Raw genomic sequence first — 55,785 nt, forward strand, 5'->3', positions numbered from 1 at the left:
GGGCGAGGCCGTACGCGTAACCGTGCTGCGCGAAGGCAAGAGCGAGACCCTGCTGGTCACGCTTGGCCGACGCGAACTGGCCGAGGGCGAGGCCGTGCCCGCCGCCGCCGCCAAGCCGCAAAGCTCGGAAAGCGAGATGCTGGGCATGGTCGTCACCCCCCTCAACCCCGAACTGACCGCCGAGATGGGCCTGTCCAGCGGCGCGACCGGGCTTGTGGTGAAATCGCTCGACGAAGACACCGTGGCCTTTGCCAAGGGCATGCGCGCGGGCGACCTGATCGTCGAGGCGGGCCAGCGTCCGGTTGCGACGCTGGACGATCTTCAGGCGCGCATCGACGAGGCCAAGGATGCCGGGCGCAAGTCGGTTCTCTTGCTGATCCGCCGGGGCGGAGAGCCGCGCTTCGTGGCGCTGCCGGTCGAGTAAAGCCCCCCTTTCCCTGCAAGATCACGGACGGGCGCCTGCGGGCGCCCGTTGCCGTTTCGCCTCGCCGCCTGCCGGCTCTGGCAAATGCCGCGGCGATCCCTTACACCCTTCGCCAAAAGCGACCGGGCCGGACCCTGCCCATGGAATCTGGAAGGCATGACAATGGTGAACATCATCTATGTTGAACATGACGGAACCCGCCACGAGGTCGAGGTGAAGCCCGGCATGACCGTCATGGAGGGCGCCCGCGACAATGGCGTTCCGGGGATCGACGCGGATTGCGGCGGTGCCTGTGCCTGTTCCACCTGTCACGTCTATGTCGATCCGGCCTGGACCGACAAGCTTCCCGCCAAGGATCCGATGGAAGAAGACATGCTCGATTTCGCATGGCAGCCCGATCCGGAACGCTCGCGGCTGACCTGCCAGATCAAGGTCACGCCCGAGCTTGACGGGCTTGTGGTGAACATTCCCGAAAAGCAGATCTGAGGCCGCGCGGGCCGCGCCTATTTCAGCTGGCTGTCCTTCGAGCCGCGGCGGTTCATGCCGCGGCGAAGCTGCGGGCGGGCATCGCGGTCCTGCTGACATGCGATGCACAACTTCACGCCCGGAAGCGCCGCGCGCCGCGCCTGCGGGATTTCCTCACCGCATTCGGCGCAATGGCTGAGGCTTTCGCCGACCGGGCGGCGGCGCGCCTTCAGGCGGGCCAGCTCATCGGCAAGGCTCGCCTCGATCTGTTCGTTCACCGCACCGTCCTGTGCCCAGCCGCCTGCCATCGCCCTTGTCCCCCGTTCCGACCCGGACAGCATAGCCCGGCCCCCGCGCCCGCGTCAAAGCCCGCGCCCCGTCGCGGCCCGCCGCCCCGCGCCCACTATCGGAAACCCGCGTCGCGCATCTCAGCGGCATATCGCCGCATTTCGGTGCCGCGCCGTCGCTTCCCGGCTGGCAGGCGGGCGCGCGGGAACGGATAAGTGCAGCCAGATACACCTCCCGGCCCGAGCGGGGATTGAAAGGACGCCAGATGACTTCATTCGTGCTGACCGTGAAATGCCCCTCGCGCCGCGGGATCGTGGCCGCCATCGCCAATTTCCTGACCGAGAACGGTTGCAACATCACCGATTCGCATCAGTATGACGATCCGCTGACCGGGCAGTTCTTCACGCGCATCACCTTCCATCCCGAAACCGGCGCGACGGTAGAGGCGCTGCGCGACGGCTTTGCCGGCGTGGCCGATCCGTTCGAGATGGACTGGGCGATCCATGACGGCACCGCGAAGATGAAGGTGCTTCTGATGGTGTCGAATTTCGGCCACTGCCTGAACGACCTTCTGTATCGCTGGCGGATCGGTGCGCTGCCGATCGAGATCGTGGGCGTCATCTCGAACCACATGACCTATCAGAAGGTGGTGGTGAACCACGACATCCCCTTCCACTGCATCCGCGTCACCAAGGACAACAAGCCCCAGGCCGAGGCGCAGATGATGGCCGTGGTCGAAGAAACCGGGGCCGAGCTGGTGGTTCTGGCGCGCTACATGCAGATCCTGTCGGATGCGCTGTGCCAGAAGATGTCGGGGCGGATCATCAACATCCACCATTCCTTCCTGCCCTCCTTCAAGGGCGCGAACCCCTACAAGCAGGCCTATGAGCGCGGCGTGAAGCTGATCGGGGCGACGGCGCATTATGTGACGGCCGACCTGGACGAGGGCCCGATCATCGAGCAGGACACCGTGCGCATCACCCATGCGCAATCGCCCGACGATTACGTCAGCCTTGGCCGCGATGTCGAGGCGCAGGTGCTGGCCCGTGCGATCCACGCCCATATCCATCACCGCGCCTTCCTGAACGGCAACAAGACGGTGGTCTTCCCGGCCTCGCCCGGCTCCTACGCCTCGGAGCGGATGGGCTGAGGCGATCTGTAAAAAGGGGGCTCTGCCCCCTTGCCCCCGGGATATTTGCGCGAAGATGAAGGGGCGTGCATTTTCACCCTCGACCGGTGCGAGGGCGCGGGATATGGGCGGATCATGAACGAGACGGACCGCATCCTGCCCGGTGTCGCGCTGATGATCGCGTTTTGCGTCATCGCGCCGCTGATCGACGTTGCCTCCAAGCTGGCCGCCCAGGAGGTTTCCGTGGGCGTCGTCACCATGGGGCGCTTTGTGGTGCAGGCCGCGCTGATGGCGCCGATCGCGCTTTGGATGGGGTTGCGGCTGGGGATGACGCGGCGCGCGCTGGGGCTGACGGCGCTGCGGGCGTTTTGCGGCATCGGATCGACCTATTGCTTCGTGGCCGCGGTGCGGGTCATGCCGATCGCGGATGCGCTTGCCATCGTCTTTGTCGAGCCGTTCATCATCCTCCTGATCGGCCGGCTGGTTCTGGGCGAGGCGGTCGGCTCGCGGCGGCTTTGGGCCTGCGTCGTGGGGTTCGTGGGGGCGCTTTTCGTGATCCAACCCTCCTTCGCGGCCTTCGGCGTCATCGCGCTTTTTCCGCTTGGGACTGCATTGTTCTTTGCCATCTACATGCTGGTCACGCGGTCTCTGTCGCGCCTGGTGCATCCGGTTGCGATGCAGTTGCAGACTGCGGTCGTGGCGGCGGCGATGTGCCTGCCGCTTCTGGTTCTGGGCGCGATGACGGGGGTGCCGTCGCTTCTGCCCGAACCGCCGCAGGGGATCTTCTGGCTTTGGGTGTTCTGTGTCGGGCTTGCCGCCACGGTCAGCCACATGGCGATCACCTACGCGCTGAAATTCGCGCCTTCCTCGACGCTGGCGCCGCTGCATTACCTCGAGATCGTGACGGCATGCATCTTCGGCTATGTGTTCTTTCAGGATTTCCCCGATGCGCTGACATGGCTGGGCATTGCGATCATCGTGGCCTCGGGGCTGTTCGTGATCTACCGCGAGCGGGTCATTGCGGCACAAGAGCGCAAAGCGCGGTCCGCAGGTGTATTTTCGGCAACATCAGCATTACCGGACCCGTAAGGGAAAGCGTCACGCGGCCGGTCACCTCGTTCGAGGTGCCAATGATCCCTGCCGGGCTGAAGCAAAGCCCTTCGATCGGCCATTTCAATCCGTCGGAGCGACCGCTTGCGGAACCGAAGGGAAAAAGCGAGATCCGTTCCCCTACGGGCAGGTCGAGCGCGATCTCGGGCGGGGCGAGAAAGGCAATGTCCTGATCGCTCAGCACGATGACGCGGCGATGATCGTGGCGCGCGACACAGGACAGCGTGGCCAGCGTATGATCCAGCCGCATGCCCGTGAACCCGAGCGCAAGGTAGAACGGCGCGCGCACATGCATCAGGCATTTGCCGAAATCGGTGCTGTCCTGTTCCGCGATCGGGTGCAGGCGGTCGGGGGCGATGGTGCGGCGGGCATGCTCTGACAGGCTGTCGAAATCGCCGATCACCGCATCGGGCATCCGCCCGAGCGCAAGCGCGCGATCGGCCCCGCTGTCGGCCGCCACGAGGACCGGCGCGATTGTCAACGATTCCGCAACATCCTCGGCCAGAGACTCACCCCCGCCCAGAAGGGTCACACCGCGCGTCGATTGGACAATTTCCATACTCATGTCATGATTGATGACGATTTAGGCCGGATAATTCAACGATATGGGGCACAATGCCTTGTTCTCGCCCTATTTCGTTCACGGGAAAGAACCAGTTGTCCCGAATGGTTGTTGCAACGTGATCTGTATGAAAGCGAGCGTTCCATGGTTGGTGCGAGCAAAATTCTTACCGTGTCGTACGGGACTTTCTCCTGCACGCTGGAGGGATTCGACGAGCCTTTCAACACGATGAAGGCAATTGCAGAGTATTTCCGGGACCTCGCTGCGGAGGACCGGTATTTCGGTGCAGAACCCCCGACCCCCGATGCGGATATGCTGCACCGAATCGCCGAGCGCGAGATCCAGCGCCGCGTTGATGCCAAGATCGACGCGAACGGCGTCATCCTGCGTCCGCGCCAGATCGAGGAAGAGGCCCCGCAGGCAGCGGCCGATTCGGTCTCCGAAGCGGCACCCGCTCCGGCTGCGCCCGTGGTCGAGCCGGTGGTTGAGCCGGTGGTCGATGCGGCCCCCGCCGCGATCGACCCGGTTTCCGAAAGCGTCGCGGCGAAGCTGCAGCGCATCCGCGCCGCAGTGGCCCAGGCCCGCGCCGCCGCGTCGGCCGCGCCGAGCTATGAAGATGACGAGTTTCCCGACGCCCTGCCGGTAGAGGCAGAGGGCGCCGATGACGAGTTCGGCTATGAGCTTGACCTTTCGGGTCCGCTGCAGGGCGAAGACGAGCAGGCCCCGGAGACCGACGCCATTTCCCCGATGGAAGACGAAGTGGTCGCCGAAAGCACTGTGGCCGAAGCCGATATCGACATGCCGGATACGGAGATTTCCGGGATCATGGCGGCCGCCTTCGCCGAGGCTGACGACGAGATCATCCCGGAAGAAGAAGCCGTGACGGAAGAAGAAGTCGTTGCGGTCGAAGAAGAGGTCAGCGAAGACGAAACCGATGAAGCGCTGGAATGGAACGACGATGCCGGCGAACCCGCCGCACCGCATCGTCGTCCTGAAAGCGTGGTCGCTCGGCGCCGCGCCAGCCGTCAGGCCGCGCGTGCCGCTGCCCTGGCTGCCGCCGCCGCCGAACTGGCCCAGGCTCAGGCCCCCGAAGAGACCGTCACAGCGCTTGCCGGCGATATGTCCGCCCCGGTGATGGAAGAGGCGCCCGAGGCCGATATGATCGTCGCCCTTGCGGATGACACCGAAGAGACCTGCGACGAGGTTTCCGAATATGCGGCTGAAATGGCCGACGCGGAAGAGACGCCAGTGGTGGAGGGCAGCATCGAAGAGGATGAGGTCGACCTGGCGGAAACGCTGGCCGCGTCCCTTTCGGACGATATGCTGGTTGAAGAGGAAGCAACGGCCGAAGAAGAGGCACCTGCGGCACTCGAACCTCTGATCCTTGCCCATGTGGTCAAGCTGCCGCGCGAAGACGAAGACATGGTCGAAGCCGGGGAAGCGCCCTTGCTGCTGACCCCGGCACAGGACGATGCGCACGACATCGTCGCCGCGCTGTCCTCCGACGACGACACAGACCTTATGCGCGAGCTGGCCTCGCTTGAGGCGAAGGCTGAAACGGAAGGGCCCGCCGCACCGGAAGAAGACACATGGACCGCAAATCTCGAGGAAGACGATGAGCTGAGCCGTCTGCTTTCGGGTATGGCCGAGGACGAAGCCCCTGCCATCGCAGAAGAGGCGTTGGTCGCGGAAGAGCAGGCCGAGGAAGAACTGATCCAGTCCACCGAAGCCGAAGACAACACCGCCGAGACCGAAGAATTCGTGGCGGACGAAGCCGAAGAGGCCATCGCAGACGACATCGAAACCGCCGAGAACGAAGCCAAGCAGGTTGTCGCCCCGGCACCGGTTCTGGAAAGCGATGCCCGTGAGGCCGATGTTTCGCGCCTGATCGAGGAAACCAATACCAAGCTCGAGGGTGCGGAAAATCGCCGCCGTTTCTCGGCGATTGCGCACCTGAAGGCCGCCGTCGCGGCCACGGTCGCCGACCGCCTGGTGCGCGGCGAACGCAACGGGCAGGCCAGCAAGGAAGACGAAGCAGCCGAGGCTTATCGGGACGACCTGAACCATGCCGTGCAGCCGCGCCGCCCCGTCGTTAGCGGCGAGGCGCACACCCGCCGCCCCGCGCTGCCGCAGGCGCGCCCCGCGCCGCTCATGCTGGTGTCGGAGCAGCGGATCGACCGTGCCGACGATGAGGACGCCGTGGTGCGCCCGCGCCGGATCTCGGCCACGCGCCACAGCGCGCGCCCGGATGCCGAAGATGCGGCCCCCACGGGTCCGATCTCGGCCGAGGATGCGCGCAGCTTTGCCGAATTCGCGGAATCGCTCGGCTCCAGCGGGCTTTCGGAGCTTCTGGAGGCTGCTGCCGCCTATACCTCGACCATCGAGGGCCGGCCGCATTTCTCGCCGCCGCAGATCCTGCGCAAGGTCGCCTCGGTCGCCGACGAGGGCGATTTCAGCCGCGAGGAAAGCCTGCGTTCGTTCGGCCAGCTGCTGCGCCAGGGCAAGATCGCCAAGATCCGCCGCGGCCAGTATGCGATCACCGAACAGTCGCGGTTCTTCGAGGAAACCCGCCGCGCCGCCAATTAAGGCCGGACGCGCAGGGCATCATTGGACGGAGGGGCCCTGCCCCTCCGTTTTTCATTCGGACCTGTCGTCCGGATCGGCCTGCCCCACGCCACGGAACACCTTGCGAAACGGCAGCGCCCACAGGAAACCCAGCCCGAGATAGACCGCCAGTTCCGCCAGAAGCGGCAGCCGCCCGAACCGCGCATCGGCCCAGTTCACGACCGTCACCGCAACGACGATGTAAAGCGGCAGCCCGATCACGAGGATCAGCAGCGACCAGCGGCGGCGAGCCTTGTAGCTGAGCGTCATCGGATCAGTCCGCGAAGGGGTCGGTGACAAGGATCGTGTCGTCCCGCTCGGGGCTGGTGGACAGCATCGCAACCGGGCACTGGATCAGCTCCTCGATCCGGCGGACATATTTGACCGCCGCGCCGGGCAGATCGTTCCAGGACCGCGCCCCCGCGGTCGATTCCTGCCAGCCTTCCATTTCCTCATAGACGGGCCGGGCGCGCGCCTGCAACGCGGCCTGCGTCGGCAGATAGTCATAGGCGACGCCGTCGACCTCGTATCCCACGCAGATCTTCAGCGTCTCGAACCCGTCAAGCACGTCAAGCTTGGTCAGCGCGATGCCGTTGATGCCGGAAATCGCGCAGGTCTGGCGCACGAGGACCGCATCGAACCAGCCGCAGCGCCGCTTGCGCCCGGTCACGGTGCCGAATTCATGGCCGCGCGTGCCCAGGCGTTCGCCATCCGCGTCGTCCAGCTCGGTCGGGAACGGGCCTTCGCCCACGCGGGTCGTGTAGGCCTTGACGATGCCCAGCACGAAATCGATCGAGTTCGGCCCCATGCCGACCCCGGTCGCCGCCTGCCCCGCGATCACGTTCGAGGAAGTGACATAAGGATAGGTGCCGAAGTCGATATCCAGAAGCGAGCCCTGCGCGCCCTCGAACAGGATGCGCTTGCCAGCCTTGCGCAGCTCGGTCAGCACCTTCCAGACGGGGGCGGCGTATTTCAGGATTTCCGGCGCGATCTCGCGCAGCATGTCCACCGTGGCGTCGCGGTCGATCGGCTCCAGCCCAAGGCCCGCGCGCAGCGCGTTGTGATGCACCAGTGCGCGGTCGACGCGCGATTGCAGCGTCTCGTCATCGGCCAGGTCCGCCACGCGGATCACGCGCCGGCCCACCTTGTCCTCATAGGCCGGGCCGATGCCGCGCCCGGTGGTGCCGATCTTCGCATTCGACCCCGCGGCCTGCGCCTCGCGGGCACGATCAAGTTCGCCGTGGAAAGGCATGATGAGGGGCGTGTTTTCCGCAACCATCAGCGTCTCGGGGCTGATGTCCACGCCCTGCTCGCGGATCTTGCCGATCTCGGAAAGCAGGTGCCAGGGGTCAAGCACCACGCCGTTGCCGATGACCGACAGCTTGCCGCCGCGCACCACGCCCGAGGGCAGCGCGTTCAGCTTGTAGACCTTGCCGTCGATGACGAGCGTGTGGCCCGCGTTATGACCGCCCTGGAAACGCGCGATCACATCGGCGCGTTCGCTCAGCCAGTCTACGATCTTGCCCTTGCCCTCGTCGCCCCATTGGGCGCCGACCACCACGACATTGGCCATGTCTCTCTCCTCGCGGGTTGCAAAACCGTGCGACATATAGCGGGGGGCGCCTGCGGGGGGAACCGGAAAATGATGCGCCGGCCTTGCGGCCCTTCGTGGCGGGCAAAGGCGCCGGGTTCCGGTTCCGCCGCACCACGCGCCCCTTGTTTTCCGGCAGGGGTTTCCCCGGCACGCCTGCCAACGCGCCTTTCGACCTTGCACCGGAGGCCCATTGCGCCTATCTGAGGGCGTCGAAAGAAAGAAGGCCCGTCCCCGTATGGAAAACGTCGTCCTCTCCGTCCACCTGATCCTGGCGCTGCTGCTGATCGGCGTGGTGCTGCTGCAACGCTCCGAGGGGGGCGGCCTTGGCATGGGCGGCGGTGGCGGTGGCGGCGGTGTGATGACCGGCCGGCAGGCGGCGAACGCGCTGTCCAAACTCACCTGGATCCTTGCCGTGGGCTTCATCTGCACCTCGGTCGGGCTGACCATCCTTGCCGCGCGCAAGGCGACCGAAGGCTCGGTCGTGGACCGCGTGCAGGATGCGCCCGTCACCCAAAGCGCGCCCGCACTGCCCGATCTGTCGCTGCCCCCGGCCGCGACCGATGCGCCCCTGACGCCCCCGCCCGCGAACTGATTGCGGTCGGGCACAAGACGTAGGGACTTGCGCCAGACAACACCCAACTGATTGCGGTCCGGTTGCGGGCGGACTGCGAATCGTATTAAGATCAAATCCCGTGGTGCTGATCCGTCCGGACAGCAGAAACTCTTGCATTTATCTCAAGGTCACGGGGGCTTTCATGGCGCGTTACGTTTTCATTACAGGCGGCGTGGTGTCTTCGCTTGGCAAGGGGCTTGCCTCGGCCGCGCTTGGTGCGCTGTTGCAGGCACGCGGCTTTTCGGTGCGGCTGCGCAAGCTCGACCCCTATCTCAACGTCGATCCCGGCACGATGAGCCCGTTCGAACATGGCGAGGTTTTCGTGACCGATGACGGGGCCGAGACGGACCTCGATCTTGGCCATTACGAACGCTTCACCGGGGTCAGCGCGCGCAAGACCGACAGCGTGTCTTCGGGGCGGATCTATTCCAACGTGCTGGAGAAAGAGCGCAAGGGCGCCTATCTGGGCAAGACGATCCAGGTAATTCCCCACGTCACCAACGAAATCAAGGACTTCCTTGACGTTGGCGATGACGAGGTCGATTTCATGCTGTGCGAGATCGGCGGCACCGTGGGCGATATCGAGGGGCTGCCCTTCTTCGAGGCGATCCGCCAGTTCAGCCAGGACCGGCCGCGCGGGCAATGCATCTTCATGCACCTGACGCTTTTGCCCTATCTTGCGGCCTCGGGCGAACTGAAGACGAAACCCACCCAGCACTCGGTGAAAGAGCTGCGCTCGATCGGGCTTCAGCCCGACGTGCTGGTCTGCCGCTCGGAGCATCCGATTCCGGAAAAGGAACGCGCCAAGATCGCGCTGTTCTGCAACGTGCGCCCCGAGGCGGTGATCCCCGCCTACGACCTCAAGTCGATCTACGAGGCGCCGCTGGCCTATCACCGCGTGGGCCTTGACCAGGCGGTGCTGGATGCGTTCGGCATCTCGCCCGCGCCGCGCCCGGACCTGAGCCGCTGGGAAGACGTGATGGACCGGCTGGACAATGCCGAGGGCGAAGTGCGCGTGGCCATCGTGGGCAAATATGTCCAGCTTGAGGATGCCTACAAGTCGATCGCCGAGGCGCTGACCCATGGCGGCATGGCCAACCGCGTGCGCGTGAAGGCCGAATGGATCGACGCCGAGATCTTCGAACGCGAAGACCCCGCCCCGCATCTGGAGCGGTTCAACGCCATTCTCGTGCCCGGCGGTTTCGGCGAACGCGGCACCGAGGGCAAGATCCGCGCCGCGCAATTCGCGCGCGAAAAGGGCGTGCCCTATCTGGGCATCTGCTTGGGCATGCAGATGGCCGTGATCGAGGCCGCACGCAACCTTGCCGGCCTGAGCGATGCGGGCTCGGAAGAGTTCGACCACGAGGCGGGGCGGAAGCGCTTTACCCCCGTGGTCTATCACCTGAAGGAATGGATCCAGGGCAACCACCGGGTCGAACGCAAGCTTGATGACGACAAGGGCGGCACGATGCGTCTTGGCGCCTATTCGGCCGCGCTCAAGCCCGGCTCGCGCGTGGCCGGGGTCTATGGCAATACCGACATCGAAGAGCGCCACCGCCACCGCTATGAGGTGGACGTGAAATACCGCGACAAGCTGGAGGCCTGCGGGCTGGTGTTTTCGGGCATGTCCCCCGATGGCCGCCTGCCCGAGATCGTGGAGCACAGGGACCATCCGTGGTTCATCGGCGTCCAGTTCCACCCCGAGCTGAAATCCAAGCCCTTCGCGCCGCATCCGCTTTTCGCAGGCTTCGTGCGCGCCGCGCTGGATCAGAGCCGGCTGGTCTGACCTGGGCCGGACAGGATACCGGGCACGGGAATTTGCGTTGCCGTGCCTGCGCTTCGCTTTATAGTCGCGCCATGCTCAGAACGCTTCTTGCCCGCCTTGTGGCCCCGACCCCGGAACCGCTGACCGCGCCCGATGCCGAACTGGCCCTTGCGGCCCTTCTGGTGCGGCTGGCGCGCGCGGACGACCACTATGACGAGGCCGAGAAGATCCGCATCGACCGCGTCCTGGCCCATCGGCGCGGGCTGGACATGGCGCAGGCAACCGCCCTGCGCCATGAGGCAGAGGAGGTCGAGGCCGAAGCCCCCGACACCGTGCGCTTCACCCGCGCGCTCAAGGACATGATCGCCTATGAGGATCGCACCGGCATCATCGAGGCGCTGTGGGAGGTGGCCCTTGCAGACGGCACCCGCTCTGCCGCCGAGGATGCGCTGATCCGGCTGGCGGCCAATCTTCTGGGCGTGAACGACCGTGATTCGGCACTTGCACGTCAACGCGTAACCGCCCGGCAAGGCTGACAAAGCGGGCATTTTGCGCTGTTTCGCCGGCGATTTTGGCAGGCTCCCTTGCGTCATCCGTTACAGATGCGTTGCAATCGGCCCCGAAATCGCGCCAACTTGTGCGAACGGATCCAGAGAAACCCAACGTGAACGAAACCGCGCCAGTCATCGAAATCCGCAATCTGCACAAGAGCTATGGCCAGCTTGAGGTGCTCAGGGGCGTTTCGATCGCCGCCCGCCGGGGGCAGGTGGTCAGTCTGATCGGCTCTTCCGGCTCGGGCAAATCGACGCTTCTGCGCTGCTGCAACCTGCTTGAGGACAGCCAGTCCGGCGACGTTCTGTTCCAGGGCGAGGCGGTGAAGTGGGCCGGCGAGGGGCTGGCCCGGCACCCCGCGAACCGCGCGCAGGTGGTGCGCTTTCGCACCAACCTGTCGATGGTGTTCCAGCAGTTCAACCTGTGGTCCCACATGACGATCCTGCAAAACGTGATGGAGGCACCCGTGACCGTGCTGCGCCATCCCGCCGCCGAGGTCGAAACCCGCGCCCGGGCGCTGTTGCAGAAGGTCGGCATCGGGGACAAGGCCGATGCCTGGCCCGCGCAGCTTTCGGGCGGCCAGCAGCAGCGTGCCGCGATCGCCCGCGCGCTTTGCATGGAGCCGATGGCGCTCTTGTTCGACGAGCCGACATCGGCGCTTGACCCCGAGTTGCAGCAAGAGGTGGTCAAGGTCATCAAGGACCTGGCCGCCGAGCATCGCACCATGATGCTTGTGACGCATGACATGCGGCTTGCCGCCGACGTATCCGACCATGTCGTGTTCCTGCATCAGGGCCTGATCGAGGAAGAAGGCCCGCCCGACGCGCTTTTCGGCGCGCCGCGTTCCGAACGGCTGCGCCAGTTCCTGTCGGCGACGGCACCTGCCTGAAGACAAGCAAAATCACCACAACAGCGGAGATGAATGATGAACAAACTGATCCTTGCCACCGCCGCCCTGGCGCTGAGCACCGGCTTTTCCATGGCGCAGACCGTGCGCATGGGCACCGAGGGCGCCTACCCTCCCTACAACTTCATCAACGACAAGGGCGAGGTCGACGGCTTCGAGCGTGAGCTGGGTGATGCGCTTTGCGAAAAGGCCGGCCTGACCTGCGAATGGGTGACAAACGAGTGGGACTCGATCATCCCCAACCTGCTGTCGGGCAATTATGACACGATCATCGCCGGCATGAGCATCACCGAAGAGCGCCAGCAGACCATCGACTTCACGCAGAACTACTATCCGCCCGCCGCATCGGCCTATCTGGCCGCAAGCGAGGGCGTGGACCTGAAAGGCGTGATCGCCGCGCAGATCGGCACCATCCAGGCCGACTATGTGGCCGAATCCGGCGCCACGCTACTGGAATTCGCAACGCTCGACGACACCATCGCAGCCGTGAAGAACGGCGAGGCCGACGCGGTCTTTGCCGATAAGGACGCTCTGGTTCCGTTCTCGCCCGACGAGGGCGGCGATCTGCTTTGGGTGGGTGAGGATATCCCGCTTGGCGGGGGCATCGGCGTCGGGCTGCGCAAATCCGATACCGAGCTGCGCGGCAAGCTTGATGCCGCCATCGGCGAGATGAAGGCCGACGGCAGCCTGAACACCATGATCGTGAAATGGTTCGGCGACAAAGCCGCGACCTTCTGATCTATTGGGGCGGCCCCGCCACCGGGGCCGCCGCCCATCATGTTCGCAAGCTGCGCCGACCCATCCTCGCTTGAAGGCCTGAACTGGCTTCTGTGCTACCTGACCACGGGCAAGCACCTGCTGTTCTATAGCTCGTTCCTTGTGGTCCTTCTGCTGATGGCGATCACCGCGCCGGTCGCGCTTGCCTTTGGCTTCGGCGGCGCACTGGCCGCGCGCGCGGGCTTCTGGCCGCTGCGCATGCTAGGCAAGGGCTATACCGCGATGGTGCGCGGCGTGCCCGACATCGTGTTCTTCCTGTTCGTTCCGGTCGCCATGGACCAGGGCCTCGAATGGATGCGCCACAAGGTCAAATGCCCCGACTGGGATGCCCCGATCCGGCAGGGCAACGATTTCCTGGTCTGCGAGGCCGCCAAGCTTCCGTTGTCCAGCTCGCCCCAGATCTGGCACGAGGTCTACGGCTTCGCGCTTGCGGTTCTGGCCTTCTCGATCGTGTTCGGCGCCTTCGCGGCCAACGTGCTTTACGGCGCGATGCAGGCCGTGCCGCGCGCGCAGCTTGAAACCGCCGCCGCCTATGGCATGACCCAGCGGCAGGTCAACCGGCGCATCCTGATCCCGCAGATGTGGACCTATGCCCTGCCGGGCCTGTCGAACCTGTGGATGATCCTCATCAAGGCGACGCCGCTTCTGTTTCTTCTGGGGGTCGAGGATATCGTCTACTGGGCACGAGAGCTGGGCGCGACCAAATCGGCGATCTACGACTATCCGCACCCCGACTGGCGCGTGTGGTATTTCCTTGTGCTTCTGGCCTTCTATCTGGGCATGACCCGAATATCCGAGATCGTGCTGGGCCGGCTGACGGCGCGGCTGGCCCGCGGCCAGGCCACGATGGCCGGCGAAGCGATGCGAAAGGCGGGCGCATGAGCTGCTGGGATATCGTCGCCGATTTCGGCCTGCGCTCGCTCGGGATAGGCGAGCGGGTCCTGCCCCGCACCGACATCACGCTGTGCCATCAGTTCACGCTGATCGGCTCGGGCATGATCTGGAACCTCTATTTCGGCATTCTCGCGCTTGGCTTCGGCTTCCTGCTGGCCACCGGCCTTGCGGTGGCAAAGGCCAGCCGCGCGGTCTGGCTGCGCAAACCCGCCGAGTGGTTCATCTTCGTGTTTCGCGGTTCTCCCCTCTTCATCCAGTTCTTCCTGGCCTACGAGGCGCTTGTGCTTCTGCCCCGCGCGGGCATCGAGATATTCGGCATCACCGTGCAGACGGCCTGGACGACGCGGGCCTGGGCGGGGGCGCTGTTCGTGCTGTTCCTCAACACCTCGGCCTATTCTGCAGAAATCTTCTATGGCGCGCTGTGCTCGGTTCCGAAGGGCGATCTCGAGGCCGCCGACGCCTACGGGCTGACCGGCTGGAAGCGCTTTCGCCGGATCCTGTGGCCGACCACGCTGCGCCTGGCCTGGCCCGCCTATACCAATGAGGCGATCTTTCTGTTCCATGCCACGACGCTGGTCTTCTTTTCGGGATTCCCCGCCTTCCAGCAACGCGGCGACGCGCTTTATTACGCGAAATATTTCGCGGAAAAGACCTTCAATCCCTTCATCCCCTATCCGATCGCCGCGTTCTACTTCGTCATGCTCACGCTGGCGCTGATCGGGGTTTTCGGGATGATCAACCGCCGCCTGAACCGTCACCTGCCCGGGGCCAGCCGCCCCCGCCTGAAGGTCCGGCCGCAAATCATCAGGTGAGACATGGACTGGCTGAAAGAACACCCCGAGGTGCGCACGATCCGCGTGGCCGCGGCCGATCTCAACGGGGTGGCGCGCGGTAAGCGTGTTCCGGCACGTTTCGCCGCCAAGATCTTCACCGAAGGCACGCGCTTTCCCTTCTCGGTCATGAATCTCGACATCTGGGGCGAGGATATCGAGGAAAGCCCGCTGGTCTTCGAGACGGGCGACGTGGACGGGCTTTTGATGCCCACCGAACGGGGCTTCCTGCCGATGCCCTGGCTTGAGGCGCCGACGGCCCTTCTGCCGATCTGGATGTTCCACATGGACGGCCGCCCCTATGACGGGGACCCGCGTCAGGCCCTGGCAAGGGTGATCGAACGCTATACCGCGCGCGGGCTGACGCCGGTGGTGGCGACCGAGTTGGAATTCTTCCTCATCGACGATTCCGGCAAGACGCTCCGCGTTCCCCCAAGTCCGCGCTCGGGAAAGCGGCGCACTGGCGGCGAGACACTCTCGCTGCGCGCGCTCGACGCATTCGACAAGTTCTTCAGCGCGCTCTATGACGCCTGCGAAGAGATGGACATCCCCGCCGACACCGCGATCTCCGAGGCCGGCCCCGGCCAGTTCGAGATCAACCTGATGCATCAGGGCGATGCGCTCAAGGCCGCGGACGATGCCTGGCTGTTCAAGATGCTGGTCAAAGGGCTGGCGCGCAGCCATGGCTTTGCAGCCTCGTTCATGGCCAAACCCTACGATCTGTGGTCGGGCAACGGCATGCACTCGCATTTCTCGGTACTCGATGCCGATGGGCGCAACATCTTCGATGACGGTTCCGAAAAAGGCTCGGATCGGCTGCGCCATGCGGTGGCCGGCTGCCTTGCGGCCCTGCCCGGCTCGACCCTGGTCTTCGCCCCGCATGAAAACAGCTATGACCGCCTCGTGCCCAATGCCCACGCCCCTACCGGGATCGGCTGGGCCTATGAAAACCGCACGGCGGCGCTGCGCATCCCGGCCTCGGGCCCGGCCGCGCGGCGCATCGAACACCGCGTCGCGGGGGGTGATGTGAACCCCTACCTGATGATCGCCGCGATCCTCGGGGCGGCGCTGATCGGCCTTGAAGACCGCATGGAGCCCCCCGCCCCGATCGTCGGCAACGCCTATGTCCAAGGCCTGCCGCAACTGCCCGAAACCTGGGCCGCCGCAATCGACCGCTTCGCCGATTGCCCCCTGATCCGTCGCATCTTCTGCGACGAGATCGCAGAGAACTACCTCATGACCAAACGGCAGGAGCTGCACTACATGGCCGAATTGTCGGATGACGAACAGACGGAGCTTTACCTGGATACCGTCTAGCCCGGCCCCGGCCGGGGAAGCCTCCGGCGGGGATATTTTTCTCTGGAGAATGCGGCTTCTTCAGAGACCAAATATCCTGGGGGTGAATTGGCCACAGGCCAAGAGGGGGCAAAGCCCCCTACCCCCGCTTCACGCCACGCAGCCCCTTGCGCCCGCCCGCACGCCGCGGATAGGCTCGCACCATTCAGGAAACGAGACCCCCATGCTGATCGGAATCCTTCAGACCGGACAAGCCCCCGATGTGCTGCGTGACGCATCCGGCGATTACCCGGACATGTTCGAGACCCTCCTTGCCGGACGGGGGCTGACCTTTCGCACCTGGCATGTCGAGGGTATGGAATTCCCCTCGGACGTGCATGACTGCGAAGGCTGGCTGATAACCGGCTCGCGGCATGGCGCCTATGAGGATCATCCGTTCATTCCAAAACTCGAGGCCTTTATCCGCGATGCGGTCAAGGCGAAGGTGCCGCTGGTCGGCATCTGTTTCGGCCACCAGATCATCGCGCAGGCACTGGGCGGCAAGGTCGAGCGGTTCGAAAAGGGGTGGGCCGTGGGTCCGCAGGACTACGATTTTAACGGCGAGACGCTGACGCTCAACGCCTGGCATCGCGATCAGGTGACAAGCCGCCCTGAAGGTGCCGAGGTCGTGGCCACGAACGCCTTTTGCGAGAATGCCGCCCTGCTTTACGGCGAAAGCGCCTTCACCGTGCAGGCGCATCCCGAATTCGGCGACAGCTTTGTCGAGGGCCTGATGCGGACCCGCGGCAAGGGGGTGGTGCCGGACGCACTCATGCAGGCGGCCGAGGCCCGCTTGGGGGCGCCGAACTCGTCTTCCGTGATCGCCGAACGCATCACGGACTTTTTTCTCCGCTCGCGCGGCTGAGGCCGGAGCGGACACACGCTGGAAAGGCAGATCCATGGAAGGCCCCGTGAAAGACTGGACCGAGCTGATGCCGCAGGCCGCGCGCGACTATATCGCAGGGCGGCGGCTGGACGAGGTGGAGTGCATCGTCGCCGATATTGCGGGGGTGGCCCGGGGCAAGGCGATGCCGGCCTCGAAATTCGCGTTCCAGGATCGCTTCTTCCTGCCCAACTCGATCTTCCTGCAAACGATCACGGGCGAATGGACCGACAACCCGATGGGCGCCTTTACCGAGCCCGACATGATCCTGACGCCGGATTTCTCGACCGCGACCGCCGCGCCCTGGACCAATGACTGGACGCTTCAGGTGATCCACGATGTCGAGGACCAGCAGGGCAATCCCGTGCCGATTGCACCGCGCAACGTGCTCAAGCGCGTGGTCAGCCTTTACGAGGCCGAGGGCTGGACCCCGATCGTCGCGCCCGAGATGGAGTTCTTCCTTGTCGCGCGCAATATCGACCCCAACCAGCCGATCATCCCGCCGATGGGGCGTTCGGGCCGGCGGGCCGCCGCGAAGCAGGCCTATTCGATGAGCGCCGTGGACGAATACGGCAAGGTGATCGACGATATCTACGATTTCGCCGAGCTTCAGGGCTTCGAGATCGACGGCATCCTGCAGGAAGGCGGCGCGGGCCAGGTCGAGATCAACCTGGCGCATGGCGATCCGGTGGCGCTTGCCGACCAGATCTTCTTCTTCAAGCGCCTGATCCGCGAAGCCGCGCTGCGCCATGACTGCTTTGCCACCTTCATGGCCAAGCCCATCGAGGGCGAGCCGGGCAGCGCGATGCATATCCACCAGTCGGTCGTCGACATCAAGACGGGCGAGAACATCTTCTCGGAAGCGAATGGCGGGGAAAGCGAGGCCTTCCTGCATGCGATCGCCGGGCTTCAGACCCACCTTCCCGCGGTGATCGCGCTGCTCGCGCCCTATGTGAACAGCTATCGCCGCTATGTCCCCGACTTTGCCGCGCCGATCAACCTTGAATGGGGGCGCGACAACCGCACCACGGGCCTCCGGGTGCCGATCTCGGGGCCGGCCGCGCGGCGGGTCGAGAACCGCCTCGCGGGGATGGACTGCAACCCGTATCTGGGTCTCGCCGCCTCTCTCGCCTGTGCCTATCTGGGACTGAAGGAGAAGAAGATGCCGCGGCCCGAATGCCTGGGCGACGCCTATATGAGCGCGGACGAACTGCCCTACAACCTGGGCGATGCGCTGGACCTCCTGTCCGACAACGCGCCCGTGCGCGAGGTTCTGGGACCCGAGTTCTGCACCGTCTACGAGGCCGTGAAGCGCAACGAATACAAAGAGTTCCTTCAAGTCATCAGCCCGTGGGAGCGCGAACACCTGCTGTTGAACGTATGAACCTTCTCCATGCCAACGACCGCGCGGGCGAGCATCCCCGAAGCTGGTATGCGGCAACGGCCGCGTTCGATACCCGCTGGCCGAAGCTGACGGGCCGGCAGCGCGCCGATGTGTGCATCGTGGGGGCGGGGTATACCGGGCTTTCGGCGGCGCTGCACCTGGCGAAGCGGGGCTTCGATGTTGTCGTGCTCGAGGCGCACCGGGCGGGCTTTGGCGCCTCGGGGCGCAATGGCGGGCAGGTCGGGTCCGGCCAGCGGCTGGAACAGGACGAGTTGGAGCGCATGGTCGGGCGCGATACCGCGCGCCGCCTGTGGGATTTCGGCGAAGAGGCCAAGGCCCTCGTGCGCGGGCTGATTGCCGAACACGACATGCCCGTGACGTTCCATCCCGGTGTCGTGCATGCTTGCTGGAAAGAGGCCGAGGTCACCCATGCCCGCGCCAATGCCGAAAAGCTGGCCCGCGATTACAGATACGACCAGATCACGCCGCTGTCGCGCGATGAGCTGGCCGCGATCGTGCCGGGCCGGGTCTACAAGGGGGGCGATATCGACCGTGGCGCGGGGCATCTGCATCCGCTGAACTTCGCGCAGGGCCTTGCGGCGGCGGCGGCCGGGGCCGGGGCGCGGCTGCACGAAGGATCGGTCGTGCATCATATCCGCCACGGCCAGCCGGCCCTTGTGCGCACCGCCGAGGGCCACATAGAGGCCGATCACGTCATCCTGGCCGCGAACGGCTATCTGGGCGGGCTGGACGGCAGCGTGGCCAACCGGGTCATGCCGATCAACAATTTCATCATCGCAACCGAACCTCTGGGCGATCGCGCGGCCACGGTGCTGGCCGAGAACGTGGCCGTAGCCGACACGAAATTCGTGGTGAACTACTGGCGGCTGAGCGAGGACGGGCGCCTGCTTTTCGGCGGCGGCGAAAGCTATGGCTACCGCTTTCCGGATATCGTGCGCACCGTCCGCACGCCCATGCTCGAGGTTTATCCCGCGCTGCGCGATGTCCGCATCGACTATGCCTGGGGCGGCACGCTTGCGATCACGATGAACCGGATGCCCTGCTTCCTGCGCCCCAAGCCCAACGTATTTTCCGCCTCGGGCTTTTCGGGGCATGGCGTGGCGATGGCGACCCTGGCCGGGCGGATCGTGGCCGAGGCCGTCGCGGGCCAGGCCGAGCGGTTCGATCTGATGGCGGGGCTGCCGATGCCGCGCTTTCCGGGCGGCGCGATGCTGCGATGGCCCCTGCTGGTGGCGGCGATGAGCTGGTATGCCATGCGCGACCGTATCGGCATCTGACCGCCGACACAGAACTTTCACTTGGCCTTTCCGGCCCCATGCGTTTACAGATTTCCTGAAACTGACATTCAGGAAATCTTGCCATGCCCCGTGACGGTCAGCCTGCCCCGAACTGCTACGACGCCGAGCCGATCCCCCCCGCCGCCCGCGAAGAGATCGAGCGGCTTCTTTGTTCGGGCGACCTGTTCCGCTATACCTCGGAGGCCGCGCCCGTCGCCCGGCTTGAAGCCGAGTTCGCCCGGCATTTGGGGGTGCATTACGCGCTTGCGGTCTCGTCCTGCTCGGCGGCGCTGTTTCTGTCGCTCAAGGCGCTTGACCTGCCGCGGGGCGCGCGCGTCCTGGTGCCCGCCTTCACCTTCGCCGCCGTTCCCTCGGCCATCGTCCACGCCGATTGCGAGCCGGTTCTGGTCGAAGTCGGCAAGGATTTTCGCGTGGATCTGGCGGATCTCACGGCCAAGTTCGATGACAGCATCGCCGCCGTCCTGATCAGCCACATGCGCGGCCACACCTCGGATATGGACGCGATCATGGAACTGGCCGAGGCGCGCGGCGTTCCGGTGGTCGAGGATGCCGCGCATTCGCTTGGCACCGAATGGCACGGGCGCAAGATTGGCACGATCGGCAAGATCGGCTGCTTCTCGTTCCAGTCCTACAAGCTGGTCAATGCGGGCGAAGGCGGCATGCTTGTCACCGACGACCCCGAGATCGCGGCCCGCGCCATCATCATGTCGGGCGCCTATGAACATAACTGGAAGAAGCATCCCGGCCTTCAGAACAGCTTTGTGCAGTGGCAAAACAAGCTGCCGCTTTACAACACCCGCATGCAGAACCTCTCGGCCGCGGTCATCCGCCCGCAACTGCCCGAGATCGCCCGACGCGTGCGTGACGGGCGGGCCAATCACGATTATGTCGCGGCGCGGCTGAACCTCAGCCCCTGGATGCAGGTGCCCCCCGCGCTTGGCCCCGAAACCCGCGCGCCGGATTCGCTTCAGTTCAACCTTGAAGGCGATTGGAGCGATGCCGAGGCGCTGCGCTTTCAGGATGCAGCCAAGGCGCGCGGTGTCGCGGTGCAGGTGTTCGGCCTGTCGCAGGACAATGCCCGCGCCTTCTGGAACTGGCAGTTCCTTGGCGATCAGCCCGACCTGCCGAAAACGCGCGCGATGCTGATGCGGGCCTGCGATCTGCGCCTGCCCGCACGGTTGAAACAGCCCGAGCTGGATTTCATCGCCGATGCGGTGCTTGAAGCCGCCGCAGAAGTGCGCGGCTAACGCGCTCAGGCGCGCGGCATGACGCGCGGATAGTCGATCTTCGGGCAGCGATCCATCACCACCCGGATGCCTTGCGCGCGCGCTTTGCGGGCGGCTGCGTCGTGGCTGACGCCCAATTGCATCCAGATCGTGCGGAGGTCTGGCAGGCTGGCCAGGGCATCGTCCACAACCTCGGGCACGGCGTCCGGGCGGCGGAAGATATCGACCATGTCCACCGGGATGCCCTTGGGAATCGAGGCCAGATCGGCATAGACCGTCTCACCCAGGATCTGCTGGCCGGCATGGCCGGGATTGACCGGAACGATCCGATAGCCCTTCACCTGAAGGAATTCCGCCACCTCGTGCGAGGGGCGATCCGCTTTCGGCGAAATCCCTACCACGGCAATCACGCGGGTCGTCGTCAGGATCTCTTGCAGGGTTGCATCGTCAGGGGTCTGCATGGCGGCTCCGGTTCGGCGGCTGGGATGCGCGAGGCTTGCAGAAAAATGCGCCCAAGCCAAGGGCTGGGCGCAAAAGTGCGGAACGAGGGACAGTGAACCCGGGAAAGGCAGTTCCGGTGCCAGTCCCTTACCTTCCAGATAGGAAGCCGGTGGGCGCTTTTCATCCCCGCCTCGCACCCCCTCGCGCCTTTGTGAAACACCTATTTTCCGATCAGGTTTTGCCAGTTCTGCCTGGCCGCGCCGATCATCGCTTCGGGGTCGGCCAGAAAGGCCGCACGCTCGGCGTCCGATTGCAGCAGGAAAAGCTGGTTACCGTGAATCACGAAGATCGTCGGATCGCCCGGACTCAACCGCCCGCTTGCCAGCGCCACCACGCAATAGCCGCGAAAGCGCGGCGCGAAACGGGCCGGGTCCGCCTCGAAGGCCGCGCGATTCTCGGGGCTTGCGAAATGCCACATCTGGCCGCGCCATTTAACGACGAAATCGGCCCGGCCCGCGCGCGGAACGCCGTCGGCAAAGTAGGACACGGGGTCGTGCCCGGCCAAGCCCCAACCGTCATGCGCCGCGGCGGGCATGTCGGCACGGACCGCCTGGGCGGCAAGCAGCGCAAGAAGCAGCGGGGCAAAGGCTCGCAAGAACATGGACAGTCACCATTTCGGTGGCCCGATCGTGCCAGATCGCGCCGCGTGCCGCCAGAGAGCGCCGCCGCCGCTGGCGCAGATGTGACTTCAGCGCGTCACGGCCGCATAAAGCGCCACCGCCGCCGCGTTCGAGACATTGAGCGAGCCGAACCCCCCGGCAAAGGGAATGCGCACCAGCTGATCGCAGGTTTCGCGGGTCTTCTCGCGCAGGCCCGGTCCCTCGGCCCCAAGCACAAGGCCCACGGGCCGCGTGCCTGCCGCTGCCAACCCTTCAGAAAGCGAGGCAACGGCCGCGCCATCCAGCCCCAAAAGCACAAAGCCCATGGCCTGCAAGCTTTGCATTGCCTCGGCCAGATTGCCCACCCGCAGATAGGGCTGGCGCTCCAATGCCCCCGAGGCAGTTTTCGCAAGCGCCCCGGTTTCGGGCGCGGAATGACGCGCAGGCGCGATCACGGCCCGCGCGCCGAACACCTCGGCCGAGCGCAGGATCGCGCCCACGTTATGCGGATCGGTCACGCGGTCGAGCAGCACCACAAGCGGCGCCCCCGCGCCCGTCAGGCAGACCTCTTCAAGACGGCCCCAGTGCAGCGGCTTCACCTCGAGCGCGGCACCCTGATGGACCGAGTCGGGGGCCAGCGGCACATGGCTGTCGAATTTGCGCGGATCGACGATCTCGGGAGGGATCTCGCTGCCCCCGAGCGTGTCTGCCAGCCGGTCGGCGGCATTCTTGGTCAGGACCAGGCGCAGCTTCTGCCGCGCGGGATTGGCAAGCGCGTCGCGCACCGCATGCAGGCCGAACAGCCACACGGTTTCGGATGCGGCCGCACGGCGCGCGCGTTCCTTGTCGATGACCCAAGCCGGTTTCTTCATGCCTGCCCCCTTGCGATTACCCCCTTCCTGCGCTGCGCGCGGCAGTTTGGCAAGACCCGCCCGGGAACCGATTTTCCCGCTTGACGCCCCCGGACCCCTTCGGTATCCACCCGCCAGCGTCGGGCGACGTGCTGCAAGGTGCGGCAGCGGACTGTAACTCCGCCGGGGAGACCCATGCCTGGTTCGATTCCAGGGTCGCCCACCATCTCCCCCCTTATCACACTCTCCCCCCTTATCACACCCGGATATTGCTGCGGGCGGTATTGTGCCGTGGTTTCCGCACCTTGCGGTACACAAGGTCGAGGGTTCGGCAAGGTTTGGTCCCTGTAGGGAGGGGGGTGAACGGGCAATCTCCGCGCAAAGCCTCTGCGGACGGATAGCGTGTGATATCTCTCGGTGGTTTGTGCTGAGGCTCACGTGGCAGGGAATCCGAGGACGCGGCGCTGATCAGACCTGCCGAGCGGGAGTTCCGGCAGATCACGCAACACCTTTGCCGTTAGATCAACCGGCTGGCGGCCTTCGAGGATTGCACTTGCGATGTCTGGTGCGAGCCAGACCAGTGGCAGGATGCGGCTAATGGCGCCAGGACAGAGCTGCTCCCGCTCCGTGAGTTCGGCAATGGAACTCACCCTGCCATCAAAGATATCCAGCGTCGCGCTGCAGCGTGATCAGTACATCGACAGGAGGGACGAGGCGCCGGATCCTTCGGGCTGGTCGAGGAACCGCACGAGATTGATCCGTAGACTAAAGGTTTCCATGCCCCTCGCGCCTGAGAGGGCGGATGAGTCCTTCGCGGCCCGCTCCGGCGCACTGGCGATTGATTCAGAACGAACGCCAGCGACGGCCGAAGCAGATTTCCGCCAGCCAAGATCTGCAAGGCACCTTATTATGGTCTCTCGAACGACACTCTCCTAAGGGCCAGCCGAAAAGCCGTCGACCTTCCGTCTATCGTCTGGTTGGTCCGGCTTCGACACGTGGTTCCAATAGCGTTCAGGCAGCACCGTCAGCGTCGGAAGGTGCCGCGTAAGGTTGATCATTCCGACCGCCGCAGTGCTGCAAGACCGCGGCCAGGCCTTTCACAACGCTCCGCATTGACGATCTAGGTCAATTGTCCTAGACCTTGATGGCAACTAGGACAAATGACCTAACATGCCTGTACCAACTACGCGCGACCTGATCGTCGAAAAAGCGGACACTCTATTCTATGAAGGTGGATACGAAGCAACCTCCTTCGCCGAGATCGCTGCTGCCGTGGGTATATCGCGCGGCAATTTCTACCACCACTTCAAGACCAAGGATGACATTCTGGATGCAGTGGTCCAGCGCCGCATGATACGGACCCGCGCCATGTTGGACGCATGGCAAGCCGATGGTGCCAATCCGCACGACCGCATTCTGTCCTTCATTCAAATGCTGATCGCCAATCGGTCGAAAATCATGGCCTTCGGTTGCCCTGTCGGCACACTCTGCACCGAGCTTGCCAAGCTCGATCATGTTGCACAGGGGCGCGCGGCCGAAATCTTTGGCTTGTTTCGCGATTGGCTCACCGTGCAGTTTCGGATGCTTGGCGCTGGCGACCGTGCTGGGCAACTGGCAATGCATATCCTGTCGTGGTCCCAGGGTGTTGCGGTAATGGCCATTGCCTTCCGCGACGAAGCCTTCATCCAGACCGAGGTTTCCAGAATAGAAAACTGGCTCGCAAACTTGCCGGACCTGTCCCCCGCCGAAATGGAGCGCCAATGTACATAACTTTCCTGAAATTCTCAGAGAACCGGGCCGCAGCGCCGGAATTCATGACGGCTCATAACGACTGGATCGCACGGGGCTTTGCCGATGGCGCATTCCTGTGCGTCGGTTCGCTTAAGCCCGCGGCCGGAGGGGCGATCCTCGCCACCGGAGAAAGCCGTGCCGAGCATGAGGTCCGCATCGCTGCCGACCCGTTCGTGGCACAAGGTATCGTTGTGGCCGAAACACACGAGTTCGATCCGAAGCGAACGGTGGCTGCGCTAGACTTCCTCAGGGCATCGGCATGAGTGGAACCGTCCCCGGCCCCGACGGTCGTCCGCGTTGCCGCTGGTGCGCTGCCGCGCCGGAGTTTTTCGCCTACCACGATCATGAATGGGGGTTTCCAGTTGCAGACGACATCCGGCTGTTCGAAAAAATCTGCCTAGAAAGTTTCCAGTCGGGTCTGAGCTGGCGCACAATTCTCGCCAAGCGCGAGAATTTCCGCGATGCGTTTAAGGGCTTCGATTTCCGCAAAGTCGCGCTGTTCGATGAGGCCGATGTAGAACGGTTGATGGCAAACCCCGGCATCGTTCGTCACCGTGGAAAGATCGAAGCTGTCGTCAACAACGCCCGTCGCGCCTGCGAACTGATTGAGACCGAGGGATCATTGGCAGCCTTTCTCTGGCGGTTCGAGCCAGAACGAGAGGAGGCAGAACCGCAAAGCCGCTCCACCTCCCCAGCCTCCGAGAAGCTGGCGAAGGATCTGCGCAAGAGGGGTTGGAAATTCGTCGGGCCCACAACGGTTTATGCCTTCATGCAAGCCATGGGACTGGTAAACGACCATGCAGAGGGCTGCGTGATCCGCTCGGAAGTCGACAAGGTGCGAAACGCATTTCACCGCCCCGGCAAAAGCTGAACGGCGGCGTTGTCCCGCGGAGCGGAATACACCCTCTGTGAAAGTCTATTTGCTGGAAATGGCCGTTTTGACCGGTGAAAGAAAAGGTTGATTTCTGGCGCATCCTGCGCTGCGAAGAGGGCCGCGAACGAGCCTCTCTTGACCGATGCTGCAATCAAACAAATGTCGGCCGTCAGGCAGGCATCACGTGCTCATGGCAAATCTGGTCGGTATCTTCGGGCAGAAGTGGAAGCGACAAAAGTGCGCAATAGGAACCGTCTCGCGTGGTGCGATAATGGGCGCATGTGCGGCAGATACCGAATGGACGCCCGCCATTTGCTTGCAGCTGGCATTCTAGAAGAGCAGCGAGACTGTCACCGAGATGGATCCGCGCCGCGTCCGGCAACGCGCGGACCGCATCTACCAAAGAATGTCGACGCGCCGCAAGAATCCGCCCCCCTTCGGTCGGATCATAAGAGATCGAGCGTCTGTCTTTCTCGGACCGGCGTTCGATCACGTAGCCTTTGCGCTCCAACGACTTCAGCGTTTGCGACATCGTCCCCCGTGTCGTGCCCAGATAGTCGGCCACATGCGACGGCGCGCGCGAAAACCGGTTGGCACGCGTCAAATACTCCAGCGCCGCTACCTGCGTGGGGTTCAGAGCATCTTCCCAAGTTTCAGCGGCATCCAAACGTGCGAGCCGACTAATGAGTGCGCGGATTTGTTCTGGCTTGATCATGCGCGATTAATAGCGACTCAATATTATTATTGCAACGATATCGACTAAATGTTATCGACTCGCTATTAATATTCAAAATGGAGGCTTCCATGACCCGATCCCTTCTGACATATGCCGGCGCCCTTCTGCTGGCCGGCAGCGCTTTGGCTGACGAGACCAATGCCATCCATAAGGATGGTGCAATCGTTTCAGCGACCGACACCTCCAAGATCGCGGCCTTCGACATCCTCGCCGCCCATGCCCATCGGGACGGGCGTCTTGTGACGTTCCACATGACCACGAACGGCGTCGCCGGCAACGAACAGCCGAAACCGGTCGGAACCCTCGGCGGCGCGCCGGTGTTGTCTTATGTCTGGCCCACCTCACTGGACCCCGCGACTGTCGGCTTCGAAGGCAATACCGGCATCCTCGCGCTTGCTGCGACAAGCCATCCGGATTTCGATGACACTCCTTTGTTCGACGAAAGCGGTGATGGTGATCCTGCGAATGATGGACGGCTCTGGCACAGCCACTGGGTAGTGCTGACGCCGACCGAGGCCTGTGGCAACGGCGCGCTTGGTGTACGGGACATTCCCGACGGCGCGACGCCGGCCATGCCCGCGACATGGCCGGGGCTGCCAATCTTCATCGATAGCCCGGGCTACACGCCGCTGTTCGACGGGCCGGAAATCACCGTCACCGTGCCCTTTGCCAACCCCGAGCAGGTGGTTGGTGCCGGTTATGATGGTGTCACCGCAGCCCTTCGCGTGAATGAAAACATCCACGCGCCGCTGCTTTGCGTGACGGATGTGTTCGACATCGCGTCGGGCGATCTGAGCCTGCCCGGTGAGATCGACTGATCCTCCCGAGTGGGGCGCTCCGTTTGCGAAGCGCCCCACCCAGAAAGAAGAGCGAGAAGGCCGGGACCTGGCTGTCGGCCTTGCTCACAGACACGCGGCACGCGGACCAGGACCTCGCGCAACTACTGGCCCATGTGGCTGTCGGGGTGACACAAATAGACCCCGACACCCGAAAGGATCTGCGGGTCGTCTAAGAAAAAGACGCCGCCGCATACAGGGTGGACAGGTGCATCTTCGCCAGGCCGGTCGGTCGCGGAAATCGGAAGCGGGGCGCTGGATGGCGCCCCGCTTGCCTCCCTACTCCACCGGAACTGCCTGAAGCTCGGGCTCATCATGGTGGTGGTGTTCTTTCACCGGACGCATGAAGAGGTTCGCGAAGAAAGCCACGACAAGCAACGCTGCCATGCAATACATGGTGGTGTTGTATAGCGAAGGGGTCGGGTCGATCGTGCCCTCGGGCGCGATCTCCATCAGCTTGGCGATGGTCACGGTCTTGGCCGCCACCAGTTCCTGAAGCTGCGCAATGGGCGCGCCGAACTTCTCGGCGAAGGCCGCTGCATCCACCTTTCCCGCCAGGTCATTGATGGCCGAGGTCACGGACATCTGCCGCAGCGACGTGATCGCGAGCGGCCCAAGCACGCCGGCTGTGGACCATGCGGTCAGAAGCCGCCCGTGGATGCCGCCCACATGCATGGTGCCGAACATGTCGGCCAGGTAGGCCGGAATCGTCGCAAAACCACCGCCATACATCGAGAAGATAATCATCGTCGCGGCGTAGAAGCCGATCAGATAGATCATCGCCGGGTTTGTGGCCACGGCCGAGGCGAAATAGGGAATCGACAGATAAAGGATTGTACCAAGCACGAAGAAGCACATGTAGGTCGCCTTGCGCCCGATGAAATCCGAGGTTGATGCCCAGAAGAACCGCCCCACCATGTTGAAGACCGAAATCATCAGCACGTAGGTCGAGGCGAAGGCGGCCGTGACCACCAGTGGCATGACCGAGCCGAAGATCTCCGACATCATCGTCTTGGCAACCCCGATCACGCCGATGCCGGCGGTCACGTTGAAGCAGAGCATGACCCACATCTGCCAGAACTGTGGCGTCTTGAGCGCCTGGTCGATATGGACGTCGTTCTCGCTGACCATGCCCGAGGCGACGGGCTTGGGGGTCCAGCCGACGGGTTTCCAGCCCTCGGCCGGGACGCGATACTGGAACGCGGCAAGGATCATGACCACGAAATAGACCACGCCGAGCGTGAGGAAGGTCTGCGCCGCGCCCGTTGCGCCGGTGCCGACGACGTAGACCCCCGCCTCTCCACCGAAGCTCGCAGCCTGAGCGGCAGAGGCGATCACGACCTCGACCTTCCCGGCGGCGGTCTCCGCGAAGACGCGGCCGTTCTCGACCACGGTGGCAACCGTGTCCTGCGCCCCAAGGAAATCGGGCGCCTGTTGAAACACGTTCAGCAGCCACCCCTTGACCGGGGCCGCGATCATCGCGCCGCCGCCAAAGCCCATGATGGCCATACCGGTCGCCATGCCACGCCGGTCCGGGAACCATCGGATCAGGGTGGAAACGGGAGACACGTAGCCAAGGCCCAGGCCACAGCCGCCAAGCACACCATAGCCCAAATAGATCAGCCAGAGCTGATGCATGGAAATCCCGAAGGAGCCGATGATGAACCCGCCGCCCCAAAGGAACGCGGCCACGACACCAACCATGCGCGGACCAACTTCTTCAAGCCACTTGCCCGCGAAAGCTGCGGCGAGGCCGAGAAAAACGATGGCCACTGAGAAGATCCAGACTACGGAACTGAGGCTCCAGTCGTCGGCACTTGATGCCACGACGCCCAGTTCGCGGGTCAGCGGCGGGTTGAAGACGGACCACGCGTAGACCGAACCGATGCACAGATGGATCGCGATGGATGCCGGCGGAACCCGCCAGCGGTTGAAGCCGGGTTCGGCGACGATGTGGCTCTTGTGTAGGAACCCCAGCGCACCGCCAGATGCGTTGCTCATTGTTCTAACCTCCCTTTCCGATCCGGACGGCGGCCTCCTACCGCGGGCCCGATTGGCGGCATGCGACCGCATGCCATGCCGCAGAAAGGAACACGAGGTCTTGCAAAGTCAAGATAAATATATAATTAAAACAACGGCTTAGACGGACACTTTGGCCACGAAACCGCCCTTGATACAGCCAAAACGGGACATTTTGTCCGGCCATCGGTCGCACAAGGGGGCAAACCGGGTCATTTTGTCCGGATCAGGTGTTTTCGGCGATTGGCAGGGAAACCTCGAACCGGCTGCCCCGGCCGGGGGTCGAGGAGACGGTGATACGCCCGCCGGCCTGGATGACGATCTGTTGAGAGATCGATAGGCCCAGTCCGGTGCCCTGCGCCTGTTTGGTGGTGAAGAAGGGGTCGAAGATGCGCGGCAGCACATCCGGCGCGATTCCGGTGCCCGTGTCCGCCACCGTAATCACGACGCAGGCCTCGCGGTCCGCGGTAGCCACGGTCAGCGTGCCGCCGCCAGGCATGGCGTGAATTGCGTTGAGGATCAGGTTGACGACGACCTGCTGCAACTCGGTCCGCGACATTCTGACGGCCGCAGCGCTCTCGAAGGCTGGCGCACAGGTGATGCCTGCGGCCTCGGCTTGATGCCGGGTCAGAACAAGGCAGTCGCGGACGACCTCGCCGGGGACAATCAGGTTACGGACGCCGGAATATTCCTCAGGCCGGGCGAATTGCAGAAGTTTCGAGACGATGACGCCGATCCGGTAGATCTGGTCGTCGATCAGGCGGAATTCCTCTGCCACGGCGTCGACCTCAGGGCCCAGGGTGCTGCGCGCCAGGTCGAGATTACCCTGGATCACCGCAACCGGGTTGTTGATTTCATGCGCGACCGAGGCCGTGATCTCGCCCACCGCGGCCAATTTCTCGGAAATGATGAGACGTTCGGTCGTGCGTTCCAGCCGCTGGTTGGCGGCCTGAAGGTCGCTGGTGCGTTCCGCGACGCGGGCTTCGAGGCTTTCGGCCCAGTCACGCAACTCCCGGTCGCGGGCCTGGAGACGGTCCAGCAGGTTGTCGAGGTGACCCGCGACCTGGGCGATTTCGTCGCCGACATCGGGCGGGTTGTTGCGCGCGGCAAGATCCCCCGCCTCGACCTTGGTAATGGTCCGTGTCATCGCCTCGAGCGGGCGAAAGATATGACCGGCCCAGCGCAGGAAGACCGGGACCGAGGCCAGCGCGATCAAAACGAAAGCCCCGCCAAGTATAAGGACCGAACTGCGCTTGGCATTGCGGAACGGAGTTTCGAGAAAGCCTACATAGAGCATTCCGACCCGTTCGCCGAAACTGTCATGGATCGGTTCATAGGCCGAGATGTACCAGTCGTTGACGACGAAGGCGCGGTCGAGCCACACTCGGCCCTCATCCAGCACTTGCGCCCGCACCTCGGCAGACACGCGGGTGCCGAGGGCGCGGACGTTCTCGAACAGGCGCACGTTGGTCGACACGCGCACATCCTCAAGAAACAGCGTCGCCGTGCCCTGGCTGCCTTCGGGCAGGCTTTGTTCGCGATAGACAAGGGCATTGATCGTGTCGATGAAATCGAGATTGCGGTTCAGCAGAACCCCGCCGACCAGCGCCGCGGCACGACCATCGGGCAGCGTCAGCGGGGCGGCGGAATGGATGATCATGCCGCGCGTTTCCATCGTCCGATCTGTCGGCACGGCGGCACGGGTCAGAACGAGCGGGATCTCGGCCTGTTCGGCCAGCCCCGGCGACAGGGCCTCCAGATCGGCGGCCTCCAGCACGTCCACCGCGCTGAGCAGGCTGCCGGTCAGCGCCGCTGCAATCACCGGCCAGTGCTGCGCCGTCGGCGCGGCCGTCTCGATCCGCAGGAAATCGAGCCCCAGCCGGTCCCGCTCGCGCTCCAGGAAGGCCGCCGTGACACCCGTGCCAAGTGCGTCCTGCATAGCGACGGAGCGGGCGACGGCATCGATCTGTTCGCCCGACAATTCGACCAGGCGGGCAAGATACTGGTCGGCGATGGTCAGGTCGCCCGTGACCTTGTTCACAAGGATGTCGTCTACCTTGTTCGACCAGCGCCACATCGTCCCGCCCAGAAGCACCGGCAGCAAAACAAGCATCGGCATAAGCGCAATGACGAGAAGTCGAACCCGCACGGAACCGAGGAAGGCCGCCAGCCGCGACACCGTCAGAGGCCCCAGGCCGCGCATTTGCGATCGATGGTCTTGCGCGAAATCCCCAGCCTGCGGGCGGCTTCCGTCCGGTTTCCGTCCATTGCCTCAAGCGCGCGCAAGATCTCGCGCTTCTCGGTTTCCTCCAGCGGGGTAATGTCCTGGGCCGGGCGGATTTCGCCGAGGGTTTCAACGGGAAAACGACCAAAGATCAACGCCCGTTCCACGAAATTGTGCAACTCGCGGATATTGCCCGGCCAGTCATGGCGCAGCATGGCTGACCGAACGGCAGGGGGCATTTCGAGCTGTGGCAGGTTCAGTGCGGCAGAGATCTCCGTCTGAAACAGGTCCGCCAGGTCCAAAAGGTCGGTTCCCCGGTCCTTGAGCGGCGGCATCTCGATTTCGATCACGTTGAGCCGGAATAGAAGGTCCTCTCGGAACCGGCCCTCGCGCACGGCCTCGTCCAGCGCGCCGGTAGATGCAATCACGAAGCGCAGATCGAGTTGCACATCGCGCTCCGTGCCGACCGGGCGGATCACCCCATCCTCAAGCACCCGCAATAGCGCGGTCTGCGCATTGGTCGCCAACTCGCTGACATCGTCCAGAAATACGGTCCCGCCCGATGCCGAGGCCAACAGCCCCTCGCGCCCGGATTGCGCACCCGGGAAGGCGCCTGCGGTATGACCGAAAAGTTCGAATTCGATCATGTCCTCGGGAATCGCACCACACTGGATCGGCACGAAGGGCGCACTGCCGCGCCCTGAATGGCTATGGATGTGACGCGCGGCAACCTCCTTGCCGGACCCGGACGGCCCCATGATCAACACCGGTGTCGACAGAGGTGCGACCCTTTCCAGAAGACGCCGCACCTCGGTGATGACCTCTGAAGATCCGATCAGTTCCCTGCGCCGCGTGCCTTGCGCGGCCGTTTCAAGCTCGCGCCGCAGCAGAAAATTCTCTCGTCGCAGGGCCGCCATTTCTAGGCAACGTCGCAGCGCGTTCAGGATCTGGTTCGAGCGGAAGGGCTTGACCAGGAAATCGGACACCCCCGCACGCAACGCCTCGATGGCGGTCTGAAGGTCGGCATAGGCGGTGATCATGATCGTGTCGGTAAAACCGCCGCCTTCGCGCTGCGCGTGCAGCCAGTCGAGGCCCTTCTGGCCGGGCATGATGTTGTCCAGCACCAAGATGTCGTATTGGCGAAAGGACAACAGGCGCTCTGCCTTTGCGGCGTCGGGCGCCTCATCCACGGCCCGACAAAGCGGGGCTAGCGTCTTGACCAGGAAATGTCGCATGCCGGGTTCGTCATCCACGACAAGGATACGCGCGCCCGCAAGAAGATCATCCCGCTGGTTGGATCGCGTCATCACCCTCTTGTCCCATGTCTGACCTGATTCCGTTCGCCCCATCAAGCGCAGCAAAAGGGCGATTGGCAAGTCGGCGAGCCCCGCGCCTGTATCGTTCTGCGCCGCTGCCTTCGAAACCAGCGGCGCCCGTGATGTCTCTGGGCAGTCACGCATCTGCCAGCGAGCGGCCCGCGCATTTCCACGACAGATCAGTAAAGTACACCGCACGCGCCACTACCGCCCCCCGGCCTTTTGCGGCCGACCAGTCGGTGCCCGGCGTCGCCGACCTGCCGGACCTGCTCCCCCATCCTGATCAGATTATCATCGACATACAAAAGGGCACTGCAAGGATTGTCGGCCCTTGCAAGAAGGACGAGAAAGCAGAGTGGGACCGGCAGGTCGGCGATGCGGCGCCGGGCGCCAACATGAAGTTCGGCGCCTCACTCCGTATTGTAGGTAATGGCCGTTGCATGGCATGCGTCATCTAGCGCCGGGCTGGCACGTTCCGTTGACAAAAGAAGTTTGGCCAAAAGCCGCTGCGACCGATGCTGACCCTTGGCAGTGTTGACCGCCAACGAGCGGATGATGACCTGCGCCATCGGCACGGTGATCGAGCGGTCCCCGTACCTGACAGGGATCGTCCGGCAGGCTTCATCAAGGATACCTATCTCGTACTTCTTCGCGGCACCAGACACGCTTGAGCCGGGGCTGCGGCTCTCTTTGACAATCCGCCGCTTGTCCGCCATCCCGAAGTTCCGGCGACCACTGTTCTTGTTCGACCCGCGCGGACGAAATGTAGCGATGTTCGTCACTGCTCATATGTTCAGAGGCCCCGCCGCATCGCCCGAGCAGCTTACAAGTCAGCCACGGATCCTCGTGTTTGAACTTTGCCCGCCAACTCCCGAATCGCTTCAGCGGCAACCCGAGCGCCTCGCAGTATTCCCTTTGCGTCAACGTGCTGTCACGCCTGCCCCGGATATACGCCCGCCAGAGCGCCTCAAGTTCATCGCGTTTTGTCTTGTTCACTCGCGGCAGCAACATCTTCTTCATCACAGACATCGCCGTGAAAAGAAGACCGAAACTGCCGCCAAGCCGTCAAGTGTGCGTTCCCTGTCCGCTTATTTTCTCCTGACCCTTTCCCTGTTGTCACACGCAGACACTTTCCACTCAGCACATTGAAATGACGCCGTTAACCTGGGCAGGAATCAACTCTGCCGCTCGAAACACGCCGATTCCCCTGTAAGTTCTTTGCAAACAGGAACGAGGGCGGCAGAGGGGGGGATCTGAAGGAACCGCGACCACCACCATCTCCCCTTAACTCATGAATTTTGCTGGACCCCACCCGTCCTGATCGGTGCATGCGCGGCTCTGTTCGTGGCCCGTACTGCAGTCGGAGGCTTGTTTTCGGAAAGCGATCTGTCGACTTGTCGAAATATGGCGACATCAGGTCGCAACCATAAAAGGTATATTTCGAATCCCGATTAAGTCTGGCGTTGCAAGGTGCCGCTGGGAACGGCGGAGAATTGGGAAGCCGGTGCAAACCCGGCGCTGCCCCCGCAACGGTAACGGGAAGGGGCGCGACATCAGGCCACTGGGGGCACCCCCCCGGGAAGGCGTCGCGCCTTTGGTCGACGGACCGATCCCGCAGCCCGGAAACCAGCCTTGCAGAAAGACATCAGGCCGCGGTGGGCGGCGGGCGATGCGTGCGTGCCGGGCCTGGCCTTGCACGCCCGGTATTTCCCGAGTTCGCCGTTTCACGAAGATCACCCGTGCGGGGAGGCACGGACCAGCGAGGACAAAGATGCTGAGCCAGAACCAGATCGCCGCCGAACTTGCCGCGCGGCAAAAGAGCTTCTCCCTTTCGCGCAATCTCTATTGCGATCCGGGCGTCTATCAGGCCGACCTGGAACATGTCTGGTATCGGGAGTGGCTGTTCGCCCTGCCCGCCTGCGCCTTGCAGAAGGCCGGCGATTACCAGACCGTTCAGGTCGGCGCCTATCCGGTGATCGTGGTCAAGGGCGGCGACGGGCGGATCCGCGCCTTCCACAATGTCTGCCGCCACCGCGGGCAGCGCCTGTGCTCCAAGGTGTCGGGGAACGCGCCCAAGCTTGTCTGTCCCTATCACCAGTGGACCTATGAGCTGGACGGCAAGCTTCTCTTTGCCCGCGACATGGGCGACGGGTTCGACGCCTCGAAATACGGGCTGAAAAAGGTCCATTGCGTCGATCTGTCGGGCATCATCTATATCTGCCTGGCCGAGGTGCCGCCCCCGATCGCCGAACTGGCCAAGGCCGCCGGGGCCTATCTGGCGCCCTCGGGGCTGGCGGATGCGAAGGTGGCCTTCACCTCGACCATCATCGAGAACGGCAACTGGAAACTGGTGATCGAGAACAACCGCGAATGCTATCACTGCGGCGGGGCGCATCCCTCGCTGTGCCGGACCTATTCGGACAATCCCAAGATGACGGCGATGGACGGGCCGAACTCGGCCAGCCCGGACATCCTTGCCCACTGGCAGCGCTGCGAGGCGGCGGGCCTGCCCTCGCGCTTCGTGAACCATCCGCAGATGCAGTGGCGGCTGGCGCGCATCCCGCTGCTCAACAATGCCGAAAGCTACACGATGAGCACGAAGGCCGCGGTTTCCAGACGGATGGGGCAGATGCCGTTCAACGACGCGGGCAGCCTGCTGATGTTCCACTACCCCAACACCTGGAACCACTTCCTGGCCGATCACGCCATCGTATTCCGCATGCTGCCCGTCAGCCCCACCGAGACCGAGGTCACGACCTTCTGGCTGGTAAACAAGGAGGCCACGGAAGGGGTGGATTACGACCTCAAGACCCTGACCGAAGTCTGGCTTGCCACCAATGACGAGGACCGCCAGGTCGTCGAGGAAAACCAGGCCGGGATCCGCTCGCCCGCCTATGAGCCGGGCCCCTATTCGCCCCTTCAGGAGGAGGGCGTGATCCAGTTCACGGACTGGTATTGCGCGGTGATGGCCGGGCGCCTTGCGTCCCAGCCCGTTCAGGCGGCGGAGTAAGCCCATGCCGCAGCTCAACTGGATAGCCAAGCCCTGGTCCGATACCGAGCAGCTGGAATGCGCCATGGTGGTGCCCGAGGCCGGCGATACCGCAACCTTCACCTTCCGCGCGCCTTCGGGCGCGTGGTTCGACTATCAGCCCGGACAGTTCGTGACGCTGGACCTGCCGGTTCCGGGCGGGAACGTCCAGCGCACCTACACGATCTCGTCCAGCCCGTCGCGGCCGCTGTCGCTTTCGGTGACGGTCAAGGCGCAGGCCGACAGCATCGGCACGCGCTGGATGCTGGACCACTTGAAGCCGGGGATGCGGATCAAGGCCTATGGCCCGAACGGCATCTTCAGCGCGCATCGTCACCCGGCGCGGAAATACCTGTTCATCTCGGCCGGGTCGGGCATCACGCCGATGATGTCGATGACGACATGGGCCTGGGATTCGGGTGAGATGCCCGACATCATCTTCGTCCATGCCGCCCGCCGCCCGTCAGAAATCATCTTCCGCGAACGGCTGGAACAGTTCGCCAACCGCGTGCCGGGCCTGGAGTTGCGCTTCACCGTCGAAGAGCCCGACCCCTTCCGCACCTGGTATGGGTTTCAGGGGCGGCTGAACCAGATCATGCTGGGCCTGATGGCGCCCGATTACCTTGAGCGCGAGGTGTTCTGCTGCGGACCCGAGCCCTTCATGCAGGCCGTGCGCGACATGCTCAACGCGCTTGGCTTCGACATGGAGCATTACCATCAGGAAAGCTTCGGCGCGCCCGTCAGGACCGAGGCCGAGGCGATCGAGATCGACGACGTGGTGCCCGATGCCGACACCCGCGCCGAGATCGTCTTTGCCGCAAGCGGCGTCTCGGCGCGCTGTGCGGAAACCGACACCGTTCTGGCGGTGGCCAAGGGGGCGGGGCTGAACGTCCCGTCGGGCTGCACCTTCGGGCTCTGCGGCACCTGCAAGGTGCGCAAGACCGCGGGCGAGGTCCACATGGTCCATAACGGCGGCATCAGCGACGAGGACGTGGCCGAGGGCTGGATCCTTGCCTGCTGCGCGAACCCGATCGGGAAAGTGACCGTCGAGGTCTGATCCCCGGACCGGCCTGCCGGGCCCTCAGCGCGCAAGCGCCAGAAGGCCCGGCACGTCCAGATGCGCCTCGAGATGCGCGGCAAGCGCATCAAGCACCTGCTCGATCCCTTCGGAATAGGCCAGCCCGGAGGCCGTGGCACCCAAGCCCCGCAGGAAGGCCGCGCGGAAGGCATCGTCGGTGAACATGCCGTGCAGATAGCTGCCCGTCACGCGCCCGTCCGCCGACACCGCCCCTTCGGCCCGCGCCCCGGCCATGGCGAAGGGGCGCGCGCAATCGGGGCCGTCGGTCCGGCCGATGTGGATTTCATAGCCCGAGACGCTCAGCCCGCTGGCGCAATGGGTGACGCGGCGTTCGGTCAGGCGCTTGTCGGGCGTCATCACCGTGTCGACCGCAAGCAGGCCAAGGCCCGCATCCTCGCCCGCCGGCCCCTCGATCCCTTCGGGGTCGCGCAGCGTCCGGCCAAGGATCTGATAGCCGCCGCAGATGCCAAGGACATGCCCGCCGCGCCGCCGATGCGCGGCCAGATCGACATCCCATCCCTGCGCGCGCAGAAAGGCCAGATCGCCGCGCGTCGATTTCGAGCCGGGGATGATCACCAGACGCGCATCGCCCGGAATGGCGCGGCCGGGCAGGACCATTTCCACCGTCACGCCCGGTTCCTGCCGAAGCGGATCGAGATCGTCGAAATTCGCAATCCGCGACAGCGCGAGGCAGGCGATCTTCACCCCGCTGCCGCGCCCGTTATCGCTCAGGTCCAGTGCATCCTCGGCCGGAAGGCGCCCGGCATCGGCGAACCACGGCACCACGCCGAAGCCGCGCCAGCCGGTGCGCGCGCCGATCAGCGCATAGCCATCGTCGAAAAGCCGCGGATCGCCGCGGAACTTGTTGACCAGAAAGCCCTCGATCATCGCGGCGTCCCGCGCATCGAGGATGGCCTGCGTGCCCACGATCTGCGCAATCACCCCGCCCCGGTCGATATCGCCGGCCAGGATGACGGGCACATCGGCCGCGACGGCAAAACCCATATTGGCGATGTCGGCCCGGCGCAGGTTCACCTCGGCCGGGCTTCCCGCGCCTTCGACGATCACCAGATCCGCCCGCGCCCGCAGCCGCTGATAGCTTTCCATCACCGCCGCCATCAGCCGGGGCCTGAGCAGCCGGTAATCGGCCGCCTGCGTGCTGGTCAGGCGCCGCCCCTGCACCACCACCTGCGCCCCCATGTCGGTTTCGGGCTTCAGCAGGACCGGGTTCATGTCGGTATGCGGCGCCACGCCCGCCGCCAGGGCCTGAAGCGCCTGCGCGCGACCGATCTCGCCCCCGTCCTCGGTCACGGCGGCATTGTTGGACATATTCTGCGGCTTGAACGGCAAAACGCCGAGGCCGCGCAGCCGCGCCGCGCGGCACAGCCCCGCCACCAGCATCGACTTGCCCACATTCGAGCCGGTTCCCTGAATCATCACCGTGCGCATGGCCGGCCCCTTCCGTGGAAACCCGGCGCGATCCGGGCCGCAGGCTCGGCATGTTTCCCCCGGCCGCCTTCCCCGCAGATGCGGATTTCGTCGATCATCTGGGCAGCACTCCCTGGCAGGTTGGCGGGCTGGCATTGCCGACGCCGGCATCCGCTTTCCCTCTAAGCCAAGCCGCGTGGAAACGCGATAGGCAGCGGGTGGCATGCCGGCCCAACTCAGATATGCAGCGCATGGCCAAGGGCGCGTAGGCAGGCCTCGTGCAGTGCCTCGGCGCGGGTCGGGTGGGCGTGGATCGTGCCTGCCACATCCTCAAGCCGCGCGCCCATCTCGAGCGCCAGGGCAAATCCGCCCGCCATTTCGGACACGCCTGCCCCCACGGCCTGAATGCCAAGGATTTCGTGCGTATCGGCGCGGGCGACGACGCGGACGAAGCCGTCCTCATCCGCGCCGGTCATCGCGCGGCCATTCGCGGCAAAGGGGAAAAGCCCGGTGGTGACCTTGTGCCCGGCCTGCGCGGCGGCCTCGGGCAGAAGACCGGACGAGACGATCTCGGGGTCGGTGAAGCAGATGGCGGGGATCGCGCGGTGGTCCCATCGCTGCGGGCCGCCCGCGACGATCCCGGCCACCATCTCGCCCTGCGCCATGGCGCGATGGGCCAGCATCGGCTCTCCCGTCAGATCGCCGATCGCATAGACCCCGTTCATCGAGGTCCGGCAGCGGTCGTCGATGCGCAGAAAGGGCCCCGCCATCTCCAGCCGCAGGCCCTCGATCCCGGCGGCCTGCGTGCGCGGGTGCCGCCCGGCCGTGACAAGGATCTTCTCGGCCGCGATATCCTCGGCCCCGTCGCCGGTTGCGATGCGCAGCGCGCCGGTTTCCGACAGCCCGCCCGCGCGCGCCCCCGTCACCACGCGAACCCCAAGCGCCTGAAGCCGCCGCGCGACGGGGCGCGTCAGTTCCGCGTCATACTGCGGCAGGATGCGCGGCGCGGCCTCGATTACCGTCACGCGCGCGCCAAGCTTGGCAAAGGCCGTGCCCAGTTCCAGCCCGATATAGCCCCCACCGATCACCGCAAGGCTGGCCGGCGGCGCGGGCAGCGCAAGCGCCTCGGTCGAGGACAGCACCGCCCCGCCGAAGGGCAGCGCGGGCAGTTCCACCGGCGTAGACCCCGTGGCCAGAACCAGCGCCCCGGCATGGATCATCACCGGCCCTTCGGGGGTGTCGACCACGGCGGTCTTGCCGTCGCGCAACTGCGCCGTGCCCCGGATCAGCCGCACCCCGGCCTTGCGCAAAAGCGTCGTGACCCCACCGGTCAGGTGCCCTACGATCCCGTCCTTCCATGCCTGGAGCGCGGGAAAATCCAGCATCGCCCCCCCGGCCGAGATCCCCATCGCCGGGGCCGCGCTGCGCCGGGCCAGAAGGTGGTATTCATCGGCCGCGTGGATCAGCGCCTTCGAGGGGATGCAGCCCACGTTCAGGCAGGTGCCGCCCGGCGGCGCGGGATCGACCACCACCGTATCCACCCCAAGCTGCCCCGCGCGGATCGCGCAGACGTAACCGCCCGGCCCCGCCCCAATGACCAGAAGCTTGCAGGAAATCTCGCGCACCTCAGGCCTCCACGAAAATCAGCGCCGGGGCTTCCAGCAGCGTCTTCAGCCGCGCCACGAAGACCGCCGCGTCCCAGCCGTCGATCACCCGGTGGTCGAAGCTGCATGACAGGTTCATCATCTTGCGCGGCTCGAACGCGGTGCCGTTCCAGAAGGGGCGCAGCGCCAGCCGGTTAACCCCCACGATCGCAACCTCGGGCAGGTTCAGGATCGGCGTCGTCGCAAGCGCCCCGAGCGGGCCGAGCGAGGTGATCGTGACGGTCGATCCGCCCAGCTCCTCGCGCGTGGCGCGGCCGTCCTTCGCCGCCTGCGCAAGCCGCGCGATCTCGGCCCCGGTTTCGCGCAGGCCCATCGCCTCGGCATGGCGCAGCACCGGCACCACAAGGCCGTCGGGCGTCTGCGCGGCGATGCCGATATGGATTGCACCGAAGCGCCGCACGATCCCGGCTTCGGCATCGTAATGGGCGTTGAGCATCGGCTGTTCGCGCAGCGCGCGCACCATGGCCCGCGCGATGAAGGGCAAAAGCGTAAGCCGCCCGCGCCCCTCGTCGTTCATCCGGCCGCGCAGATCCTCCAGCGCGGTCGCGTCGACCTCTTCCACGATGGTGATCTGCGGAACCGATCCCGCCGCGTGCATCCGCGCGGCGATCTTGCGGCGCAGGCCGATTACGCGGATCTCTTCGGTGCTGGTATCGGGCTGCGGCCCCGCGGGTGCGGGCAACCCGCCCGAGGCGATGAAGGCATCAAGATCGGCATGGCGGATCCGCCCGGCCGGCCCCGACCCGCGCAGAAGCCGCAGGTCGACCCCCGCGGCGCGGGCGCGGGCGCGCACCGAAGGCGGCGCCAGCGGGCGCTCGCCCTCGGGGCGCAGCGGGACATGGGGCACAGGGGCCGTGGGCGCCGCGGGGTTCGCGGCTGGCTCCGCGGCGGGCGGCGTTTCGGCCTCGGCAGACGGAGGCGGGGCGGGCGCGGTTTCAGGCGGGGCGGGATCGCCCTCTGCGCTGTTGCCCGCGCCCTCGACCTCAAGCCGGATCAGTTCCGCCCCGACCGCGATCACATCGCCCGGCGCGCCCGCGCGCCACAGCACCCTGCCCGAGACCGGCGCGGGGATCTCGACCGTCGCCTTGTCGGTCATCACCGCGGCAAGGGGCGCATCCTCCAGCACGGTATCGCCGATCTCCACCAGCCATTCGGCGATTTCGGCCTCGGCGATGCCCTCTCCGATATCGGGCATGCGGATCGAGTGAACGCCCATCTCAGACCTCCTCCAACAGCGCGCGCAGGGCCTCGGTCACGCGCGCGGGACCGGGGAAATACTGCCATTCGTGAACATGCGGATAAGGCGTGTCCCAGCCCGCGACACGCGCCACCGGCGCCTCGAGGTGATAGAAGCATTCGGCCTGAACCAGTGCGGCCAGCTCTGCCCCGAAGCCCGAGGTCAGCGTGGCCTCGTGCAGCACAAGGCAGCGCCCCGTTTTGCGGACCGAGGCGGTGACGGTCTCAAGGTCAAGCGGCAGAAGGGTTTGCAGATCGATCACCTCGGCGTCGATCCCGGCCGCGTCGGCACCGCTTTGGGCCACATGGACCATCGTGCCATAGGCCAGCACCGTGACCGACCGCCCCGGACGGGCGATCTCGGCGCGCCCCAGGGGAAGCGTGAAATGCCCCTCGGGCACCTCGCCCAGGGGATGGTTCTTCCAGGCCGTGACGGGGCGGTCGTGATACCCGTCGAAGGGGCCGTTATAAAGCCGCTTGGGTTCGAGAAAGATCACCGGGTCGGGGTCTTCGATCGCGGCCATCAGCAGCCCCTTGGCCGCGCGCGGGCTGGAGGGCACCACGGTTTTCAGCCCCGTGACATGGGTGAACAGCGCCTCGGGGCTCTGGCTGTGGGTCTGCGCGCCGAAAATGCCGCCGCCCGAGGGCATCCGCACCACCATCGGGCAGGTGAACTCCCCCGCCGAGCGATAGCGCAGCCGCGCGGCCTCGGACACGATCTGGTCATAGGCGGGATACATGTAATCGGCGAACTGGATCTCGACCACCGGGCGCAGCCCGTAGGCCGCCATGCCGATCCCCGCGCCGACGATGCCCAGTTCGGAAATCGGCGTGTCGAAACAGCGCGTCGGGCCGTATTTGCGCTGCAACCCGGCCGTGCAGCGAAAGACGCCGCCAAAATAGCCCACATCCTCGCCGAAGACGATGACGCGCGAATCCCGCCCCATCGCGATATCGAGCGCGTCGCGGATCGCCTCGATCATGGTCATGCGTGCCATCGCTCAGAACCCCGCTTCGTGGCGCTGCCGCAAAAGATGCGGCGGCATTTCGGCATAGACATCATCGAACATGTCGCGCGGGCTCGGGCGCTGACCGTGATGCAGCGTGCCCACCGCCTCGGCCTGTTTCTGCTCGGCGCTGACCTCGGCCAGGATTTCGGCCTCGGCCTGGACGTGGCGTTCCTCGCTCCAGATGCCGCGCGCGATCAGGTGGTTGCGCAGCCGCAGCACCGGGTCGCCCAGTGGCCAGGCCTTGCTTTCCTCGGCCGGGCGATAGGCCGTCGGATCGTCCGAGGTCGAATGCCCGCCCGCGCGATAGGTGACATATTCGATCAGCGTAGGGCCCAGGTTGCGCCGCGCCCTTTCGGCCGCCCAGCGGCCCGCCGCCAGCACCGCAAGATAATCGTTCCCGTCGACCCGAAGCGCCGGGATGCCGAAGCCCAGCCCCCGCGCCGCGAAGGTGCCCGCCCCGCCCCGCGCGATGCCCTGAAAGGTGGAAATCGCCCATTGATTGTTGACGATGTTCAGGATCACCGGCGCCTTGTAGGTCGAGGCAAAGACGAGCGCCGCGTGAAAATCGCTTTCCGCCGTGGAGCCGTCGCCGATCCAGGCCGCCGCGATCTTGTCATCCCCGGAAATGGCCGAGCCCATCGCCCAGCCGACGGCCTGGATATATTGCGTGGCAAGGTTTCCCGAGATCGAGAAGAAGCCGTGTTCCTTCGAGGAATAGAACACCGGCAGTTGCCGCCCGCGCACCGGGTCCTCGGCATTGGAATAGACCTGCGCCATCATCTTGCGCAGCGGATAGCCCGCCGCGATCAGCAGCCCCGCCTGCCGGTAGGTGGGGAAATTCATGTCCCCCGGCGCAAGCGCGCGCTGAAACGCGCAGGAGATCGCCTCTTCGCCCAGATGCTGCATGTAGAACGAGGTCTTCTGCTGGCGCTGCGCGATCAGCATGCGCGCATCATAGGCGCGCAGCACCATCATGTGGCGCAGCCCCGCCAGCAGGTCGGCATCGCCCAGGTCCAGCCCCTCGGCCCATGGCCCGACGGCCTGCCCCTCGCGGTTGAGGACGCGGATGATGGTGAAGGCAAGGTCGCGGATCTCGTCGGGGGCGGCGTCGGTTTCGGGGCGGCGCACGGTGCCCGCGCGCGGGATTGACACATGCGAGAAATCCGGTGTCTCGCCGGGGCGGACCTCGGGTTCGGGGATGGTCAGCGATAGCGGGGTGCCGGTTTCGGCCTGCGGTCTGGTCATGCGAAGCCTCCTGATTCCGGTAAACGCGGCAGGCCGCCATCCAGTTCCCGCACGCCCGGCAACCGCGCGAGGCGTTCCAGCAGCGTGTGGCACGCCACCGGTCCGCCCGGCGCGAACCCCACCCGGATTGCGGCGGCCGGGGCTGCCGCCCCGCCATCCGGCGCAAGCGACAGGCTGCACAGCTCGAACCCGCCCCGGCGCAGCTCATCGAGCAGGCGTTGCAGATGATCGAGCGGCGTTTCGGATGTGAACGACGCGTAATGCACGGGTGGCCCTCCTCTCCTGCCCTTGCAAGATCATGCTGGAAACGCCGCAGAAATTTCTGTTTTCTTTTTGCCGTTTTTCGATCTTACTGGATTTATCTTTTGCCAATTCGCCAATACCCGGAAGTATCATCCATGCAGGAAAGAAAGCTCGATCAGATCGACCGCCGAATCCTGCGCGCCCTGGCGCGCGACGGACGGCTGAGCAACAACCAGCTTGCCGAAGAGGTCGGCCTTTCCCCCAGCCCCTGCTGGCAGCGCACCCGCCGCCTGGAGAACGAAGGCTTCATCCGCGGCTACAGCGCGATCCTGGATCGGGCGATGCTGGGCTATGCCGAAACCGTCATCATCGAGGTCACGCTCGACCGCCATGACGAGGCGACGCTGGCCGAATTCGGCCGCGCGATGGCAAATATCCCCGAGGTGCTCGAGGTCTATCTGACGACGGGGGAATACGACTACTTCCTCAAGGTCGCGGTGGCCGGAACGCGCGGATACGAGGAATTCCTGCGCAACAAGCTGTATCACGTTCCGGGCATCCGCCATTCCCGCTCAAGCTTTACGCTGCGCTGTCTGAAACAAAGCGGGGCGCCGGTGCCGCAATAGCACCGCAAGGCGGTGGCGGGCGCGCGCCCCGTGGCGCTATTGCGCAGGCCGCCCCAGGCCGGGCGCAAGGCTGCGCAGTTGCGGGCGGTGTCCGTCAAAACGCAGCGGCGTTGCGATCAGCCCGATCTCGGGGTCACCCCCGTCCAGCCGGATACCAAGCGCCTCGGTCTGCGGATGGGCCAGCACTTCGGAGACCTGATGCACCGGCGCGCAGGGCACGCCCACCTTGTCCAGCGCCGCCATCCAGTACGCCGAGGGCTGCGTCGCCACCACCTCTTCGATCAGCGCATTCAGCGTGCCCCGGTTGGCCACCCTGTCGGCATTGCTGACGAAGCGCGGATCATCGGCCCATTCGGGATGGCCAAGCGTCGTGACCAGCCGGCGGAACAGGTTGTTGTTGCCCGCCGCGATGATGATCGCCCGGTCCGCCGCCTGAAACGCGCGATAGGGCGCAAGCATCGGCGTTTCCGAGCCGCTCTTGCCCGGCTCGCGCCCCGAGGCGATGGCGTTACCCACCGGCACGGTCATCCAGCTTAGCCCGGTTTCGAACAACGAGGTGTCGACGCGGCAGCCCCGTCCCGTGCGCGCCCGCCCGATCAGCGCCGACAGGATCCCGATCACGCACCACATGCCGCTGCCCTGGTCGATGATCGAGGGCCCCACCCGCACTGGCGGGCGCCCGGCCTCGCCGGTGACGGCCATGATGCCGCTGAAGGCCTGGATCAGCGGGTCGTAGCCGGTATGGGATGCCAGCGGACCGACCTCGCCAAAGGCGCCGAGGTTGCAATAGATCAGCTGCGGAAAGCGCGCGCAAAGCACATCCGCGCCCAGCCCGTAACGCTCGACCAGGCCGGGGCGCATATTCTGCACCACCGCATCGCTTGTCCCGATCAGCTCGATCAGCTCGGCGCGGCCCTTTTCGTCCTTCAGATCGACGCTGCGCGAGCTTTTGTTGCGGTTGAGCGCGTGGAACGTGGCCGCAGTATCGCCGATGAACGGAGGCCCCCAGTGGCGCGCATCATCACCGCCATCGGGGTTTTCCACCTTGATCACCTCGGCCCCCAGATCGGCAAGGATCTGGCCGCAGAAGGGCGCGGCCACCGAATGCCCGATCTCGACCACGCGCAGCCCTGCCAGCGGTTGCTCGGGGCGGGGCCCGCCTGTGGCTTCACTCTCACTCATGTCTTTTCCTTCCAATATTCGGGCGGGCTCAGGACCCGACCAGAACCAGCGCGATGTCGGGGAAGATCCAGACCAGCGCCAGCACCCCGAGCACGATGGCCAGCGACGGCAGGGCGGCGCGGATGATCGTCTCGATACGTTCGTGCGGCAGGATCGCCTTGAGGGCGAAAAGGTTCATCCCCAGGGGCGGCGTGATCACCGCAAGCTCCATGTTGATCACCATCATGATCCCGAACCAGACGGGATCGAAGCCAAGCGCCATGGCGATCGGAATGAAGACCGGCACGGTGATCAGGATGATCGAGATGACCTCGAGGAAGCAGCCAAGGATGATCCAGATGACGTTGATGATCAGCAGCACGACCCATGGCGGAACGTCGGCCTCCGACACGGTACGCGCAAGCTGCTGCGGCAGGCCGATCAGCGTCAGGGCCGAGCCCAGCACCAGCGCACCGCAGACGATCGCAAGAAGCGCCGCCGAATGGCGCGTGGCCGCGATCAGCACGGCGGGCATGTCCGACAGGCGCAGGCTGCGGCGCACCACCAGCGTCAGCAGAAGCGCCAGCACAACGCCGACCCCGGCAGCCTCGGTCGGGGTGTAGATCCCGGCATAGATCCCGCCCAGAACGATCACCGGCAGCGACAGGTCGGGCAATGCACGCAGCGTGATGCGCAGCGCATGCCCCGCCGACCAGCGCCCCCCGCTTCCTGCCGGAACGCGGGGCGAGGCGATCATCGCCCAGACCGCCAGAAGCGCCGCGATCAGCAGGCCCGGCAGAATCCCCGCGATGAACAGGTCGGCCGGCGACACCTCGGCCAGCGAGGCGTAAAGGATCAGCGGGATCGAGGGCGGGATCAGGATCCCGAGCGATCCGCCAACGACCGACAGCCCGTAGCTGAGCCGTTTCGGATAGCCGACCTTCTCCATCTCGGGCAGCGCGATGCGCCCGATGGTCAGCACCGAGGCCATGGACGATCCGACGATGGCCGCGAAGAAGGTGAAGGCCGTGACCGCCGAAACCCCGGTGCCGCCGCGCAGCCGCCCGACCCAGGCATTGGCGACATCGAAAAGCTGCTGCCCGATCCGGCCGCGATAAAGGATCTCTCCCATCAGGATATACATGGGCACGGCAAGGATCACCGGATCGGCCAAGGCGCGTTGCAACGTCAGCGGGATCTGGACCAGATAGCTCACACCCGAAGCCGCGATGATCGTGGCCGCCCCCGCAAGCCCGAGCGACATAGCAATCGGCACGCCCGCGACGAGGCAGATCAGCAGCACGGCCAGAAGAATGAGAACAACTGAGAGCGAAATCATGCCTGCACCTCCTGCGAAGGGCCGCCCGAGGCATCTTCGTCGCCCCGCAACAATGCGGCGATCTTCAACCCCACCCCCAGCACAAGCAGGACTCCCCCAAGCGGGATCAGCGCATAGACGATCCAGAGCGGCACCTGAAGCAAGGTGGGCGACAGCATCCCGCGATCGAAGGCGCGCTGCGCGTAGGAGGTTCCGAACCAGATCAGCGCTGCGGCATAGGGCAGAACGGCCAGCGCCACCGCCACCTCGGCCCACCAGCGGACCATGCCCGTGCGGTTCTCGATCCAGAAGGTCACGCGCAGATGATCGCCATTCACAAGCAGGGCACCGGGCGTCATGAACACCGCGAATTGCAGAAGGTAGATCGAGATTTCCGTGGCCCAGATCGTGGGCGCGTGAAACACGTAGCGCAGCGTCACGTCATAGGCGGTGATCAGCGGCAGGGACAGAAGCGCCAGGGCGGACAGCCCCATGATGGTGTTCTGGATCCATTTCAGGGTTTCGACAATGCGATGCATGGCTCCTCCTCCGGGCAGGCGGGTCTCGTCTGTCGGCGCGGTGGCGCCATTTGAAGGGGCGATACCGGGACGGTATCGCACGATGCCCCCCGCAGCGGTTCCGGCGCGGGGGACATGGGCTGCAATCCGTCTTAGGCAGCGGGATACGCGGCATTCGCGGCGGCGACGGCCTCGAGGATGCGGGTGCCGACCTCACCGTTCTTGGCCTTGTAGTCCTCGAGCAGACCCGAGGCGGCCTCTTCCCACGCGACGCGCTGTTCGGGCGTGAAGCTGGTGATGGTCATGCCCTTGTCGCGCAGACTCTGTTCCTCGACCAAGCTGTCGGCCTTGGCCTGATCGCGCGAGGCCTTCATGGCGATCATCGCGGCGTCGTGCACGGCGGCCCGGGTATCCTCGGGCAGCCCGTCCCACCACATCTTCGAGGCCGAGGCCACAAAAGGCAGCCGGATCATCGCAGCATTGGTACCGTATTTCGACACTTCGAAAAGCTTGCGCCCAAGCACCGAGGACGGGCCGGTCAGCAAGCCGTCGATCGTGCCGCGCTGCATCGCCTGATAGACCTCTTGCGAGCTCATCGTCACCGGCGAGGCCCCCAAGTTGCGCAGCAGCTCCGTCGCATCCAGTCCGAAGGAGCGCATCTTGAGGCCCTGCATGTCGGCCGGCATGTTGACGGGGGAATTCGAATAGATCTCGACCGTGCCATAGGCCAGCCAGCTGAGCATCTGCTGGTCGTAGCGCGCCAGCGTCTCGGTGAAGGCGCCGGTCATCGCGGGGCTGTCCTCGGCGGCCCACTCGGCCTCCCAGGTCTGGTAGAGGAAGGGCATCGACCAGACGCGGATCACCTCGGCGTCCCTGCCGGCCATGAAGCCCAGGTTGATCTGGCCGATATGCGCGGCCCCCGTGGAGATCGCGTCGGGAAGCTGGGTGTCGTTGTAAAGCTGCCCGTCGGGGAAGGTCTGCGGCACAAGCTGCACCGAGGTCTCCATGGTCCGCTCGGAGATCTCGGCGGCGAGGGTCTCGAAATAGGTGCCCGTGGCGTGATGCGAGGGCAGGTTGTAGGCGATCTTGATCACCTGCTGGCTTTGGGCGCGCAGCGGCGTGGCGGCCATGCCCAGCGTTGCCGCCGAAAGCGCGAGAAACCCGCGCCGGCTTTGTCTGATGTTCATGATGTCTCCTCCCGGTCTGTCCCTCGTCCCGTCAGGGATCGTCCCGCGCCGGGGGACAGTTCGGCGCGGGGCGGATCGTGCTGTCAGTAGGATCGCGGCATGCCCAGAACGTGCTGGCCGAGATAGGCCAGGATCAGGTTCGAGGAAATCGGCGCGATCCGGTAAAGCCGCGTCTCGCGCCATTTGCGTTCGACATTGTATTCGCAGGCAAAGCCGAAACCGCCCAGGGTCTGCATGCAGGCCTCGCCGGCGCTCCAGGAGGCCTCGGACAAAAGCAGCTTGGCCATGTTCGCATCCTCGCCGCAGGGCGCGCCCGCATCGAAAAGCGCGCAGGCGCGGCGCAGGACCATCTCGCCTGCGCGCATGTCGGCATAGGCCCGCGCGATCGGGAACTGGATGCCCTGGTTCTGGCCGATCGGACGGCCGAAGACCTGCCGCTCGCTGGCATAGCGGCTGGCGGTCTCGATGAACCAGCGCGCATCGCCCAGGCATTCCGACGCCACCAGCGTGCGTTCGGCATTCATCCCGTCAAGGATGTAGCGAAAGCCCTTGCCCTCTTCGCCAATCAGGCTCGAGGCCGGGATGCGCAGGTTGTCGAAGTAAAGCTCGGTCGTGTTGTGGTTGACCATGGCCCGGATCGGGCGGATCTCGAGACCGTTGCCGACCGCCTCGCGCATGTCGACCAGAAAGACCGAAAGCCCGTCGGTCTTGCGCGCCACCTGATCGGCGGGCGTGGTGCGCGCCAGAAGCAGCATCAGGTCCGAGTAGCGCGCGCGCGAGGTCCAGACCTTCTGCCCGTTGACGACATATTCGTCACCCTCGCGCACCGCGCGGGTGCGCAGCTGCGTGGTGTCCGAGCCGGAGGTCGGCTCGGTCACGCCGAAGGCCTGCAGGCGCAGCGCGCCCGAGGCCACCTGCGGCAGATACTGGCGCTTCTGTGCCTCCGAACCATGGCGCAGAAGCGTGCCCATGATATACATCTGCGCGTGGCACGCCCCGGCATTGCAGCCCATCGAGTGGATTTCCTCAAGGATCACCGACGCCGCCCGCAGCGGCAGGCCGGCCCCGCCATATTCCTCGGGGATCAGGACGGCCAGAAAGCCGCTTTCGGTCAGCGCCTGCACGAATTCCGAAGGGTAGCTGTCGGTTTCCTCGAGCTTTTGCCAATAGGCACCGTCGAAAGGTGCACAGATCTTGCGCACCGCCTCGCGGATATCGGGATAGTCGTTGCCGATCTCGACCGAGATCGGGGCGTCGTCCTGAGCCATGTCTGTCATCCTGTTGCTTCCGTTTCGGCAATATGCGGCGCCGCCGCGCCCTGCCTTGGGTCGAACCCGATCCGTGCATGAAGCCGGGTTCGGAAATCTTCGGGAGTGGTATGACTGCCGATAGCCAGGCAATCGGCGATCTTGGCGGCGAACTGCGCCGGCTGCGCGGGGGCGTCGGGCGCCCCCGGATAGGACCGCACGCAGCTTTGCGCGACGCAGCGGTTGCCGCGCATGATCCGGATACGCACTTCGCCATGGTCGATCCCCACCGGAACCGGGCCGCGCAGCGGTTCCTCGACCGTCTCGACCCGCGCCATCAGCGCGCGGATCGCAGGGCGATGCACCGCCTCGGTGGTGAAATCGACCAAGGCCACCCGGCCCTGCACAAGCGCCGTCGCGACGCAATAGGCGGCGCAGAACTTCGCCTCGGCCCCGTCGCGCGGATCGGTGACATGCAGCGGGCGCATCCCGCCATAGGGCACCTCGACCACGATCCGTGCATCGGGCGAAAGCCCGCCGGTCAACTGCGCATGCAGATCCAGCGCCGCGCCGATCATCCGGTGCGTGAGGTAGCAACAGGGAAACAGCTTGCGCGAAACCGAACGCGTGTCGGGCACCACCGTGATCCGGCCGGGCTGCTGGCCCGGCGTTGGGCCACCGTAAAGATCGAGGAAGCCGCGCGGGCCGAACACGTCCTCGGCACCGGTCATGCCGGCCTCGGCCAGGCGCGCCGCGCGCACGGCCACCGCCGCCGCCTGCCCGGCCTGGACATGTTTCGCCATGGTGCCGAAATTGCGCTGCATCCCACCGGCCTGCGCCGCCGCAAGTGACAGCGCGTTGCGCGCCGCCCGCGCATCGAGCCCAAGCAAATGGGACAGCGCCGCCGCGGCCGAAAGCGGCCCGATCGTCGAGGTCGCGTGCCAACCTATGTCGTAATGCGAAAAGCCAAGCGCCTTGCCAAGCGCGATATTCACGCCCAACCCGACTGCATAGGCAGGCAGGACGCGGGGCACCAGATCGGGGTTCCGATCAGCCAGGGCCAGAAGCGCGGGCACCAGAACCACGCTGGGATGCGTGACCGAAACCAGATGCACATCGTCATAATCCAGCGCATGACCGGCAATGCCCATCGTCAGCGCCCAATGTTCCGGGTCGGCTCCCTGGTCCGCGGGGACAAGCGCGCCCGGCGCCCCACCATGGATACGCCGCACGATTCGGGCGGAGTCTTCGCTCCAACCGGCCGCAGTCACGGCCAGCGTATCCTCGAAGGACATTGCCGCCGCCTCGGCATCCGCGGCGCTCAGCCGGTGTTGCGCCTCGACCAGCGCGCCGATCTGTTCAACGAGATCCATTCACCCCCCAACGAACACTCCACGGCATCGCGCCGTACATTGTCCGGACTATTGCCAGCATCTCCAGCCTATTGTCCGGATAATTGCGATGTAAAACACCCCTTTGTCAATTTCAAATTTCGCCTTGCCAAAAATATGTCCGGATAATTACATTCACCGCATGAGTTCAACACGCCGCATCACCCCCCCGCTCTATCAAGAGCTACGCGAACGCCTTGCAAGAGAGCTGGCCGAAGGGATTTACCCTGTCGGCAGCCGCTTCCCGAGCGAGCAGGAACTCTGCGAGCGCCACAAGCTTGGGCGCCACACCGTGCGCGAAGCTCTGCGTGGGCTGCAAGAGGCAGGAATGCTGTCGCGCCACGCCGGGTCCGGAACGGTCGTCACCGCGATAAAACCTCCTAAAGCCTACAGTTACAGAATTGATTCTGTTGAAAACCTTACGGAATACGCTCGGCAGACGATGCTGCACAAACAACAAGAAGGCATCGTCGTCTTGCGCGACAAGCTGGCCCAAACCCTGGGCGCCCCGACTGGCAGCCGCTGGCTGCGCATCGCGGGGCTCCGCCAGGCGCAGAGTCAGGATCTGCCGATCGCTTGGACTGAAATCTATGTGGCAGAGCCCTATATCAGCATCCGCGAATCGATCAGCGACATCGACCGGGCGATCTATCAAAGATTGTCCGAACAATTTGACCTCCAGGTTTCCGAAGTCGAGCGCCACATCACCGCAGTGGCCATGCCAGGCGATCTGGCCGAGGCTCTGCGCTGCGAAGCCGACAGTCCGGCGCTGATGGAACGCCGCCGCTACTGGTCGCCCGAGAACGAGCTTTTCGAGATCTCGCTCTCGTTCCATCCGGGCAACCGCTTCTCGCAGACCATCCGGCTGAAACGCGAAAGCTGAGGGGATCCATGACCGAATATGAAACGCTCCACTACGACGAGATCTCCGATCATGTCGCGCAGATCACCCTGAACCGGCCTGCGGCGGCGAATGCGCTCAATACGCAGATGGGGCGCGATCTTCTGGCGCTGTTTTCCGGGCTGATCCTCGATGCCCGCGGGTTGCGCTGCCTGATCCTGACCGGCGCGGGGGATCGCGCCTTCTGCGCGGGCGGCGATCTGCGCGAACGCAACGGCATGTCCGATGCCGACTGGGCGCGCCAGCACGCGATCTTCGAGCAGGCCTTCTACGCGATCATGGACTGCCCCGTGCCGATCATCGCAGCGGTCAACGGCGCGGCCTATGGCGGGGGCACCGAGATGGCGCTTGCCTGCGATTTCATCCACGCCGCCGAGGGCGCGCGCTTTGCCCTGACCGAGCCGCGCCTTGGCATCATTCCGGGCGGCGGCGGCACGCAGACCCTGCCCCGCGCGGTGGGCCTGCGCCGCGCGAAAGAGCTGATCTTCTCGACCCGCCCGTTCAGCGCCGCCGAGGCCGAAAGCTGGGGCATGGTGAACCGCGTCTGGCCCGCGGAGAGGCTTATGCCCGGCGTGGCCGAGCTTGCCCGGACGATCGCGGCCAACGGCCCCATCGCCGTGCGGCAGGCCAAGCGCGCGATGACCATGGGCTTCGAGACCGACCTCAAGACCGGCCTCGCGCTGGAGATCGAGGCCTATAACCGCACCGTCCCCACCGCCGACCGGCGCGAAGGCGTGCTGGCCTTCAACGAAAAGCGCGCGCCGCACTTCAGCGGCACCTGAGGGGAAAGATGCGGCACCTTGTCATCACCGAAGTGGGCATGCGCGACGGCTTCCAGATGGAGCCGCGTTTCATCCCCACCGAAACCAAGATCGAGATCGGCCTTGGCCTGATCGGGGCCGGCCTCAGGCGGATCGAGGCCACCTCTTTCGTCTCGCCCAAGGCCGTGCCGCAGCTTTCCGATGCGGCAGAAGTCGTTTCCGCCCTGCGCGGGCGCGGTGCAACGCTCTCGGCACTCGTGCCCAACATGCGCGGGGCGGAGCGAGCCCTGGAGACCGGCGTGGACGAGCTGGTGATGTTCGTCTCGGCCTCGGAAACGCACAACATCCGCAACGTGAACCGCACCATCGCCGAGTCGCTCCGTTCCGTGGTTCCCGTGGCCGAGGCCGTCGAAAAGGCCGGGCGCATGCTGCGCGCGGCGGTCCCCACCGCATTCGGCTGCCCCTGGCAGGGCAATATCTCAAGCGACGAGGTTGCACGGGTGATCGAGGCTTTCGCGGCAATGGGCGTGCGCGCCGTCACGCTTGGCGACACGACGGGCATGGCGACGCCCCCGATCGTGCGCAGGCTTTGCGCCGACCTGGCCGAGCTTTTCCCCGAGATCGAACTGACGCTGCATTTCCACAACACGCGCGGCATCGGGCTGGTCAATGTCCAGGCCGGGATCGAGGCGGGGATTGCGCACTATGAATCTGCACTTGGCGGGATCGGTGGATGCCCCTTCGCGGTGGGCGCGACCGGCAATGTCTGCACCGAGGATCTGGCCTATCTGGCCGCCGAAAGCGGCTATGAAACCGGCATCGGCCTTCACGCGCTTATCGGCGTGGCAAAGCGCCTGCAAGAGGCTCTTGGATACAACTTGCCGGGTCAGGTGATGAAGGCCGGCCCCCGGCTTAACGCCGCCTAAGCCAACCCCGGAAACGCCCATGAAAAGCCGTCCTTCGGGGCGGCTTTTTCGATGGCACCGCGAAGGCAAATATCGGGGCGGCAGCTTTGCGACCGGGGCCCCTCTATCCGTAGAGGATTTTGCCAATACTGGTAGAAAATACGGAACAACCATCCAAAATTTTAAAAGAAACCGATGGCATTTAGTCATCATCGCCGCCACTCCGGTGCTAAGCAGGGCTCAGCACCCAGGAGGATGTCATGAGCACGACCGCACCGACAAGCACCGAGGATCTCAAGGCGATCGAGCAGCGCCTGCTGTGGCTTTCACACTGGATGATCCACAACGCCAACCATATCCGCCCCAAGGCCGACGGTATCAAAGTCGGCGGCCATCAGGCATCGTCGGCCTCGATGGTCTCGATCGTGACGGCGCTTTATTTCTCGGCGCTGCGCCCTGAGGACCGGGTGGCGGTCAAGCCCCATGCCTCGCCCGTCTTCCACGCAATGCACTATATGCTTGGCAATATCAGCCGCGAGAAGATGGAGAATTTCCGCGGCTATGGCGGCGTGCAATCCTATCCCAGCCGCACCAAAGACGTGGATGATGTGGATTTCTCCACCGGCTCGGTAGGCCTGGGGGTGGCGATCACGGCCTTTGCGGCGCTCATTCAGGATTACATCCAAGCCAAGGACTGGGGTGCAGGCACGCCGCAGGGGCGGATGGTCGCGCTGATGGGGGACGCCGAACTGGACGAAGGCAATATCCACGAATGCCTGCAAGAAGGCTGGAAACACGGGCTGCGCAATTGCTGGTGGATCGTGGACTACAACCGCCAATCGCTCGATGGTGTCGTGCAGGAAGGCCTCTGGAGCCGGATCGAGGGGCTCTTCACCGCCTTCGGCTGGGACGTGGTGCGGCTGAAATACGGTGCGCTGCAACGCGCGGCCTTTTCCGAGCCGGGCGGCGAGCGGCTGCGTGAATGGATCGACGCCTGCCCGAACGAACTTTACTCGGCGCTGACCTTCGAGGGCGGCGCCGTCTGGCGCGCCCGGCTGATGGAGGATCTGGGCGATCAGGGCGATGTCACCGCGCTGATCGAGCGGCGTAGCGATGACGATCTGGCCGCGCTGATGGAAAACCTTGGCGGCAACTGCGTCGAAACGCTGGCCGAGGCGTTCGCCACCATCGACCACGACCGCCCTGTCTGTTTCCTGGCCTATACCGTCAAGGGTTGGGGCACGCCGATCGCAGGGCACAAGGACAATCACGGCGGGCTGATGACCAAGGCGCAAATGGCCGACTGGCAGCGCCGGATGGGCGTGCCCGAGGGGCAGGAATGGGAGCCGATGGCTGGCGTTGCCAATCCGGCCGCACTCGGCCTTGCCCTGCGCACGGCCCCTTTCTTCGCCGCCGGTCCGCGCCGGATGCACGACGACCCTGTCGAGGTGCCTGCCATCACGATGGACAACGCACGCGAAATCTCGACCCAGCAGGCCTTCGGCAAGATCCTCGACGATCTGGCGCGGAGCGACAGCAAGCTGGCCGCGCGGATCGTCACCACCTCGCCCGACGTGACCGGGACCACAGGGCTTGGCCCCTGGGTGAACCGGCGCGGGCTGTTCGCACGCGAAGCCCGCAACGACACCTTCCGCGAGCGTCGCATCGCCTCCACCGCGAAATGGGACCATGCTCCCGAAGGCCAGCATATCGAGCTTGGCATCGCAGAGATGAACCTGTTCCTGCTGCTGGGGGCCGCAGGGCTTGCGCATTCACTTTTCGGGCGCAGGCTCATTCCGGTGGGCACGGTCTATGACCCCTTCGTCTGCCGCGGGCTCGATGCACTGAACTATGCCTGCTACCAGGACGCGCGCTTCCTGATAGCAGGCACGCCTTCGGGCATCACGCTGGCGCCCGAAGGCGGCGCGCATCAGTCGATCTCGACCCCGCTTATCGGCATGGCACAGGACGGGCTTGCCGCCTTCGAGCCAGCCTTTGTCGACGAGCTGGCGGTGATCATGGCATGGGCTTTCGACTATCTGCAGCGCGACGGCGAGGGCGACCCGGACGAGCGCACCTGGCTGCGCGACGAAACCGGCGGTTCGGTCTATTTGCGGCTTTCGACCAACCCGCTCGAACAGCCCGGCAAACGCCATAACGATGCTTTCCGCCGCGGCGCGATCGACGGCGCCTACTGGTTGCGTGAACCCGGTCCGAATTGCGAGGTGGTGATCGCCTATCAGGGCGTCGTCGCACCCGAAGCGATTGCCGCGGCAGGGATCGTCGCACAAGGGCGGCGCGATGTGGGTGTGCTGGCGGTGACTTCGGCCGACCGGTTGCATGCCGGCTGGAACGCCGCGCAGCGCGCCCGTGCGCGTGGCAATATGGGAGCGCTGTCGCAAGTGGAACGGCTGCTGTGCCCCCTACCCC

At 65.1% G+C, this 55,785-nt stretch carries 54 protein-coding genes, 1 tRNA gene and 1 riboswitch (2 of these 56 only partly in view); of the genes, 31 read left to right on the forward strand and 24 right to left on the reverse strand.

Going from position 1 to position 55,785, the window contains the following annotated elements; genetic code table 11:
- Together AC4PTO_RS11870 and AC4PTO_RS11875 are read left to right on the forward strand one after the other, a co-directional pair.
- Positions 1 to 424, forward strand: partial view of a DegQ family serine endoprotease gene (locus AC4PTO_RS11870; protein ID WP_492728724.1) — the final stretch only. It extends 1,046 nt beyond the left edge of the window; 424 of the gene's 1,470 nt are visible here — the last part of the coding sequence; its start codon lies off the left edge, out of view; its stop codon occupies positions 422 to 424.
- A 162-nt stretch (positions 425 to 586) separates the two neighbouring features.
- A complete protein-coding gene (locus tag AC4PTO_RS11875; RefSeq protein ID WP_492733609.1) occupies positions 587 to 910 on the forward strand; it encodes a 2Fe-2S iron-sulfur cluster-binding protein in 324 nt (107 codons plus the stop codon).
- Between the two features lie 17 nt (positions 911 to 927).
- Here the strand turns inward: AC4PTO_RS11875 and AC4PTO_RS11880 are convergent, their stop codons facing one another.
- Positions 928 to 1,197, reverse strand: a complete 270-nt coding sequence (locus tag AC4PTO_RS11880) for a DksA/TraR family C4-type zinc finger protein (protein WP_492728726.1) — start codon at positions 1,195 to 1,197, stop codon at positions 928 to 930.
- Positions 1,198 to 1,442: 245 nt separating this feature from the next.
- On the opposite strand from AC4PTO_RS11880, the gene purU reads away from it, so the two are divergent.
- Positions 1,443 to 2,327 carry a formyltetrahydrofolate deformylase gene (gene purU, locus AC4PTO_RS11885; RefSeq protein WP_492728728.1) on the forward strand — a complete coding sequence of 295 codons (885 nt, stop codon included), beginning with the start codon at positions 1,443 to 1,445 and terminating at the stop codon, positions 2,325 to 2,327.
- Positions 2,328 to 2,438: 111 nt separating this feature from the next.
- Complete coding sequence (locus tag AC4PTO_RS11890; protein ID WP_492733611.1) at positions 2,439 to 3,395, forward strand: DMT family transporter; 957 nt, start codon at positions 2,439 to 2,441, stop codon at positions 3,393 to 3,395.
- Here the strand turns inward: AC4PTO_RS11890 and AC4PTO_RS11895 are convergent.
- Positions 3,322 to 3,975, reverse strand: a complete 654-nt coding sequence (locus AC4PTO_RS11895; protein WP_492728730.1) for a thiamine diphosphokinase — start codon at positions 3,973 to 3,975, stop codon at positions 3,322 to 3,324. The two genes, AC4PTO_RS11890 and AC4PTO_RS11895, sit on opposite strands and share 74 nt — an antisense overlap.
- A gap of 315 nt (positions 3,976 to 4,290) precedes the next feature.
- Here AC4PTO_RS11895 and AC4PTO_RS11900 point away from each other — a divergent pair, with 315 nt between their 5' ends.
- Complete coding sequence (locus AC4PTO_RS11900) at positions 4,291 to 6,564, forward strand: hypothetical protein (RefSeq protein ID WP_492728732.1); 2,274 nt, start codon at positions 4,291 to 4,293, stop codon at positions 6,562 to 6,564.
- Between the two features lie 51 nt (positions 6,565 to 6,615).
- On the opposite strand, the gene AC4PTO_RS11905 is transcribed toward AC4PTO_RS11900, so the two are convergent.
- Both AC4PTO_RS11905 and AC4PTO_RS11910 read right to left on the reverse strand, forming a co-directional pair.
- Entirely contained in the window at positions 6,616 to 6,852 is a 237-nt protein-coding gene (locus AC4PTO_RS11905) for a DUF2842 domain-containing protein (RefSeq protein ID WP_492728734.1), read from the reverse strand.
- Between the two features lie 4 nt (positions 6,853 to 6,856).
- Complete coding sequence (locus AC4PTO_RS11910; RefSeq protein WP_492728735.1) at positions 6,857 to 8,155, reverse strand: adenylosuccinate synthase; 1,299 nt, start codon at positions 8,153 to 8,155, stop codon at positions 6,857 to 6,859.
- Positions 8,156 to 8,411: 256 nt separating this feature from the next.
- On the opposite strand from AC4PTO_RS11910, the gene secG reads away from it, so the two are divergent.
- From secG to AC4PTO_RS11970, 12 genes are all read left to right on the forward strand, one after another.
- A complete protein-coding gene (gene secG, locus AC4PTO_RS11915) occupies positions 8,412 to 8,768 on the forward strand; it encodes a preprotein translocase subunit SecG (RefSeq protein WP_492728736.1) in 357 nt (118 codons plus the stop codon).
- A gap of 163 nt (positions 8,769 to 8,931) precedes the next feature.
- Positions 8,932 to 10,575, forward strand: coding sequence for a CTP synthase (gene pyrG / locus AC4PTO_RS11920; protein ID WP_492728738.1), 1,644 nt, complete (start codon positions 8,932 to 8,934; stop codon positions 10,573 to 10,575).
- 71 nt (positions 10,576 to 10,646) lie between these two features.
- Positions 10,647 to 11,090, forward strand: a complete 444-nt coding sequence (locus AC4PTO_RS11925; protein WP_492728740.1) for a tellurite resistance TerB family protein — start codon at positions 10,647 to 10,649, stop codon at positions 11,088 to 11,090.
- 128 nt (positions 11,091 to 11,218) lie between these two features.
- Positions 11,219 to 11,995: an ABC transporter ATP-binding protein gene (locus AC4PTO_RS11930; RefSeq protein ID WP_492728742.1), complete on the forward strand. Its 777-nt coding sequence runs from the start codon at positions 11,219 to 11,221 to the stop codon at positions 11,993 to 11,995.
- 36 nt (positions 11,996 to 12,031) lie between these two features.
- Positions 12,032 to 12,751 (forward strand): transporter substrate-binding domain-containing protein, encoded by a 720-nt coding sequence (locus tag AC4PTO_RS11935; protein ID WP_492728744.1) that lies wholly within the window; start codon positions 12,032 to 12,034, stop codon positions 12,749 to 12,751.
- A gap of 39 nt (positions 12,752 to 12,790) precedes the next feature.
- A complete protein-coding gene (locus tag AC4PTO_RS11940) occupies positions 12,791 to 13,672 on the forward strand; it encodes an ABC transporter permease (RefSeq protein ID WP_492728746.1) in 882 nt (293 codons plus the stop codon).
- The gene (locus AC4PTO_RS11945) at positions 13,669 to 14,496 is read left to right on the forward strand and encodes an ABC transporter permease (protein ID WP_492728748.1); all 828 of its coding nucleotides are present in this window, start codon (positions 13,669 to 13,671) and stop codon (positions 14,494 to 14,496) included. The genes AC4PTO_RS11940 and AC4PTO_RS11945 overlap by 4 nt, the downstream gene beginning before the upstream one ends.
- 3 nt (positions 14,497 to 14,499) lie before the next feature.
- Positions 14,500 to 15,831: a glutamine synthetase family protein gene (locus tag AC4PTO_RS11950; RefSeq protein ID WP_492728750.1), complete on the forward strand. Its 1,332-nt coding sequence runs from the start codon at positions 14,500 to 14,502 to the stop codon at positions 15,829 to 15,831.
- A 202-nt stretch (positions 15,832 to 16,033) separates the two neighbouring features.
- Positions 16,034 to 16,714: a type 1 glutamine amidotransferase gene (locus tag AC4PTO_RS11955; protein ID WP_492728752.1), complete on the forward strand. Its 681-nt coding sequence runs from the start codon at positions 16,034 to 16,036 to the stop codon at positions 16,712 to 16,714.
- A gap of 46 nt (positions 16,715 to 16,760) precedes the next feature.
- Positions 16,761 to 18,116: a glutamine synthetase family protein gene (locus AC4PTO_RS11960; protein ID WP_492728754.1), complete on the forward strand. Its 1,356-nt coding sequence runs from the start codon at positions 16,761 to 16,763 to the stop codon at positions 18,114 to 18,116.
- On the forward strand, positions 18,113 to 19,414 hold the full coding sequence (locus AC4PTO_RS11965) for an NAD(P)/FAD-dependent oxidoreductase (RefSeq protein ID WP_492728756.1): 1,302 nt from the start codon (positions 18,113 to 18,115) through the stop codon (positions 19,412 to 19,414). The genes AC4PTO_RS11960 and AC4PTO_RS11965 overlap by 4 nt, the downstream gene beginning before the upstream one ends.
- Positions 19,415 to 19,497: 83 nt before the next feature.
- A complete protein-coding gene (locus AC4PTO_RS11970; RefSeq protein WP_492728758.1) occupies positions 19,498 to 20,682 on the forward strand; it encodes a DegT/DnrJ/EryC1/StrS family aminotransferase in 1,185 nt (394 codons plus the stop codon).
- A gap of 5 nt (positions 20,683 to 20,687) precedes the next feature.
- Here AC4PTO_RS11970 and AC4PTO_RS11975 read toward each other — a convergent pair whose 3' ends face one another.
- The 3 genes from AC4PTO_RS11975 to rlmB all read right to left on the reverse strand — a co-directional run bounded on the left by AC4PTO_RS11975 (position 20,688) and on the right by rlmB (position 22,633).
- Positions 20,688 to 21,122: a CoA-binding protein gene (locus AC4PTO_RS11975; protein ID WP_492728760.1), complete on the reverse strand. Its 435-nt coding sequence runs from the start codon at positions 21,120 to 21,122 to the stop codon at positions 20,688 to 20,690.
- A gap of 200 nt (positions 21,123 to 21,322) precedes the next feature.
- Positions 21,323 to 21,763: a YHS domain-containing (seleno)protein gene (locus tag AC4PTO_RS11980; protein WP_492728762.1), complete on the reverse strand. Its 441-nt coding sequence runs from the start codon at positions 21,761 to 21,763 to the stop codon at positions 21,323 to 21,325.
- Positions 21,764 to 21,850: 87 nt separating this feature from the next.
- Positions 21,851 to 22,633 carry a 23S rRNA (guanosine(2251)-2'-O)-methyltransferase RlmB gene (rlmB, locus tag AC4PTO_RS11985; protein WP_492728764.1) on the reverse strand — a complete coding sequence of 261 codons (783 nt, stop codon included), beginning with the start codon at positions 22,631 to 22,633 and terminating at the stop codon, positions 21,851 to 21,853.
- A 121-nt stretch (positions 22,634 to 22,754) separates the two neighbouring features.
- Here rlmB and AC4PTO_RS11990 point away from each other — a divergent pair.
- The 4 genes from AC4PTO_RS11990 (at position 22,755) to AC4PTO_RS12005 (ending at position 25,274) form a co-directional block, all read left to right on the forward strand.
- Positions 22,755 to 22,838: transfer RNA gene (locus AC4PTO_RS11990), tRNA-Tyr, on the forward strand.
- A 944-nt stretch (positions 22,839 to 23,782) separates the two neighbouring features.
- A complete protein-coding gene (locus tag AC4PTO_RS11995) occupies positions 23,783 to 24,382 on the forward strand; it encodes a TetR/AcrR family transcriptional regulator (protein WP_492728766.1) in 600 nt (199 codons plus the stop codon).
- Positions 24,373 to 24,666, forward strand: coding sequence for a YciI family protein (locus AC4PTO_RS12000; protein WP_492728768.1), 294 nt, complete (start codon positions 24,373 to 24,375; stop codon positions 24,664 to 24,666). The genes AC4PTO_RS11995 and AC4PTO_RS12000 overlap by 10 nt, the downstream gene beginning before the upstream one ends.
- Entirely contained in the window at positions 24,663 to 25,274 is a 612-nt protein-coding gene (locus tag AC4PTO_RS12005) for a DNA-3-methyladenine glycosylase I (RefSeq protein WP_492728770.1), read from the forward strand. Before AC4PTO_RS12000 ends, AC4PTO_RS12005 begins: the two co-directional genes overlap by 4 nt.
- Before the next feature lie 172 nt (positions 25,275 to 25,446).
- Here the strand turns inward: AC4PTO_RS12005 and AC4PTO_RS12010 are convergent, their stop codons facing one another.
- A complete protein-coding gene (locus AC4PTO_RS12010; RefSeq protein ID WP_492728772.1) occupies positions 25,447 to 25,992 on the reverse strand; it encodes a MarR family winged helix-turn-helix transcriptional regulator in 546 nt (181 codons plus the stop codon).
- 89 nt (positions 25,993 to 26,081) lie between these two features.
- Here AC4PTO_RS12010 and AC4PTO_RS12015 point away from each other — a divergent pair, with 89 nt between their 5' ends.
- Entirely contained in the window at positions 26,082 to 26,831 is a 750-nt protein-coding gene (locus tag AC4PTO_RS12015; RefSeq protein ID WP_492728774.1) for a hypothetical protein, read from the forward strand.
- A gap of 297 nt (positions 26,832 to 27,128) precedes the next feature.
- Here AC4PTO_RS12015 and AC4PTO_RS12020 read toward each other — a convergent pair whose 3' ends face one another.
- From AC4PTO_RS12020 to AC4PTO_RS12030, 3 genes are all read right to left on the reverse strand, one after another.
- Entirely contained in the window at positions 27,129 to 28,850 is a 1,722-nt protein-coding gene (locus tag AC4PTO_RS12020) for an OFA family MFS transporter (protein ID WP_492728776.1), read from the reverse strand.
- Positions 28,851 to 29,094: 244 nt separating this feature from the next.
- Entirely contained in the window at positions 29,095 to 30,981 is a 1,887-nt protein-coding gene (locus AC4PTO_RS12025; RefSeq protein WP_492728777.1) for a sensor histidine kinase, read from the reverse strand.
- Between the two features lie 68 nt (positions 30,982 to 31,049).
- On the reverse strand, positions 31,050 to 32,399 hold the full coding sequence (locus AC4PTO_RS12030; RefSeq protein WP_492728779.1) for a sigma-54-dependent transcriptional regulator: 1,350 nt from the start codon (positions 32,397 to 32,399) through the stop codon (positions 31,050 to 31,052).
- Between the two features lie 131 nt (positions 32,400 to 32,530).
- Here AC4PTO_RS12030 and AC4PTO_RS12035 point away from each other — a divergent pair, with 131 nt between their 5' ends.
- Entirely contained in the window at positions 32,531 to 32,866 is a 336-nt protein-coding gene (locus AC4PTO_RS12035) for a hypothetical protein (protein ID WP_492733693.1), read from the forward strand.
- Here the strand turns inward: AC4PTO_RS12035 and AC4PTO_RS12040 are convergent.
- On the reverse strand, positions 32,819 to 33,046 hold the full coding sequence (locus tag AC4PTO_RS12040) for a DUF5681 domain-containing protein (RefSeq protein ID WP_492733612.1): 228 nt from the start codon (positions 33,044 to 33,046) through the stop codon (positions 32,819 to 32,821). The genes AC4PTO_RS12035 and AC4PTO_RS12040 overlap by 48 nt on opposite strands.
- Here AC4PTO_RS12040 and AC4PTO_RS12045 point away from each other — a divergent pair.
- The 3 genes from AC4PTO_RS12045 (at position 32,934) to AC4PTO_RS12055 (ending at position 36,493) form a co-directional block, all read left to right on the forward strand.
- Positions 32,934 to 33,557, forward strand: a complete 624-nt coding sequence (locus AC4PTO_RS12045; RefSeq protein WP_492733695.1) for a hypothetical protein — start codon at positions 32,934 to 32,936, stop codon at positions 33,555 to 33,557. The genes AC4PTO_RS12040 and AC4PTO_RS12045 overlap by 113 nt on opposite strands.
- 302 nt (positions 33,558 to 33,859) lie before the next feature.
- A riboswitch (cobalamin riboswitch) is annotated at positions 33,860 to 34,057 on the forward strand.
- A gap of 122 nt (positions 34,058 to 34,179) precedes the next feature.
- On the forward strand, positions 34,180 to 35,418 hold the full coding sequence (locus AC4PTO_RS12050; protein WP_492728780.1) for an aromatic ring-hydroxylating oxygenase subunit alpha: 1,239 nt from the start codon (positions 34,180 to 34,182) through the stop codon (positions 35,416 to 35,418).
- Between the two features lie 4 nt (positions 35,419 to 35,422).
- Positions 35,423 to 36,493 (forward strand): FAD-binding oxidoreductase, encoded by a 1,071-nt coding sequence (locus tag AC4PTO_RS12055; protein ID WP_492728782.1) that lies wholly within the window; start codon positions 35,423 to 35,425, stop codon positions 36,491 to 36,493.
- A gap of 24 nt (positions 36,494 to 36,517) precedes the next feature.
- On the opposite strand, the gene AC4PTO_RS12060 is transcribed toward AC4PTO_RS12055, so the two are convergent.
- The 6 genes from AC4PTO_RS12060 to AC4PTO_RS12085 form a co-directional block, all read right to left on the reverse strand.
- A complete protein-coding gene (locus AC4PTO_RS12060; protein ID WP_492728784.1) occupies positions 36,518 to 37,963 on the reverse strand; it encodes a cobyric acid synthase in 1,446 nt (481 codons plus the stop codon).
- A 215-nt stretch (positions 37,964 to 38,178) separates the two neighbouring features.
- Positions 38,179 to 39,567, reverse strand: a complete 1,389-nt coding sequence (gene lpdA / locus AC4PTO_RS12065) for a dihydrolipoyl dehydrogenase (protein WP_492728785.1) — start codon at positions 39,565 to 39,567, stop codon at positions 38,179 to 38,181.
- 1 nt (position 39,568) lies between these two features.
- On the reverse strand, positions 39,569 to 40,822 hold the full coding sequence (locus tag AC4PTO_RS12070; RefSeq protein WP_492728787.1) for a dihydrolipoamide acetyltransferase family protein: 1,254 nt from the start codon (positions 40,820 to 40,822) through the stop codon (positions 39,569 to 39,571).
- Between the two features lies 1 nt (position 40,823).
- Positions 40,824 to 41,840: an alpha-ketoacid dehydrogenase subunit beta gene (locus AC4PTO_RS12075; RefSeq protein WP_492728788.1), complete on the reverse strand. Its 1,017-nt coding sequence runs from the start codon at positions 41,838 to 41,840 to the stop codon at positions 40,824 to 40,826.
- Positions 41,841 to 41,843: 3 nt separating this feature from the next.
- Positions 41,844 to 43,097 carry a 3-methyl-2-oxobutanoate dehydrogenase (2-methylpropanoyl-transferring) subunit alpha gene (locus AC4PTO_RS12080; protein WP_492728789.1) on the reverse strand — a complete coding sequence of 418 codons (1,254 nt, stop codon included), beginning with the start codon at positions 43,095 to 43,097 and terminating at the stop codon, positions 41,844 to 41,846.
- Positions 43,094 to 43,363: a hypothetical protein gene (locus AC4PTO_RS12085; protein WP_492728790.1), complete on the reverse strand. Its 270-nt coding sequence runs from the start codon at positions 43,361 to 43,363 to the stop codon at positions 43,094 to 43,096. The genes AC4PTO_RS12080 and AC4PTO_RS12085 overlap by 4 nt, the downstream gene beginning before the upstream one ends.
- 132 nt (positions 43,364 to 43,495) lie before the next feature.
- Here AC4PTO_RS12085 and AC4PTO_RS12090 point away from each other — a divergent pair, with 132 nt between their 5' ends.
- Complete coding sequence (locus AC4PTO_RS12090; protein WP_492728791.1) at positions 43,496 to 43,966, forward strand: Lrp/AsnC family transcriptional regulator; 471 nt, start codon at positions 43,496 to 43,498, stop codon at positions 43,964 to 43,966.
- Between the two features lie 36 nt (positions 43,967 to 44,002).
- On the opposite strand, the gene AC4PTO_RS12095 is transcribed toward AC4PTO_RS12090, so the two are convergent.
- The 6 genes from AC4PTO_RS12095 to AC4PTO_RS12120 form a co-directional block, all read right to left on the reverse strand.
- Positions 44,003 to 45,148: a CaiB/BaiF CoA transferase family protein gene (locus AC4PTO_RS12095; protein ID WP_492728792.1), complete on the reverse strand. Its 1,146-nt coding sequence runs from the start codon at positions 45,146 to 45,148 to the stop codon at positions 44,003 to 44,005.
- Positions 45,149 to 45,176: 28 nt separating this feature from the next.
- The gene (locus tag AC4PTO_RS12100) at positions 45,177 to 46,466 is read right to left on the reverse strand and encodes a TRAP transporter large permease (protein WP_492728794.1); all 1,290 of its coding nucleotides are present in this window, start codon (positions 46,464 to 46,466) and stop codon (positions 45,177 to 45,179) included.
- Positions 46,463 to 46,984, reverse strand: coding sequence for a TRAP transporter small permease subunit (locus AC4PTO_RS12105; RefSeq protein WP_492728795.1), 522 nt, complete (start codon positions 46,982 to 46,984; stop codon positions 46,463 to 46,465). Before AC4PTO_RS12105 ends, AC4PTO_RS12100 begins: the two co-directional genes overlap by 4 nt.
- Positions 46,985 to 47,115: 131 nt before the next feature.
- Positions 47,116 to 48,150: a TRAP transporter substrate-binding protein gene (locus tag AC4PTO_RS12110; protein WP_492728797.1), complete on the reverse strand. Its 1,035-nt coding sequence runs from the start codon at positions 48,148 to 48,150 to the stop codon at positions 47,116 to 47,118.
- Positions 48,151 to 48,233: 83 nt separating this feature from the next.
- Positions 48,234 to 49,418, reverse strand: coding sequence for an acyl-CoA dehydrogenase family protein (locus AC4PTO_RS12115; RefSeq protein ID WP_492728799.1), 1,185 nt, complete (start codon positions 49,416 to 49,418; stop codon positions 48,234 to 48,236).
- Positions 49,419 to 49,423: 5 nt separating this feature from the next.
- A complete protein-coding gene (locus AC4PTO_RS12120; protein ID WP_492728801.1) occupies positions 49,424 to 50,770 on the reverse strand; it encodes an MmgE/PrpD family protein in 1,347 nt (448 codons plus the stop codon).
- A gap of 160 nt (positions 50,771 to 50,930) precedes the next feature.
- Here AC4PTO_RS12120 and AC4PTO_RS12125 point away from each other — a divergent pair, with 160 nt between their 5' ends.
- The 4 genes from AC4PTO_RS12125 to AC4PTO_RS12140 all read left to right on the forward strand — a co-directional run.
- The gene (locus AC4PTO_RS12125; RefSeq protein ID WP_492728803.1) at positions 50,931 to 51,671 is read left to right on the forward strand and encodes a GntR family transcriptional regulator; all 741 of its coding nucleotides are present in this window, start codon (positions 50,931 to 50,933) and stop codon (positions 51,669 to 51,671) included.
- An 8-nt stretch (positions 51,672 to 51,679) separates the two neighbouring features.
- Complete coding sequence (locus tag AC4PTO_RS12130) at positions 51,680 to 52,471, forward strand: enoyl-CoA hydratase-related protein (protein WP_492728804.1); 792 nt, start codon at positions 51,680 to 51,682, stop codon at positions 52,469 to 52,471.
- Between the two features lie 8 nt (positions 52,472 to 52,479).
- Positions 52,480 to 53,376 (forward strand): hydroxymethylglutaryl-CoA lyase, encoded by an 897-nt coding sequence (locus AC4PTO_RS12135; RefSeq protein WP_492728806.1) that lies wholly within the window; start codon positions 52,480 to 52,482, stop codon positions 53,374 to 53,376.
- Positions 53,377 to 53,615: 239 nt separating this feature from the next.
- Positions 53,616 to 55,785, forward strand: partial view of a thiamine pyrophosphate-binding protein gene (locus AC4PTO_RS12140; RefSeq protein WP_492728808.1) — the 5' portion only. The gene runs 233 nt beyond the window's last position; the window shows 2,170 of its 2,403 coding nt (coding positions 1–2,170); the start codon lies at positions 53,616 to 53,618; the stop codon falls past the right edge of the window.

The sequence above is a fragment of the Rhodobacter maritimus genome (assembly GCF_058747975.1).

Excerpts from the sequence above, each read along its gene's own strand:
- AC4PTO_RS11875 (WP_492733609.1), top strand. The coding sequence starts at position 587 with ATGGTGAACATCATCTATGTTGAACATGACGGAACCCGCCACGAGGTC.
- AC4PTO_RS11880 (WP_492728726.1), bottom strand. The coding sequence starts at position 1,197 with ATGGCAGGCGGCTGGGCACAGGACGGTGCGGTGAACGAACAGATCGAG.
- purU (WP_492728728.1), top strand. The coding sequence starts at position 1,443 with ATGACTTCATTCGTGCTGACCGTGAAATGCCCCTCGCGCCGCGGGATC.
- AC4PTO_RS11895 (WP_492728730.1), bottom strand. The coding sequence starts at position 3,975 with ATGGAAATTGTCCAATCGACGCGCGGTGTGACCCTTCTGGGCGGGGGT.
- AC4PTO_RS11900 (WP_492728732.1), top strand. The coding sequence starts at position 4,291 with ATGCTGCACCGAATCGCCGAGCGCGAGATCCAGCGCCGCGTTGATGCC.
- AC4PTO_RS11905 (WP_492728734.1), bottom strand. The coding sequence starts at position 6,852 with ATGACGCTCAGCTACAAGGCTCGCCGCCGCTGGTCGCTGCTGATCCTC.
- AC4PTO_RS11910 (WP_492728735.1), bottom strand. The coding sequence starts at position 8,155 with ATGGCCAATGTCGTGGTGGTCGGCGCCCAATGGGGCGACGAGGGCAAG.
- secG (WP_492728736.1), top strand. The coding sequence starts at position 8,412 with ATGGAAAACGTCGTCCTCTCCGTCCACCTGATCCTGGCGCTGCTGCTG.
- pyrG (WP_492728738.1), top strand. The coding sequence starts at position 8,932 with ATGGCGCGTTACGTTTTCATTACAGGCGGCGTGGTGTCTTCGCTTGGC.
- AC4PTO_RS11925 (WP_492728740.1), top strand. The coding sequence starts at position 10,647 with ATGCTCAGAACGCTTCTTGCCCGCCTTGTGGCCCCGACCCCGGAACCG.
- AC4PTO_RS11935 (WP_492728744.1), top strand. The coding sequence starts at position 12,032 with ATGAACAAACTGATCCTTGCCACCGCCGCCCTGGCGCTGAGCACCGGC.
- AC4PTO_RS11940 (WP_492728746.1), top strand. The coding sequence starts at position 12,791 with ATGTTCGCAAGCTGCGCCGACCCATCCTCGCTTGAAGGCCTGAACTGG.
- AC4PTO_RS11945 (WP_492728748.1), top strand. The coding sequence starts at position 13,669 with ATGAGCTGCTGGGATATCGTCGCCGATTTCGGCCTGCGCTCGCTCGGG.
- AC4PTO_RS11950 (WP_492728750.1), top strand. The coding sequence starts at position 14,500 with ATGGACTGGCTGAAAGAACACCCCGAGGTGCGCACGATCCGCGTGGCC.
- AC4PTO_RS11955 (WP_492728752.1), top strand. The coding sequence starts at position 16,034 with ATGCTGATCGGAATCCTTCAGACCGGACAAGCCCCCGATGTGCTGCGT.
- AC4PTO_RS11965 (WP_492728756.1), top strand. The coding sequence starts at position 18,113 with ATGAACCTTCTCCATGCCAACGACCGCGCGGGCGAGCATCCCCGAAGC.
- AC4PTO_RS11970 (WP_492728758.1), top strand. The coding sequence starts at position 19,498 with ATGCCCCGTGACGGTCAGCCTGCCCCGAACTGCTACGACGCCGAGCCG.
- AC4PTO_RS11975 (WP_492728760.1), bottom strand. The coding sequence starts at position 21,122 with ATGCAGACCCCTGACGATGCAACCCTGCAAGAGATCCTGACGACGACC.
- AC4PTO_RS11980 (WP_492728762.1), bottom strand. The coding sequence starts at position 21,763 with ATGTTCTTGCGAGCCTTTGCCCCGCTGCTTCTTGCGCTGCTTGCCGCC.
- rlmB (WP_492728764.1), bottom strand. The coding sequence starts at position 22,633 with ATGAAGAAACCGGCTTGGGTCATCGACAAGGAACGCGCGCGCCGTGCG.
- AC4PTO_RS11995 (WP_492728766.1), top strand. The coding sequence starts at position 23,783 with ATGCCTGTACCAACTACGCGCGACCTGATCGTCGAAAAAGCGGACACT.
- AC4PTO_RS12000 (WP_492728768.1), top strand. The coding sequence starts at position 24,373 with ATGTACATAACTTTCCTGAAATTCTCAGAGAACCGGGCCGCAGCGCCG.
- AC4PTO_RS12005 (WP_492728770.1), top strand. The coding sequence starts at position 24,663 with ATGAGTGGAACCGTCCCCGGCCCCGACGGTCGTCCGCGTTGCCGCTGG.
- AC4PTO_RS12010 (WP_492728772.1), bottom strand. The coding sequence starts at position 25,992 with ATGATCAAGCCAGAACAAATCCGCGCACTCATTAGTCGGCTCGCACGT.
- AC4PTO_RS12015 (WP_492728774.1), top strand. The coding sequence starts at position 26,082 with ATGACCCGATCCCTTCTGACATATGCCGGCGCCCTTCTGCTGGCCGGC.
- AC4PTO_RS12020 (WP_492728776.1), bottom strand. The coding sequence starts at position 28,850 with ATGAGCAACGCATCTGGCGGTGCGCTGGGGTTCCTACACAAGAGCCAC.
- AC4PTO_RS12025 (WP_492728777.1), bottom strand. The coding sequence starts at position 30,981 with ATGCTTGTTTTGCTGCCGGTGCTTCTGGGCGGGACGATGTGGCGCTGG.
- AC4PTO_RS12030 (WP_492728779.1), bottom strand. The coding sequence starts at position 32,399 with ATGACGCGATCCAACCAGCGGGATGATCTTCTTGCGGGCGCGCGTATC.
- AC4PTO_RS12035 (WP_492733693.1), top strand. The coding sequence starts at position 32,531 with ATGTCTCTGGGCAGTCACGCATCTGCCAGCGAGCGGCCCGCGCATTTC.
- AC4PTO_RS12050 (WP_492728780.1), top strand. The coding sequence starts at position 34,180 with ATGCTGAGCCAGAACCAGATCGCCGCCGAACTTGCCGCGCGGCAAAAG.
- AC4PTO_RS12055 (WP_492728782.1), top strand. The coding sequence starts at position 35,423 with ATGCCGCAGCTCAACTGGATAGCCAAGCCCTGGTCCGATACCGAGCAG.
- AC4PTO_RS12060 (WP_492728784.1), bottom strand. The coding sequence starts at position 37,963 with ATGCGCACGGTGATGATTCAGGGAACCGGCTCGAATGTGGGCAAGTCG.
- AC4PTO_RS12070 (WP_492728787.1), bottom strand. The coding sequence starts at position 40,822 with ATGGGCGTTCACTCGATCCGCATGCCCGATATCGGAGAGGGCATCGCC.
- AC4PTO_RS12075 (WP_492728788.1), bottom strand. The coding sequence starts at position 41,840 with ATGGCACGCATGACCATGATCGAGGCGATCCGCGACGCGCTCGATATC.
- AC4PTO_RS12080 (WP_492728789.1), bottom strand. The coding sequence starts at position 43,097 with ATGACCAGACCGCAGGCCGAAACCGGCACCCCGCTATCGCTGACCATC.
- AC4PTO_RS12090 (WP_492728791.1), top strand. The coding sequence starts at position 43,496 with ATGCAGGAAAGAAAGCTCGATCAGATCGACCGCCGAATCCTGCGCGCC.
- AC4PTO_RS12095 (WP_492728792.1), bottom strand. The coding sequence starts at position 45,148 with ATGAGTGAGAGTGAAGCCACAGGCGGGCCCCGCCCCGAGCAACCGCTG.
- AC4PTO_RS12100 (WP_492728794.1), bottom strand. The coding sequence starts at position 46,466 with ATGATTTCGCTCTCAGTTGTTCTCATTCTTCTGGCCGTGCTGCTGATC.
- AC4PTO_RS12105 (WP_492728795.1), bottom strand. The coding sequence starts at position 46,984 with ATGCATCGCATTGTCGAAACCCTGAAATGGATCCAGAACACCATCATG.
- AC4PTO_RS12110 (WP_492728797.1), bottom strand. The coding sequence starts at position 48,150 with ATGAACATCAGACAAAGCCGGCGCGGGTTTCTCGCGCTTTCGGCGGCA.
- AC4PTO_RS12115 (WP_492728799.1), bottom strand. The coding sequence starts at position 49,418 with ATGGCTCAGGACGACGCCCCGATCTCGGTCGAGATCGGCAACGACTAT.
- AC4PTO_RS12120 (WP_492728801.1), bottom strand. The coding sequence starts at position 50,770 with ATGGATCTCGTTGAACAGATCGGCGCGCTGGTCGAGGCGCAACACCGG.
- AC4PTO_RS12125 (WP_492728803.1), top strand. The coding sequence starts at position 50,931 with ATGAGTTCAACACGCCGCATCACCCCCCCGCTCTATCAAGAGCTACGC.
- AC4PTO_RS12130 (WP_492728804.1), top strand. The coding sequence starts at position 51,680 with ATGACCGAATATGAAACGCTCCACTACGACGAGATCTCCGATCATGTC.
- AC4PTO_RS12135 (WP_492728806.1), top strand. The coding sequence starts at position 52,480 with ATGCGGCACCTTGTCATCACCGAAGTGGGCATGCGCGACGGCTTCCAG.